This window comes from Vibrio sp. 661, from assembly GCF_033339315.1.
Classification (GTDB): domain Bacteria; phylum Pseudomonadota; class Gammaproteobacteria; order Enterobacterales; family Vibrionaceae; genus Vibrio; species Vibrio alginolyticus.
The window spans coordinates 230,686-278,325 of the sequence record NZ_JAWOUJ010000005.1 but is presented as its reverse complement, the minus strand read 5'-3'; the positions used below and the strand labels follow the sequence as shown (position 1 = coordinate 278,325).

The 47,640-nt window shown below is 44.9% G+C and carries 44 protein-coding genes (1 of these 44 only partly in view); 27 read left to right on the top strand and 17 right to left on the bottom strand.

Going from position 1 to position 47,640, the window contains the following annotated elements:
• Window positions 1–132: 132 nt before the first annotated feature.
• The 4 genes from R7P69_RS12910 to R7P69_RS12895 form a co-directional block, all read right to left on the bottom strand.
• Entirely contained in the window at window positions 133–1,449 is a 1,317-nt protein-coding gene (locus R7P69_RS12910; protein WP_053304158.1) for an outer membrane protein transport protein, read from the bottom strand.
• Between the two features lie 309 nt (window positions 1,450–1,758).
• Window positions 1,759–3,018: an outer membrane protein transport protein gene (locus R7P69_RS12905; protein ID WP_186584741.1), complete on the bottom strand. Its 1,260-nt coding sequence runs from the start codon at window positions 3,016–3,018 to the stop codon at window positions 1,759–1,761.
• Window positions 3,019–3,315: 297 nt separating this feature from the next.
• The gene (locus R7P69_RS12900; RefSeq protein ID WP_033907380.1) at window positions 3,316–4,047 is read right to left on the bottom strand and encodes a DUF3379 domain-containing protein; all 732 of its coding nucleotides are present in this window, start codon (window positions 4,045–4,047) and stop codon (window positions 3,316–3,318) included.
• Window positions 4,040–4,615 (bottom strand): sigma-70 family RNA polymerase sigma factor, encoded by a 576-nt coding sequence (locus R7P69_RS12895; protein ID WP_033907378.1) that lies wholly within the window; start codon window positions 4,613–4,615, stop codon window positions 4,040–4,042. Before R7P69_RS12895 ends, R7P69_RS12900 begins: the two co-directional genes overlap by 8 nt.
• Before the next feature lie 720 nt (window positions 4,616–5,335).
• Here R7P69_RS12895 and fadI point away from each other — a divergent pair.
• Together fadI and fadJ are read left to right on the top strand one after the other, a co-directional pair.
• A complete protein-coding gene (gene fadI / locus R7P69_RS12890) occupies window positions 5,336–6,643 on the top strand; it encodes an acetyl-CoA C-acyltransferase FadI (protein WP_005384447.1) in 1,308 nt (435 codons plus the stop codon).
• Window positions 6,643–8,754, top strand: coding sequence for a fatty acid oxidation complex subunit alpha FadJ (gene fadJ / locus R7P69_RS12885; RefSeq protein ID WP_005384446.1), 2,112 nt, complete (start codon window positions 6,643–6,645; stop codon window positions 8,752–8,754). The genes fadI and fadJ overlap by 1 nt, the downstream gene beginning before the upstream one ends.
• Window positions 8,755–8,816: 62 nt before the next feature.
• Here the strand turns inward: fadJ and R7P69_RS12880 are convergent, their stop codons facing one another.
• The gene (locus tag R7P69_RS12880) at window positions 8,817–9,071 is read right to left on the bottom strand and encodes a hypothetical protein (RefSeq protein ID WP_005384444.1); all 255 of its coding nucleotides are present in this window, start codon (window positions 9,069–9,071) and stop codon (window positions 8,817–8,819) included.
• Window positions 9,072–9,238: 167 nt separating this feature from the next.
• Complete coding sequence (locus tag R7P69_RS12875) at window positions 9,239–12,016, bottom strand: insulinase family protein (protein WP_238952072.1); 2,778 nt, start codon at window positions 12,014–12,016, stop codon at window positions 9,239–9,241.
• 374 nt (window positions 12,017–12,390) lie between these two features.
• On the opposite strand from R7P69_RS12875, the gene sixA reads away from it, so the two are divergent.
• Window positions 12,391–12,855, top strand: coding sequence for a phosphohistidine phosphatase SixA (gene sixA, locus R7P69_RS12870; RefSeq protein ID WP_005380537.1), 465 nt, complete (start codon window positions 12,391–12,393; stop codon window positions 12,853–12,855).
• 96 nt (window positions 12,856–12,951) lie between these two features.
• On the opposite strand, the gene smrB is transcribed toward sixA, so the two are convergent.
• On the bottom strand, window positions 12,952–13,482 hold the full coding sequence (gene smrB, locus R7P69_RS12865) for an endonuclease SmrB (protein ID WP_005380539.1): 531 nt from the start codon (window positions 13,480–13,482) through the stop codon (window positions 12,952–12,954).
• Between the two features lie 62 nt (window positions 13,483–13,544).
• On the opposite strand from smrB, the gene prmB reads away from it, so the two are divergent.
• Both prmB and aroC read left to right on the top strand, forming a co-directional pair.
• Window positions 13,545–14,477: a 50S ribosomal protein L3 N(5)-glutamine methyltransferase gene (gene prmB, locus R7P69_RS12860; RefSeq protein WP_005380541.1), complete on the top strand. Its 933-nt coding sequence runs from the start codon at window positions 13,545–13,547 to the stop codon at window positions 14,475–14,477.
• 179 nt (window positions 14,478–14,656) lie between these two features.
• Complete coding sequence (gene aroC / locus R7P69_RS12855; RefSeq protein WP_017820803.1) at window positions 14,657–15,742, top strand: chorismate synthase; 1,086 nt, start codon at window positions 14,657–14,659, stop codon at window positions 15,740–15,742.
• Between the two features lie 223 nt (window positions 15,743–15,965).
• Here aroC and R7P69_RS12850 read toward each other — a convergent pair whose 3' ends face one another.
• Window positions 15,966–16,589 (bottom strand): trimeric intracellular cation channel family protein, encoded by a 624-nt coding sequence (locus tag R7P69_RS12850; RefSeq protein WP_005380544.1) that lies wholly within the window; start codon window positions 16,587–16,589, stop codon window positions 15,966–15,968.
• A gap of 332 nt (window positions 16,590–16,921) precedes the next feature.
• Here R7P69_RS12850 and R7P69_RS12845 point away from each other — a divergent pair, with 332 nt between their 5' ends.
• From R7P69_RS12845 to R7P69_RS12835, 3 genes are all read left to right on the top strand, one after another.
• Entirely contained in the window at window positions 16,922–17,452 is a 531-nt protein-coding gene (locus R7P69_RS12845) for an elongation factor P hydroxylase (RefSeq protein ID WP_005380546.1), read from the top strand.
• 25 nt (window positions 17,453–17,477) lie between these two features.
• Window positions 17,478–17,741: a YfcL family protein gene (locus tag R7P69_RS12840; protein ID WP_017635933.1), complete on the top strand. Its 264-nt coding sequence runs from the start codon at window positions 17,478–17,480 to the stop codon at window positions 17,739–17,741.
• Between the two features lie 146 nt (window positions 17,742–17,887).
• Window positions 17,888–18,412, top strand: a complete 525-nt coding sequence (locus R7P69_RS12835) for an NADPH-dependent FMN reductase (protein WP_005380552.1) — start codon at window positions 17,888–17,890, stop codon at window positions 18,410–18,412.
• 75 nt (window positions 18,413–18,487) lie between these two features.
• On the opposite strand, the gene mnmC is transcribed toward R7P69_RS12835, so the two are convergent.
• Window positions 18,488–20,506, bottom strand: a complete 2,019-nt coding sequence (gene mnmC / locus R7P69_RS12830) for a bifunctional tRNA (5-methylaminomethyl-2-thiouridine)(34)-methyltransferase MnmD/FAD-dependent 5-carboxymethylaminomethyl-2-thiouridine(34) oxidoreductase MnmC (protein WP_238952070.1) — start codon at window positions 20,504–20,506, stop codon at window positions 18,488–18,490.
• Window positions 20,507–20,634: 128 nt separating this feature from the next.
• Between mnmC and fabB the strand changes: the two genes are divergently transcribed.
• The 10 genes from fabB (at window position 20,635) to purF (ending at window position 34,905) form a co-directional block, all read left to right on the top strand.
• Window positions 20,635–21,846 (top strand): beta-ketoacyl-ACP synthase I, encoded by a 1,212-nt coding sequence (gene fabB / locus R7P69_RS12825; RefSeq protein WP_005380557.1) that lies wholly within the window; start codon window positions 20,635–20,637, stop codon window positions 21,844–21,846.
• A gap of 340 nt (window positions 21,847–22,186) precedes the next feature.
• Window positions 22,187–23,320: a 4-phosphoerythronate dehydrogenase gene (locus tag R7P69_RS12820; protein ID WP_005380560.1), complete on the top strand. Its 1,134-nt coding sequence runs from the start codon at window positions 22,187–22,189 to the stop codon at window positions 23,318–23,320.
• On the top strand, window positions 23,317–24,330 hold the full coding sequence (locus R7P69_RS12815) for an aspartate-semialdehyde dehydrogenase (protein ID WP_238952068.1): 1,014 nt from the start codon (window positions 23,317–23,319) through the stop codon (window positions 24,328–24,330). The genes R7P69_RS12820 and R7P69_RS12815 overlap by 4 nt, the downstream gene beginning before the upstream one ends.
• Before the next feature lie 197 nt (window positions 24,331–24,527).
• Window positions 24,528–28,823: a FimV/HubP family polar landmark protein gene (locus tag R7P69_RS12810; protein WP_238952067.1), complete on the top strand. Its 4,296-nt coding sequence runs from the start codon at window positions 24,528–24,530 to the stop codon at window positions 28,821–28,823.
• 142 nt (window positions 28,824–28,965) lie between these two features.
• Entirely contained in the window at window positions 28,966–29,760 is a 795-nt protein-coding gene (gene truA / locus R7P69_RS12805; protein WP_170897252.1) for a tRNA pseudouridine(38-40) synthase TruA, read from the top strand.
• 197 nt (window positions 29,761–29,957) lie between these two features.
• Window positions 29,958–30,884, top strand: coding sequence for an acetyl-CoA carboxylase, carboxyltransferase subunit beta (accD, locus tag R7P69_RS12800; RefSeq protein WP_005380583.1), 927 nt, complete (start codon window positions 29,958–29,960; stop codon window positions 30,882–30,884).
• 46 nt (window positions 30,885–30,930) lie between these two features.
• Entirely contained in the window at window positions 30,931–32,193 is a 1,263-nt protein-coding gene (folC, locus tag R7P69_RS12795) for a bifunctional tetrahydrofolate synthase/dihydrofolate synthase (RefSeq protein ID WP_005380586.1), read from the top strand.
• 14 nt (window positions 32,194–32,207) lie between these two features.
• Window positions 32,208–32,801 carry an SPOR domain-containing protein gene (locus R7P69_RS12790; protein ID WP_005380588.1) on the top strand — a complete coding sequence of 198 codons (594 nt, stop codon included), beginning with the start codon at window positions 32,208–32,210 and terminating at the stop codon, window positions 32,799–32,801.
• 61 nt (window positions 32,802–32,862) lie between these two features.
• Window positions 32,863–33,354 (top strand): CvpA family protein, encoded by a 492-nt coding sequence (locus R7P69_RS12785; protein WP_005380590.1) that lies wholly within the window; start codon window positions 32,863–32,865, stop codon window positions 33,352–33,354.
• Between the two features lie 36 nt (window positions 33,355–33,390).
• Window positions 33,391–34,905: an amidophosphoribosyltransferase gene (purF, locus tag R7P69_RS12780; RefSeq protein ID WP_005380592.1), complete on the top strand. Its 1,515-nt coding sequence runs from the start codon at window positions 33,391–33,393 to the stop codon at window positions 34,903–34,905.
• 65 nt (window positions 34,906–34,970) lie between these two features.
• Here purF and R7P69_RS12775 read toward each other — a convergent pair whose 3' ends face one another.
• Window positions 34,971–35,846 carry a LysR family transcriptional regulator gene (locus R7P69_RS12775; protein ID WP_005384959.1) on the bottom strand — a complete coding sequence of 292 codons (876 nt, stop codon included), beginning with the start codon at window positions 35,844–35,846 and terminating at the stop codon, window positions 34,971–34,973.
• A 289-nt stretch (window positions 35,847–36,135) separates the two neighbouring features.
• On the opposite strand from R7P69_RS12775, the gene R7P69_RS12770 reads away from it, so the two are divergent.
• The 7 genes from R7P69_RS12770 (at window position 36,136) to recR (ending at window position 41,881) form a co-directional block, all read left to right on the top strand.
• Window positions 36,136–37,242, top strand: a complete 1,107-nt coding sequence (locus R7P69_RS12770; RefSeq protein ID WP_005380606.1) for a response regulator — start codon at window positions 36,136–36,138, stop codon at window positions 37,240–37,242.
• A gap of 223 nt (window positions 37,243–37,465) precedes the next feature.
• On the top strand, window positions 37,466–37,597 hold the full coding sequence (locus tag R7P69_RS12765; protein WP_005380608.1) for a hypothetical protein: 132 nt from the start codon (window positions 37,466–37,468) through the stop codon (window positions 37,595–37,597).
• Window positions 37,598–37,630: 33 nt separating this feature from the next.
• Window positions 37,631–38,017 carry a YbaN family protein gene (locus R7P69_RS12760; protein ID WP_080276930.1) on the top strand — a complete coding sequence of 129 codons (387 nt, stop codon included), beginning with the start codon at window positions 37,631–37,633 and terminating at the stop codon, window positions 38,015–38,017.
• A 162-nt stretch (window positions 38,018–38,179) separates the two neighbouring features.
• Window positions 38,180–38,725 carry an adenine phosphoribosyltransferase gene (gene apt / locus R7P69_RS12755; RefSeq protein ID WP_005380615.1) on the top strand — a complete coding sequence of 182 codons (546 nt, stop codon included), beginning with the start codon at window positions 38,180–38,182 and terminating at the stop codon, window positions 38,723–38,725.
• An 8-nt stretch (window positions 38,726–38,733) separates the two neighbouring features.
• On the top strand, window positions 38,734–40,839 hold the full coding sequence (gene dnaX, locus R7P69_RS12750; protein ID WP_182016276.1) for a DNA polymerase III subunit gamma/tau: 2,106 nt from the start codon (window positions 38,734–38,736) through the stop codon (window positions 40,837–40,839).
• Between the two features lie 82 nt (window positions 40,840–40,921).
• Complete coding sequence (locus R7P69_RS12745) at window positions 40,922–41,251, top strand: YbaB/EbfC family nucleoid-associated protein (RefSeq protein WP_005380618.1); 330 nt, start codon at window positions 40,922–40,924, stop codon at window positions 41,249–41,251.
• Between the two features lie 30 nt (window positions 41,252–41,281).
• Window positions 41,282–41,881: a recombination mediator RecR gene (recR, locus tag R7P69_RS12740; RefSeq protein ID WP_005380619.1), complete on the top strand. Its 600-nt coding sequence runs from the start codon at window positions 41,282–41,284 to the stop codon at window positions 41,879–41,881.
• Between the two features lie 51 nt (window positions 41,882–41,932).
• Here the strand turns inward: recR and aqpZ are convergent, their stop codons facing one another.
• From aqpZ to R7P69_RS12725, 3 genes are all read right to left on the bottom strand, one after another.
• Complete coding sequence (gene aqpZ / locus R7P69_RS12735) at window positions 41,933–42,631, bottom strand: aquaporin Z (RefSeq protein WP_005384951.1); 699 nt, start codon at window positions 42,629–42,631, stop codon at window positions 41,933–41,935.
• Window positions 42,632–42,860: 229 nt separating this feature from the next.
• Window positions 42,861–43,109 carry a YkgJ family cysteine cluster protein gene (locus R7P69_RS12730; protein WP_065767476.1) on the bottom strand — a complete coding sequence of 83 codons (249 nt, stop codon included), beginning with the start codon at window positions 43,107–43,109 and terminating at the stop codon, window positions 42,861–42,863.
• A 137-nt stretch (window positions 43,110–43,246) separates the two neighbouring features.
• On the bottom strand, window positions 43,247–43,495 hold the full coding sequence (locus R7P69_RS12725) for a GlsB/YeaQ/YmgE family stress response membrane protein (protein WP_005380625.1): 249 nt from the start codon (window positions 43,493–43,495) through the stop codon (window positions 43,247–43,249).
• Between the two features lie 188 nt (window positions 43,496–43,683).
• Here R7P69_RS12725 and R7P69_RS12720 point away from each other — a divergent pair, with 188 nt between their 5' ends.
• Both R7P69_RS12720 and R7P69_RS12715 read left to right on the top strand, forming a co-directional pair.
• On the top strand, window positions 43,684–44,124 hold the full coding sequence (locus R7P69_RS12720; RefSeq protein WP_005384948.1) for a YcgN family cysteine cluster protein: 441 nt from the start codon (window positions 43,684–43,686) through the stop codon (window positions 44,122–44,124).
• 191 nt (window positions 44,125–44,315) lie between these two features.
• A complete protein-coding gene (locus R7P69_RS12715) occupies window positions 44,316–45,995 on the top strand; it encodes a mechanosensitive ion channel family protein (RefSeq protein WP_005380681.1) in 1,680 nt (559 codons plus the stop codon).
• 69 nt (window positions 45,996–46,064) lie between these two features.
• On the opposite strand, the gene R7P69_RS12710 is transcribed toward R7P69_RS12715, so the two are convergent.
• From R7P69_RS12710 to R7P69_RS12695, 4 genes are all read right to left on the bottom strand, one after another.
• Complete coding sequence (locus R7P69_RS12710; RefSeq protein WP_005384942.1) at window positions 46,065–46,349, bottom strand: putative quinol monooxygenase; 285 nt, start codon at window positions 46,347–46,349, stop codon at window positions 46,065–46,067.
• Between the two features lie 17 nt (window positions 46,350–46,366).
• A complete protein-coding gene (locus R7P69_RS12705) occupies window positions 46,367–46,762 on the bottom strand; it encodes a VOC family protein (protein WP_005380685.1) in 396 nt (131 codons plus the stop codon).
• 140 nt (window positions 46,763–46,902) lie between these two features.
• Complete coding sequence (locus tag R7P69_RS12700; protein ID WP_005384938.1) at window positions 46,903–47,202, bottom strand: ribbon-helix-helix domain-containing protein; 300 nt, start codon at window positions 47,200–47,202, stop codon at window positions 46,903–46,905.
• 136 nt (window positions 47,203–47,338) lie between these two features.
• A protein-coding gene (locus R7P69_RS12695; protein ID WP_005380687.1) for an alkaline phosphatase crosses the window boundary here: on the bottom strand, window positions 47,339–47,640 show its 3' portion. 1,276 nt of this gene lie beyond the right edge of the window; only the last 302 of its 1,578 coding nucleotides appear in the window; its start codon lies beyond the right edge, outside the window — the gene reads right to left on this strand; it ends in the stop codon at window positions 47,339–47,341.

The following is a 47,640-nucleotide window of genomic DNA, read 5'->3' as shown; positions in this document are numbered from 1 at the left end:
GTTCTTTTAGTTGTTGATTTCATAACACTCTCCAATTTTGGGGGTGGAAAGTGTCAACCTTATTTAGGACGGCACAGAGAAATGAAAAAAGGCTTAGCTGATGCTAAGCCTTTTTTGTATTTTGCAGCTTGGTTAGAAACGGTAGTTTGCTTGAACACCGATTAGCCAAACATTACCCGTAGTTTCGCCTACAAATTGGCCGCCGACTTGTTCTGCAGTGTCGTCTGACTTGTAACCACGAGACTCAACGATTGGTGCGTCTTTCGCAAAAATATAGGTGAAGCCAGCGTCTAGGCTGAAGTCTTTCGTCCAATCGTACGTTGCGCCAATACTTAGCCAAGTGCGGTCAGTTTCTGGAATAGTAATCGTGCGGTTTTTGTCGCTTACCGCTGAAGTATCGTATGCAATACCAGTGCGTAGCGCTAGCTTAGGATTAAGCTGGTAAGTAGCACCAACAGCAAAGCGATAGTTGTCTTCCCAGTTTTCTACTTTAACCATATGCGTGCCAGCAGTATTTAGACGTGCTTCCAATTTCTCGAAAGAGCTCCAATCCGTCCAGTTAACGCTTGCGTGTAACGCAAGTTGGTCTGTTACTTGGTGGAAGCTTGCCAACTCAGCCGTTGCAGGCAGGTTTAGATACATGTAGCCGTTGTCGCGTTCAGAAGTACCGAAGCCAAAACCAAGACCTTCAGCATGGCCTTCAAGCTTCAGTTCAACTTCAGATTTGTACGCGAAGCCGATACGGTTATTTTCATTGATCTGCCATGCTGTACCAACTTGCCAGCCCCAAGCGGTATCGTCACCTTCCATGTATTTTAGAGCGGTACCTTGAGGAACACTGATTGGTTGATTAGTTTCAGGATTTAACCCTACAACGTTATTCTTAGGAGCTGCTGCGCCAAAGCTGCCTTCGCCGATGATGTAACGGATACCACCACCAACGCTGATTGATTCATTGACTTTGTAAGCTGCGTTTAAGTTCGCTTCCATTGTCGTTACGCTTGCTTCGTTACCAAAGTGCGATGCACCAAAGCCTTTACCTAAATCGGTTTCCATGCCGTAGTTGGTGCCAAATGCCAAACCAATCGCGAATTTCTCATTATATTGGTGTGATAGGTAGAAGTTTGGAATGATTGCATCATGTGCGAAGTCATCTGAAGATGCAGAAGAAGTGCTACCGTGGAAGTTTACATCACCTTCAATATCAATATTTGGGTTCACATAGATTGCACCAACGGACACTTGAGTGCCTTCCAAATAAGTTAGCATTGCTGGGTTACGCCATTGTGCACTTGCGTTGTCAGCCATTGCTGCTTCACCAGCATATGCTCGACCTAGGCCTGTTGCAGAATATTCAGCAAGTTGGAAACCTGCTGCGTTAGCCATGCCCGTTGTGCCAAGTAGGCTTAATGCCACTGCTGTTGATAGAAGAGTCTTGTTGGTTTTCATTCGAATGTTCGCTGATTTGTTTATAACGTGGGACAAAAGTTTAAAGGTAGAGTTTTTACTTTAGAAATGAAAATCCAGCGTAAGTGGTCATTTGAAATATTATCCTTTCAAATGTTATTTTTGCGGTTTAATAATCTAACTGTGAAAGGCTTGTAAACGGAATTCAGCGAACAGCTGTGCGTCCTAATTGTGAGATTTAGATACACGTGTTCACTCAAATTGAGTGGGCAATAAATCGCAGATATGAAAAAAGGCTGGAGATCCAGCCTTTTATATAAAGTATTTTTCTACTAACTAACAGCGAAGCGTTTAGAAGCTACGGCTGTATTGTAAGCCGAATAGAATTGCATCAGCATGAGTTGTTGCTGTTACACCGGTAGAAAGAACAGGAGATAATTGAGTATTCTCATTAACTTTTACATCTTCACCTAACAAGTACGTGAAGCCAAAATCGATGTTTGAGCTATTATCAATATGGTAAGAGAAACCTGTGGAGAACCACTGGCGATCAGAGTCTGGTACCGAGATAGACGTTACTTTATCTTGAGCGCTTGTGTCGTACATGTAACCAGCACGAAGTGTCCAGTTGTTGTTTAGGTAGTAAGTACCACCAATTGCGTAGTGCCAGCCATCTTGCCATTGATAGTCTTTCGAGTAACCACCTTTAAGTAAACCCTGATTTAGGTTCTCAAAATCAATTTGGTCGAAATCTTTCCAACCGATGTATTGGATGCTGTAGTGTACAGCAAACTTAGTGTCTTGGATTTTGTGGAAACCAGAAAACTCGGCCATATCTGGTAGAGGTAGCGTGATTTCCTGACCTTTGTCGTCTTTCGCCGTAAATTCAGGGCTGTAACGATACGCTAGACCAAAACGGTTGTTTTCATCTAGTTCGTACACAGTACCAACGTTAAAACCAACAGCCCAACCATCAGCTTTATCTACGTCCAGAATTTTTTGACCGCCAACCCTTGGGACTGAAGAGCTAGTTGTACGCTTCATTGTGCCTTGGCCGTAGATTAAATCTAAACCAGCACCAAAGCTCCATTGTTCGTTTAAACGGTAAGAACCCGCCAATCCAAAGTTGAAGCTTTTTACATCCGTAAGACCACCGTACTCTGTTGCGGTGTAGTTATCTGAAAATTCAGTTTTAGTGCCGAAATTAGAGTATGCGTTTACGCCCCATGCAAACTTGTCATTTACTGGAACGATTAGGTGAATGTTTGGAGCTATTGACGTATCACCCACATCATCAGTATCAGCAACACTTACAGTATTGGAGCCCAAAGGAGTATTAACGTTATATTTCGCATCTTTCACTTCAATCATTGAAGTAATGCTTTCGAAACCTAGCGACAGTTCCATTTTATCAAACAGAGCCATTGCTGCTGGGTTACGAGCCATTACTGCTGCATTATCTGCGATTACCGCATCACCAGCAAATGCACGGCCGATGCCAGTTGCTGATTGAGCGTTGATTTGGAAACCCGCTGCCATCGATTGACCTGAGGCAAAAGCTACCGTTACTGCTAGGAGAGTCTTTTTAAACAGACGCGTGTTCTGAGTCATTTGTTTTTCCTTATTAGATTCGTCTCTTTGGACGATAAATTGAGCTTTTGCTCAGTGGCGCAGATAGTAGTATCAATAGTTGCTTGGACAAATCCGACCATTGGATAAAATTGAATAAAAATTGCAGAAATGATGTCTAAAAGACGGGAAATTGCATTTAAAATGCATAATTTAGAGTTTAAGCTCTAAATGCGATAGGGGTGGTGAATGTTTTGTGTTCTATTTATACAAGAATGCCGCTAAATAAGATCATTTAGCGGCATTTAACCTTTTGAAGGCTGGAAATCGTCGAAGTTGTTACATCGGCTTAATCATTGATGCAAGAGTCGTAGCGAGCGCATCAATATTTTCACCTTCTTCCCCGACTAAAATCAGGCTTGAACTCCCGACGGGCTGAACGATTCCGGTCATGCCATCCTTACTAAAGTCGGTACTTTGTTCGCTTGGAATACCAGTAATAAATAACGTTACTTTACCTTTTGGACCTTGGAACACCATATGCACCGCATTGGATTCGCCAAAACCGCAGTGGTTTAGGTAGTAAACGTGATATGGAAAGTTTTCACTAAACTGGTAATGAAATGGCGACATTTTCGCATTAATTTGCGAGCTCGGTACATCCTCATCAAGATGACGAACAAACGGTTCTTCATGAATAACGTGTTTCATCGCGGTATCCGCTAAACTGGCTTGTGCTGGAGACACCAAAACATTTCCCCAGTTTACTTGGCCAACTAATAACCCTGCGGTGAACGCAATAGAAGCGGCAAGTGCCATTGCTTTGCGGACAAAGTTTGGTCTTACGACCTTCTCTTCATCAAGTGCACTCGACGTCTGGCTAAATAAAATCTTATCTGCGAGATCTTCGGGTACATCCACATTCATGGCTTGTTTAATTTTTACATCGAGATCCAAAACGTCATCAACAAACTTATTGTTGGCGTCGCTACCAGCTAAAGCTTGCAGAATCTCTTCATCCTTTTGTTTTGGATCCGACAAAATACGACGACGAAATTCTAAATCATCCATTCTTTTGTCCTCTCTTGGTATCTTGAGAATCCAACATCTCTTTAAGTTGATTACGAGCGCGAAATAGTCGAGTCATCACTGTGTTTTTATTTAAATCAAGAATGTCGCCAATTTCTTCTCCACTGAAACCACCAACAACTTGGAGAAATAAAGGCTCACGGTATTCAACATCGAGCTTCATGATCTGTGCCTGCAGCCATTCTTGCTGATGATGTGGTTCATCGCTGACTTTAGCATCATTGCCGTAATCATCGATATCAACTAAATCAAATTGTTTACGTTCGAAGCGGCGCGCATTTTCTCGTCTCAATATTGTGATGAGCCAAGACTTGGCAGCTTTTTCGTCCTGGAGGCTATCGAGTGACTTCCAAGCTCTAAGACAGGTTTCCTGAACTAGATCTTCCGCGACCGCTTTATCTTTGCACAACCAATATGCGTAGCGGTACAAGTCACGATGATACCCTCGGACGAGCGCTTCGTATTTTCTTTGCTTGTCCATATCAGAGTTGACCGGACTGTTGGAATTTTTCTTTCCAAACATTTTTAATATGGCCACAGGAGCCTCCATCCTCGCTCTGTGAGTTTCTTATTTGTTCTGAGCATGACTTTACTTGCTTCATCGCTTAGCGGTTTTGGTTGCAGGACTTGTCATGCAACCCCTTTGACACAATAAGCCATGTGGTTACCTAAAAGTGTATACGCAAATGTCAGATATCATCGAACACGAATTGATATATATTGTTAACAATATCATCATTAGTAATCAATGGCTTGGATAAGTTCACTCGATGGAGCATTAAAAGGGACTTCTGATGGTGGATTCTTGAATTGTTTTGAATCAATAATCGCTTTAGGTGAGCTTAAAACTCGTAAAATCACTATAAAATTGATCTATTTCAAAATATCAAGCAGTGAAGGGGTTATAGTACACCTTGTCATCTCGTTAGTCATTGCGACTAACATGTTGAGCAAGATGACACTTCCTTTTGAAGGCTGACTTTACTTTCTCCTAATCAGGAAACTGATTACTTTTCAATTGGCGTAAGTTAATTGTTTTATAGATATTCCGACCACACAGTTATGTGTGGTTTTTTTTTGCTTCGATTTTACTTTCCGTATACCTCTTACCGTTTTAACTCTCTATAGTTAACCATTAGTAATCGCATAAGAATCAAAGAAGTAGAGTAATTGAACTACTTGCTTCACGTTTATTTAAACGCACGTTTGATAAATTTAACAAATTCATTACAATGCATCAGGTCAGACCTCTTGTATTTAAGGAGAAACAATGGGCAAGCAGGAAGTAAAAACACGCAATGGTGAGCGTGTCGCTATTGTCGCGGGGCTTCGAACTCCCTTTGCTCGTCAAAGCACGGAATTTAGCCAAGTGCCAGCGGTCGATTTAGGGAAAATGGTAGTAAGCGAAATGCTTGCTCGAACAGATATTGATCCGAAGCTAATCGAACAAGTGGTATTTGGACAAGTAGTACAAATGCCTGAAGCGCCAAACATCGCACGAGAAATCGTATTAGGCACTGGTATGAACATCCATACTGATGCATACAGTGTGACTCGAGCGTGTGCGACGAGTTTTCAAGCGGCGGTTAATGTCGCAGAAAGCATCATGGCGGGAACCATCGATATTGGTATTGCTGGCGGTGCAGACTCTTCTTCCGTCCTGCCTATTGGCGTATCAAAGAAACTGGCCGCTAATCTGCTTGCTCTTAGTAAGACAAAAACAATGGGTCAGAAGCTTAGTATCCTCAAAAACTTGAGCTTTAAAGACCTGATGCCAGTGCCACCAGCAGTAGCAGAGTACTCTACGGGTTTATCCATGGGACAAACTGCAGAGCAAATGGCTAAAACACATGGTATTTCTCGCGCAGAACAGGATGCGCTTGCACATCGTTCTCATACGCTGGCTTCTCAAGCTTGGAAAGAAGGAAAAATCCAAGATGAAGTGATGACGGCTTTCCCTGAACCATACAAAAAGTGGATTTCGGAAGATAACAATATTCGTCATGACTCAACGGTTGAGGGATACGCGAAATTGCGACCTGCGTTTGATCGTCAGTATGGCAGTGTTACGGCTGCGAACAGTACGCCATTGACTGATGGTGGTGCGGCAGTGATGTTGATGCGAGAAGGTAAAGCGAAAGAGCTCGGAATGGAGATTCTTGGTTACATCCGAGGTTATGCATTCTCTGCTATCGGCGTGGAAAAGGACATGCTGATGGGGCCGACTTATGCTACAGCGAAAGTGCTTGAAAATACAGGCTTGGAACTGTCAGACCTGACGTTGATCGACATGCACGAGGCCTTTGCTGCTCAAGCATTGGCGAATGTGAAGATGTTTGCTTCCGATAAGTTTGCTCAAGAAAACCTTGGTCGCTCAAAAGCGATTGGTGAAATTGACATGGATAAGTTCAACGTGCTTGGCGGATCAATTGCTTATGGTCACCCATTTGCTGCGACTGGTGCGCGTATGATGACGCAAACCCTACGAGAGCTAAAACGCCGTGGCGGTGGTATTGCATTGAATACCGCATGTGCTGCTGGTGGTCTTGGTGCGGCAATGATTCTGGAGGTTGAGTAATGAGCGAGCAAAAAGCATTTAGTCTAAAGGTTGATGAGCAAAATATTGCTTGGTTAGCCATCGATGTTCCTAATGAAAAAATGAATACGCTGCAGGCGGCTTTTGCTGACGAAATGAAAGAAATTTTTGCTCAGCTAAAAGACTCCAGTGGTATTAAAGGGATGATCATCCACTCCCTCAAACCGGACAATTTTGTTGCGGGTGCTGATGTTCGAATGCTAGAAGCATGCACCACAGCAAGTGAAGCGGAAGCCTTAGCAAGGCAAGGTCAGGAGTTGTTCCAGCAGCTATCGGACTTACCTTATCCTGTCGTTGCGGCTATTCATGGCCCATGTTTGGGCGGTGGTTTAGAACTGGCTCTTGCATGTGATTATCGTGTTTGTACGGATTCTGACAAAACGCGTTTAGGTCTGCCAGAAGTACAACTTGGTTTATTGCCAGGTTCTGGTGGTACTCAGCGTCTGCCACGTTTGATTGGCCTGTTACCGTCGTTGGACTTGATCCTGACGGGTAAACAACTTCGTGCGAAGAAAGCTAAAAAATTGGGCGTTGTGGACGCCTGTGTGCCTGACACCATTTTGCTCGACGTAGCAAAACAGTTTATCGACAAAGGTAAAAACAAGGGCACGAAAAAGCTATCGACGAAAGAAAAGGTGATGTCTGGTAGCGGGCTAGGGCGCAAGTTTGTATTTGAGCAAGCTGCGAAGAAAACGAATCAAAAAACTCGCGGTAACTATCCAGCAACGGTTGCAATTCTAGAAGTTATTCAACATGGCTTAGAGAAAGGCTTCGCTAAAGGTCAAGAACTTGAAGCGAAGCGCTTCGGTGAGCTTGTGATGAGCTCAGAGTCAAAAGCGCTCCGTTCGATCTTCTTTGCCACAACAGAAATGAAGAAAGAAAATGGCACGGATGCGAAACCAGCACCAGTTCATAAAGTTGGTGTGCTTGGTGGTGGTCTGATGGGCGCCGGAATCAGCCATGTGTCTGTTGCAAAAGCAAAAGTACCTGTTCGCATCAAAGACGTTAGCAACGATGGCGTTTTAAACGCGCTCAACTACAACTACAAGTTATTTGAGAAACAGCGCAAACGTCGCATTCTATCCAAGGCCGATCTGCAAGCGAAAATGCTGCAACTGTCTGGTGGTGTCGATTTTACCAGTTTTAATCATATTGATGTCGTAATTGAAGCCGTTTTTGAAGACTTAGATCTTAAGCAAAAAATGGTGGCGGACATTGAAGCGAACGCTAAGACAGAAACTATCTTTGCGACCAATACTTCTTCGTTGCCTATCCACAAAATTGCAGAAAAAGCAGAGCGTCCAGAAAACGTAGTGGGTTTGCATTACTTCAGCCCAGTAGAAAAAATGCCGTTGGTGGAAGTGATTCCGCATGAAACGACGTCAGATGAAACCGTTTCAACAGTTGTTGCACTTGCTAAGAAGCAAGGTAAAACCCCGATCGTAGTGAAAGACAAAGCGGGCTTTTACGTGAACCGCATTCTTGCTCCATACATGAACGAAGCGGCGCATATTTTGTTGGCTAACGAACCGATCGAAAAGATTGATACGGCGTTGCTTGATTTTGGTTTCCCTGTTGGCCCGATTACCTTGTTGGATGAAGTTGGTGTCGACATTGGCGCGAAAATTATGCCGATCCTGGTTAATGAGTTAGGTGACCGATTCAAAGGGCCGGATGTGTTTGATATCTTGTTAAATGATGGACGTAAAGGACGCAAGAGTGGTAAGGGGTTTTACACTTACAAGGGCAAGAAGAAAGATGTCGACAAATCGGTTTACAAACTGCTTAAGCTCGACCCTGAATCTAAGCTAAGCGATAACGATATTGCGTTGCGCTGTGTGCTGCCAATGCTGAATGAAGCGGTACGTTGTTTGGATGATGGTATCATTCGCTCGCCACGTGACGGCGATATTGGCGCGATATTTGGTATTGGTTTCCCACCGTTCTTGGGTGGTCCGTTCCGTTACATGGACCAATTTGGCATTAAAGAGCTCGTAGAGAAAATGAATGAGTTTGCATCGAAGTATGGCGATCGTTACGCGCCATGTGATGGCTTGCTTACTCGAGCTGGTGAAGGGACAACGTTCTATTAAACGTTGCTTCTGTAGAGAAAAAGGCTTGCCAGTGGCAAGCCTTTTTCATAAAGAAGAAATGGTTACTTCTTCTTGTCTTTCTTATCTTTATTGTGGCCTTTACCAGGGTTGTCGTCCCCATGAACGCTGCTATTACCTTTTTTGTCTTTATCATTCCACTGTTTTGAAGAGCAATCATCTGATTTGATGGATACATTGTCTCCGCTAAGGCGCACACAGTCGTCACTTAGTTCGAAACCATCGCCTTTGACTGAGATTTCAGCGTGAGCAGATGCCAATGGCAGTATAAGAGCCACAAGTAAAAGTGCTTTTTTCATGGTTACCTCATTAAGTTATTTTTAGTGCGGTAATTAGAGCATAAGCCGCAATGGCGCAATTTCAATTTTCTGCCAATTATGGTGCCGATTCAATCTATGAGACCGACAACCTCATGGGTTTGTAGGTTCATTCTAGTAATCGACAATTTTATTTCTGCGCAACTAGATCACCCCAAGCCGCAATCTTTTGGCCGAAGTTGGAACTCTTCAATCGATCCTATTTCTTGTCCTAGATGGATGCGCGGAGCCTCCGAATGCGCTTGACCTTGAGAGTGCATGATCAAACGATTTGCAGTACGAGGTTTCAATTCGTTCACAACGAAGCGAATCATGTCTGCGCGCGTCAGCTTCTTCAACTCCGCAAGTACCTTGTCACGTTGGTTAAACTCAGTGTCTTTGTTTCCTATCGCAACCCAAAGACGTTGAGCCCGACCTCGAAGTGTGGTGTCCGGCGTTGCTATTTGGTTCCACAAGCCGCGCTTACTGCTGTGCCATTGGTAATCGTTTAACTCTAACAACACCATATAAAAGGCATTTAAAAACTCATCGATTGAGGTAACCAGCTCGGCAGGTGCTGCATTAGGTGACTGCACATATAGTACAATACCAGGGTGACGATTTAGCGGCATATTGCCAGTGCCTACCATGTAACCTAATTGCTGCTTGGTACGGATTTCGTGGAAAAACGTTGCCGACATAAGGTGATTGGCCAATGAGTATAGCGCGATACTACGAGGCTCAATATCCTCGCACTGGTGGTAAATAACGACCGCGGAATCTTGCTGGTTACAATGCACCTCACGTTGAAAACTGCCATTTTTACCTAGCATAATGAGCGGGCGAAGTGCCTCTTCATAACGTTGCTCGTTAACTCTTAGAGCATCCTTCAAGGTCGTAGCCATGTCATGGGCTTGCTGGCGTTGCCAGTCTCCGTAAACAAACATTTCAACGTGCAGTTCTGCAAGAATGGATTCTACGAATACCGAGAGTTCATCGACTTCGATTTCTTCTAGCGCTTCGACTAAGGTTGCGAAAGGCGGGTTATTGGGTTGAAGTAACCCAGTAAGTGCGTTAAACAGCTGCGAAATAGGGCGATCTTGTGAAGCATTTCTCCAGTTTCGTAACAATTGTTGTTTGATGGTTTCAAAGCGAGCAGGGCTGAAATCTCGAGAAGCAAAACGGTGCAGAATCACTTCTAGCAACTGAGGCAGCTTTTGACTAAACCCTGAGAGGGTTAAGGTCACGCCACCTTGGTGAGCATACATGTTGTAACCCATCCCTGCGATTTCTGCTTGATAGGTTTCTTTTGCTAGCGAATCGAGGAACATCTCTACACATAAGCGCGTTTTGACGATGTTCTTTGGTGATGCAACGGCATGAGAGCTGTCGATAGCGACATAAACGACACCTTTGGGCACGCGAAATTCGTCATCTTGCAAATGCCACAGCCGAAACCCTTCGAGATCCTCAATCAACTCTGGCAGTGAATCACCATTTTCGAGTGGCATGGGGTCGAGATCGTAGCAAATATAAGGGTTCTTTTCCGGTAAGACGAATTGCCAGCTTGGATCGATTTGTTGATAGAAACGACGTTGGCTTTCACTAAAAGGCGTGACGGAGTACGGGGTAAAGTACCATTCGGCAGTACGATTGTATTCCAGGCCTTTAGCAATCAAAGTGACGCGCACATTATCGATGGTTAAGTATCGCAGCAATGAACGCTGTAACTCTTCATCGTAGCCCGCCATTTTGTAGTCACCATAAACCGTGTCTTCCGGTTGATAGTGCTGCATGTTGATCACCAGATGGCTGACGAGATCCATTGGGCGCGATGGCTCTTGGAAGCGGAAAGCCGATTCTAATACCGCTTGTTTTTCGAGATAGCGCCATTCATCTAACCCGTCTTGTTTGATCATCGAGAGGTATTGAAAAACCGCTTGAACGATATCATCAACATGATCTAAGCCGTTTGGCGTCAGGGTGCAGCTTACGGTAAAGTCTCGGTAGTTACTGCCACTCGCGCCGCCGCCCGCTGAGAGAGAGGTAATCCAGCCTTTTTCTTTGAGTTGAAGCATCAAACTGCCTTCTCCTTCATAACCCAACAGGTGAGCAAAGTAGGAGAGTGGCTTCACGCTATAATGCGCATCCATTCCCGGCATGGGGAATGTGAGAATCAGTTTACGGAACTCTTTGAGCGGCTCGACTTGAACCAAAATGCCCGTGCTTTCCTCAGTGCCTATCGGTACATCAATCGATTTTCCACGAAGGCGGTGATTTGGGATGTCGGCAAACATGGTTTCTACCCAAGCTTGCTGTTCATCGAGCGACTGTGGCCCAAATAGAGTCAGTGTCATCAAATCGGCGGAATACTGAGAGTGGTGAAACTCTACAATTTCGTCGCGGATGGATTTACCATCTCGGTCGCCAAGAGTATCTAAGTTTCCGACAGAGAATTTTGAAAACGGGTGCTCTGGATTGATGACTTCTTTGTTAACTTGATACAGGCGACGAGAATCATCATTGAGTTTGAGCTTGTATTCGGAGTCGACAGCCTGTCGCTCTTTGTCTAATGCTTCTTCGTTAAACAAAGGTGCGGTAAAGAATTGGCTAAATCGATCTAAGGCACTTTCAAAGGCATTTGGAGCAATATTGAAAAAGAAACAAGTGTGCTCTGTACTAGTCCAAGCGTTGTTTGTTCCACCGTGTTGGCTAATATAGCTTTGAAACTCGCCCACTTTAGGGTATTTTTCCGTACCCAAAAAAAGCATGTGTTCTAAATAGTGTGCCAGACCTTGGCGATCGTTTGGGTCGTCGAAGTGTCCAACGTTCACTGCCAGAGCAGCTGCCGACTGTTGAGCTGTATCGGAATGAATCAGCAGTACACGCAGTTCATTGCTCAAGGTAATGTAGCGGTATTGATTTGAATCGTTAGGACTTAGATGCACGATGCGTCTCCAGATTTCGCATTACAGTAATTTAGGCTCCCCTCGCGGGGGGCGCAAAGTTTGCGTTTCGACAAATACTGCTTGCCGTATTTTTGTTATTCGTAGACTTCTGCACAGGCCCATCGCGTTTGCGTATGGGGAAGAACTGTTTGAGTGAATGCTCTGAACTCATTGCACAGTTAAATAGTGTGATGAACTGAGTACATTCTTTTAATAGATTGTTAAGAAAGTCGCTATCTTTAACAAGCGAATTGGTATAATGAACAGATAATTATATCAGTATTTTTGTTTCGTCATTGTTAAAGTTAGCCCCGTCTATCTAATAAAGATAGCAGTCAACCTTTTGGTAGCGTTAGCTATCCCTAGGAAATAACATGAAAATATTCATCATGCGTCACGGTGAAGCCGAGCATTTTGCAGATTCAGACGCAGCACGACAATTGACCCCAAGAGGCAGAGTCGAATCAGAAGCGGTTGCGAGAGCCTGTAAAGAACAGGGTTTTGCGCAATTCGATAAAGTGTTGGTGAGTCCGTACATTAGAGCTCAACAAACTTGGCAAGAGATCAGTGCGTATTTCTCTGCAAAAAGCATTGAAACTTGTGAAGATATTACACCTTATGGCCAGTCCGAGCATGTCTTCGATTTCGCAAGTGCGTTAATAGAAGTCGAACAATTGGACTCGCTTTTGTTCGTATCGCATTTGCCTTTGGTCGGTTATCTGACTTCAGAGTTTGTAAAAGACATGACACCACCGATGTTTCCTACATCAGGGCTAGTGTGCATTGAATATGATTTACAAACACAAAATGGTGAAGTGCTATGGCATATTACGCCATAAGTGTCTAAACCAAAATAAGCGTTTGCAAATTAGAGACAGAATAAGAAAGGCAGGAGATCCCTGCCTTTTCGTTTCGTCGTGTCTACAGCAAGCTTGTTACTTTTCAGGAATTGAAAGCAACACTAACAACGCACCATCACCACCAAATTCTAGTGGCGCTTGGTGAAAAGCCATAACGTCAGGATGCTGTGCTAACCAAAGTGGGGCTTTCTGTTTCAGGATGTGTTTCCCAATACCATGTTGCACACACGCACAATGAATCTCGTTTTTGATGCAATAGGCTATCATCGCACCAAGCTCGCGTTTTGCTTCTTGCTGTGTCATGCCGTGCATATCGAGGAACACGTCCGGTACATACACGCCACGACGTAGACGTTTGACTTCATAAGTGGAGACGTCGTCACGTGCATAACGAGTTGGACCTTCATCGTTTAATAGAGGGACAAACTCGTCTGAAAAGTAAAATTCAGAGTCACTCGCTTCACGGTTGGAGCGCTTGATTTCTTTTTGCTTAGTATTTTTTTTTGGTTGCTGGATTATGGTATCCTGTCGCAACTTTTTTACGCCCTGTACTGCTTCCTGAAACAAGGCGAAATCGTCATCGTTCTCGGTGTCTTTTTTGCTCATTAGGTAAACAATTTCATTAATAAACTTTATTGGCAGTATTGTAGCGCTTTTCGGAGGCAATTTTGGATAAGATTTTTGTAGAAGAAGCGGTATCGGAACTGCATACCCTTCAAGATATGATTCGTTGGACGGTAAGCCGCTTTAATGCAGCGAACCTGTTTTACGGTCATGGTACTGATAATGCGTGGGATGAAGCAGTTCAGCTTATCCTGCCAACCTTATACTTGCCGATTGATGTGCCTCCGCACGTATTGAACTCTCGCCTAACGACAAGCGAGCGTCTGCGTATTGTTGAGCGCGTAGTAAAACGCATCAACGAGCGTACGCCAACAGCATACCTAACAAACAAAGCATGGTTCTGCGGTCTTGAGTTCTTCGTTGATGAGCGTGTACTTGTGCCACGTTCTCCTATCGGCGAATTGATTCAAGCGGAATTCCAACCTTGGTTGGTGGAAGAGCCTACGCGCATCATGGACCTATGTACGGGTTCTGGTTGTATCGCGATTGCTTGTGCGCACGCTTTCCCTGAAGCAGAAGTGGATGCTATCGACATCTCTACAGATGCTCTACAAGTGGCTGAGCAAAACGTACAAGATCACGGCATGGAGCAGCAAGTGTTCCCAATTCGCTCTGATTTGTTCCGTGATCTTCCAAAAGAGAAATACAATCTAATCGTGTCCAACCCACCATATGTGGATGAAGAAGACATGAACAGCCTGCCAGATGAGTTCACGCATGAGCCTGAGCTTGGGCTAGCTGCGGGTACGGATGGTCTAAAACTAGTGCGTCGTATTCTTGCTAACGCGCCAGATTATCTAACAGATAACGGCATTCTTATTTGTGAAGTCGGAAACTCAATGATTCATATGATGGAACAGTACCCAGAGATTCCATTTACTTGGATTGAGTTCGAGAACGGCGGTCATGGCGTGTTTATGCTAACGCGTGACCAGCTGGTTGAGTGTGCAGAAGAGTTTAAACTGTACAAAGACTAATAGAGTCTTGCACTAAACATCAAAACACCGAGCTTTATGCTCGGTGTTTTTTTATGCATACCTCGCCGATATTAACTCTTTACATCAAAACGTAATAAAGCCACTATGAATCCACGAAGAATTGGAAAGCAGCTATGCTCTGTTTTGAGAGAGCGTGGCGATAAAAACTTGAGGAAGTAATGGCAGGAAACAGTATCGGACAACATTTCCGAGTGACGACATTCGGGGAAAGTCACGGTATCGCACTGGGATGTATCGTAGACGGATGTCCTCCGGGGTTGGAAATTACAGAAGCAGATCTACAAATTGATCTCGACCGCCGTCGTCCAGGCACATCACGTTACACCACACAACGTCGTGAACCGGATGAAGTTAAAATTCTTTCTGGCGTTTTTGAAGGCAAAACCACGGGCACATCGATCGGTTTGCTAATTGAAAACACCGATCAGCGCTCAAAAGACTACTCTGACATCAAAGATAAGTTCAGACCGGGTCATGCTGATTACACTTACCACCAAAAATATGGCATCCGCGACTATCGCGGTGGCGGCCGTTCTTCAGCTCGTGAAACCGCAATGCGTGTGGCTGCTGGTGCAATCGCGAAGAAATACTTAAAAGATGAGTTTGGTGTTGAGATTCGTGCTTACTTGTCACAAATGGGTGATGTATCTATCGACAAGGTAGATTGGAACGAAATCGAGAACAATGCATTCTTCTGCCCTGATGCTGACAAAGTAGAAGCATTTGACCAACTTATCCGTGACCTGAAAAAAGAAGGCGACTCTATTGGCGCAAAAATCCAGGTTGTGGCAACTAACGTGCCTGTTGGTCTTGGGGAACCCGTATTTGACCGTTTGGATGCAGACATCGCGCACGCACTAATGAGCATAAACGCGGTGAAAGGCGTGGAAATCGGAGACGGTTTCGACGTGGTAAACCAAAAAGGCAGTCAGCACCGTGATACGCTTGCTCCTGAAGGTTTTGGTAGTAATCATGCGGGTGGCATTCTTGGCGGTATCTCGACTGGTCAAGACATTGTCGCTAACATTGCGCTTAAGCCAACATCAAGTATCACTGTGCCGGGTGAGACCATCACAAAAGAAGGTGAACCAACTCAGTTGATCACCAAAGGTCGTCATGACCCATGTGTGGGTATTCGTGCTGTGCCTATCGCAGAAGCGATGCTGGCAATTGTGGTGATGGATCATTTACTACGCCACCGTGGTCAAAACCATGGCGTAACAACTGAAACACCGAAGATTTAAGAGCTTTGTGTCATTCCAGCGAGCTATAGCGAGACTAGGAATCTAATTTCAGCACGATGAAAAGAGAAAGAAACATCTCTGACAACAGAGTGCTCGGATAATAGATCCTGAATCATGCTCCTTCGTCGCTGTTCAGGATGACTGAATATAAAATTATGCCACTCACTGAATCGCGGGTGGCACAATTTTATCAGGCAACCTTTTTTGTTTAAGTAGTTTTTGCTTAATGAATCGAGCCTTCGGTTTCCAAATGGAAAGAAGGCAGACGCCACTTAAAGCGCACTGCAGCCATACGCAGCATGTAACCAGTAACCAGTGTAATGATCGTGGCAGTGACATCGGGAACATTAAATTCTAATAGCGCTAAGTACATTCCTGATGCGATAAGAGCGACAGAAGCGTAAAGCTCTTCATGCAGTACCAATGGTGTTTGGCGACAGATTAAGTCACGAAGTAGCCCACCGAATACACCAGTTACTAACGCTGAAACCATACAAATACCAGGGTGCAAGCCCATGCCCATCGCAATTTTTGTTCCGATGATACTAAACACGATTAAACCTAGTGCATCGAGGCGAATGAACAGACCTTTCAGCTTAATCACCCATTTCGCTAAACCTGTTGTTAGCACACCTGCAACACACGTAATTGCAAGGAACTCTGGGTTTTTTACCCAACCAAGAGGGTAGTGGCCTAATAGAATGTCACGTACGGTGCCACCACCAATGGCCGTTGCGCTGGCCACCAACATAACACCAAACCAGTCCATCTTTCTTCTACCAGCACTTAACGCACCTGTCATGGCTTCAGCCGTGATACCAATGATATACAACACACTTAGCAACATAGGGAAACACTCAACGTAAAAAGTCACTACGTTCTACGAGAATCAGCGTAGGCGAAGTAACAACACTTACAAACGGTTCTATCTCTCTTAAAAAGTGATTAAAACCAGCAACATGCTTGTAATCAAACGGCTTAAAAATAGCGGTTTGAACGGCATCAAAATAAGGCGAGAGTGTAGTGGTAAATAAGTACGCTGACGAATGAGAAATTGTATGGAGAAAGCGATGTTCAGATAAATTCAACTAATAACCAAAAATGTGGGGTTGCCTTTACCTCATAGCTAAAAACAGCGACAATATGCAGCGCATGTCAAACTGAAGTACAAACTCGACGATGACCCACGAATACCAAGACTTAATCACCATTTTTAATGACACCTTTTTAGAACAATTTAATACGAAATTAGAGTTAGGTGGTGATGAGCCTATTTATCTTCCTGCTGATGATGAACACCCTCATCATCGGATTATTTTTGCTCGGGGTTTTTACGCCTCTGCTTTACACGAGATCTCGCATTGGTGTGTGGCTGGTCCAGAGCGTCGTTTGCTGGAAGATTTTGGTTATTGGTATGAACCTGATGGGCGAACAGCAGAAGTTCAAGCGGAGTTTGAGAAAGTTGAAGTGCGACCTCAAGCTTATGAATGGATTCTGGCACAAAGCGCTGGCTTCCCTTTTACGGTGAGTTGTGACAATCTACACGGCGATTTTGAACCAGATAGGCTCGGCTTTATGAAAAAAGTGCATAAAGAAGTGCTAGGTATTTTGGACGTTGGCTTGCCTTTGCGAGTGAAAATGCTTTCTGATGCCCTGCGCGCATTTTATCAAACTAAGCCACTGGAAGCGTCGGACTTTTGCGTTAAATAACCACTAATAACCTCAGAGATACACCATGATTATTGAATTTGAAGAAAAACTACTGGAACTGATTGATGCTCGAATTGAAACAGCATCTGACGATGAATTGTTTGCTGGTGGTTATTTACGTGGTCACATCTCTTTATCCGCGGCGTCTTGTGAAGAAGAAGGGATTAGCGATATTACTGAGCTGAAGTCACGCATTGAGAGCAGCTTAGAAAATGCGCGTACCGAGTTAAGCCCGGCCGATCGCGTGATTGTCAGTGATTTGTGGCAGGAGCTCCAGGCTCAGGCTTAGTCCCTAAGCAGCGTTCTCCCTTTATTTAATCCTAGTCATTTACTACTTCGAAAAATTCGAACCTCTCCATAAAATTTTTGTGGTTGTAGCGAAACTGTTCAACTTTTATTCTGATCAGCATAAAACGTGAACAAAGGATTACAACCATGAAAATTGTCGCATTTGGTGCATCTACCAGCTCTACCTCAATCAACAAACTACTTGCTACATACGCAGCAAATCAAGTCGAAGGCGCTCAAGTGAATGTTCTAGACTTAAACGATTATCAAGCGCCAATGTTTAGCGAGGACAAAGAGAAAGAAATAGGTCAAGCTGAAGGGGCTGTCGCGTTTTTACGTGACTTGGCGGAGGCTGACGCTCTCGTTGTTTCCTTCGCAGAGCACAACGGTTCGTACCCAGCGGCCTATAAAAACTTGTTCGATTGGGCGACGCGCATTGAGCGTAATGTATTTCAAAACAAACCTGTCGTTTATTTAGCAACTTCCCCAGGTCCCGGTGGTGCGCAAAGTGTTCTTGCGGCGGCGACAGGTTCTGCACAATTTTTTGGCGCGGATGTAAAGGCATCGTTATCTGTGCCGAGCTTCTACGAAAATTTTGACGTGGAATCGGGTAAGGTTGTAAACCCAGAAGTGGCAGAGCAAGTGAAACAGGCAGTTGCACTGCTGAAGTAATCTCAGTACGAGCGACTTAATGAGTTAGCGATTCCCGACACGTGTCTGTGTCGGGAATCAAAACAGAGAATACTCTTACAGCTCGGTAATGGCTTTGCCTTTTCTTAGTTTACGAACCCACATTCGACTTGGGTGAAGTTCGGTCAATACATCAACCGGTAATGGCAGCGGGTCCCCACAGATCTGGGAGGCCAACACTTCAGCTAATAATGGTGCAGAGCTCAGTCCACGAGATCCTAAACCTAAGAAGCAGAATAGGTTAGGGTACTGATGAATGGTTTCTACCTCTTCTTCTTTTTGATTTTGTAAGTTGGTGTATTGCGTTTTGATCGTCTCAAAGTCACCCACATTTCCGACAAATGGTAAGTGATCTCGGCTAACACAACGAATACCTTGGCGAGATTGATTACCAGTGATATCTACCTCTTTTGCCCATGTTTGATTCGGTACACATTTCACTAGCTTTTCTGCATTATCTTTTTGGGCGTTTTCATCAAATTCGTAGTCAAGGTGACTGCGGTCGTAGCTTGCACCGATACACAAGTGTTGATTACTTGGGTTAACAGGTGTCATGTAACCGTCGTAACACAACACCGTTTTCAGCTGACTCAGCGTTTCGGTTGCTGGCGCATGACTGACTTGTCCTTTCACTTGTCCCATTGGTAGGGAAGCGGTTTGACTCAATGTCTGGAACTCATGGCCGTTCGCAATCACAACCGTTGAGTGCTCAAATGTTTGACCACTCGCTGTTAGTAGCCAGAGCTGACGCTTTTCATCCCAATCTAATGCCTCAACATGGTGTTCAAACTTCGTTGAGAGTAACGACGTCTTCTCCAATTGTTTTATTAACCCACGAGTTAACTCGGCAGGGCACAGCCACCCTCCCATTGGGTAGTGCACAGATGCCATATCAATAGGTAACCCGATAGTGTTCGCAGTCTCCTCGGCGGACAGCTTGTGAATGAGCTCTGGTGTGAAGTTACCCGCAAGTATTTTCTCCAGTTTGTCTGTGGATTTGTCATCCCACATCAACTGAGTTACGCCACACCAGTCATGATCAAAATCGATCTCTTGTGCTGCTTGTTCAACAAACTGACGTGCGAACAAAAATGCAGGAGCAAACACACGCGAAACGCCAGTATGGGGACCGTTCAACAATGGATACACGGCCCCTTGACGATTACCCGACGCTCCTTTGGCTGGTTGTTTGTCTTTACAGTAAAGGGTGACGTTTTGGCCACGACGAACTAACGTTTTCGCTAACGCCGCGCTGGCTATACCACCACCAATGATGGCAATCGAATCAAGATTGCTAGATGCTGTGCGATTGAACCAAGGGAGATGGTTCGACTGCTTTTCACCTTGCTCCATAGAGCCGGCGATCATTTCTCGCTTAGTGCCGAAACCTTTCACCTTTTTCATTGTAAAGCCAGCTTCGTTCAAACCACGACGTACAAAGCCTGCTGCGGTAAACGTGGCAACTGTACAATCTTGCTTGGCTAGCTTTGCCATGTTGTTGAACAGGCCTTGGTTCCACATCTCTGGGTTTTTGCTTGGCGCGAATCCATCTAAGAACCAAGCATTAATCAAACCTTGTTCGTTGTATGGGACTTGCGGCATGCAGTCTTTAATGTCACCAAACCAAAGGTCGAGTGTGATTGCGCCGTCTTCTAAAACAATGCGATGACACTCCGGCACAGCGGCAGGGTAGTGCTTTTGTAACTTTTCCGCGTACTCAGCTAGCTCAGGCCAAGCTTCATGCGCCTTCTTTAAATCGGCTTTGCTTAATGGGTATTTTTCAAAGCTAATAAAATGCAGCTCTTTCAATGTTGCGTCCGGATGCTGACGACGAAACTCACTAAACCACTGGCATACTGCTAAGAAGTTTAATCCCGTGCCAAATCCTGTTTCACCAATGACAAAACGTCTTTGGTCAAATTCCTGCCATCTTTCTGGGAGATGATTTTGTTTTAAGAAAACGTAGCGTGTCTCTTCAAGACCGTTTACGTTAGAGAAGTAAACATCATCAAATTGGTCTGAAACCGGAGTACCAGCTTCGTTCCAACCAAGTTCTGCGTTTTTTATTGAAGTCATAATGGTGCAAATTTGTGATTTGGCGCGGTAAGAATGGGGCGATTGTACGAATTTATGGGAAAGCTGACCACTTTTGTTGACTATCTTAGTTATCATCTAGCGGATTTTTGAATTATAGGAATGTCATAATGAAACGAGTCGTAATCACCGGTATGGGTATTGTTTCAAGTATCGGTAACAACGTCGAAGAAGTTCTAGCGTCTCTTAAAGCGGGCAAATCTGGCATCACTGCATCTGAGCAGTTCAAAGAACACGGTCTTCGTTCGCAAGTATGGGGTGACCTAAAAATCAACCCGGCGGAACACATCGACCGTAAGCAGATGCGCTTTATGGGTGATGCGGCTGCTTATGCATACCTATCAATGGAGCAGGCAATCGCAGACGCTGGTCTTACAGAAGAGCAGGTTTCAAACGATCGTACCGGTATCGTTGCAGGTTCTGGCGGTGCTTCTGCATACAATCAAACGGTAGCGACAGACACGATGCGCGCCAAAGGCGTAAAGCGAGTTGGTCCTTACATGGTTCCTCGTACTATGTCTTCTACTGTTTCTGCTTGTCTTGCTACGCCATTTAAGATTCGTGGCGTGAACTACTCAATGAGCTCTGCATGTGCAACATCTGCACACTGTATCGGCCATGCTATGGAGCTTATTCAACTAGGCAAACAAGATATTGTTTTTGCTGGTGGCGGCGAAGAGCTAGATTGGTCTCAAACTATGATGTTTGATGCGATGGGCGCACTGTCAACCAAATACAATGACACGCCAGACAAAGCATCTCGTACATACGATGCAGACCGTGACGGTTTTGTTATCTCGGGCGGCGGCGGCATGCTGGTTATTGAAGAACTAGAGCACGCACTGGCACGTGGTGCGAAAATCTACGGTGAAATCGTAGGTTACGGTGCGACATCAGATGGCTACGACATGGTAGCGCCATCAGGTGAAGGCGCAATTCGTTGTATGAAGATGGCGATGCAAGACGTTGATGGTGTGGATTACATCAACACGCACGGCACATCGACACCAGTTGGTGACGTGAAAGAGCTTGGTGCTATCCAACAATTGTTTGGTGAGAACAGCCCTGCAATCTCTGCAACAAAAGCAATGACTGGCCACGCACTCGGCGCAGCGGGCGTGCACGAAGCAATTTACTCAACACTTATGCTAGACAAAAACTTCATTGCTCCAAGCATCAATATTTCAAACTTGGACGAAGCAGCACAAGGTCTGGACATCGTGACAGAAGCACGTGATGCAGAGCTAACGACCGTAATGTCAAACAGCTTTGGCTTTGGCGGCACAAACGCAACTTTGGTTATTAAAAAGTACCAAGGTTAACTGAATTTGTTGGCGCCTTGCGAGAGTACTGTAAACGCCAACAATCCAGTTTCCAGAGCTTGATCAGTCACACTGATCGAACAGACGCAGACTCTATCCCATGGAGAGCGGGATAGGATCCTTTTGTTCTGGAACTTTGCCCGGCTATTTAGCCGGGCTTTTTCTTTTCTCTGTTTCTGCTTTTCTCTAGGCTTCCCGTCAATTGATTCTATAGAAGTTACCTCCTTGAGGTTTATTGGTGTTATATCTTGAGATTTTTCGGGAAAAGGGCACAATCGCTTTAGTTTCGCATCTTGCGAATAAACGAACTCTTACAAATGGATGTTAGAACGCTGGCGCTATGAAAATTATTGTTGATGAAAATATGCCGTATGCTGAAGAACTATTCAGCCAACTCGGTAACGTAATTCTAAAACCAGGTCGTACACTGACCGCCGATGATTTAGTGGATGTTGATGCCCTAATGATTCGCTCAGTCACCAAAGTGAATGCTGACCTGATCAGCAAAGCAAACAAGCTGAAGTTTGTTGGTACGGCCACGGCAGGCATGGATCATGTTGACCAAGCACTCTTAAAAGAGAAAGGCATTTTCTTCACTGCTGCGCCAGGGTGTAACAAAGTGGGTGTAGCGGAATACGCGTTCAGCGTGATGATGGTGCTCGCTCAGCAACAAGGTTTCTCGGTATTTGACAAGACGGTAGGTATTATTGGTGCAGGCCAAGTAGGTAGCTACCTAGAGAAATGTTTGAAAGGCATGGGTATTAAAGTTCTCATCAATGACCCATTCAAACAAGAGGCTGGTGATCCTCGTAGCTTTACTCCGTTGACAGAACTGATTGAAAGCTCAGACATCATTACACTACATACGCCAATCACCAAAGATGGCCCATACCCAACGCATCATTTGATTGATGAGAAGGTATTAAATGGTCTCCGCAGCGATCAAATTTTGATTAACGCGGCTCGAGGTCCCATCGTTGACAACGCTGCTTTGAAGCAACGTCTTTTGAAAAATGATGGCTTTACAGCGGCACTCGACGTATTTGAATTTGAACCAGAGGTTGATATGGAGCTTCTGCCTCTGCTAGCATTCGCAACCCCTCACGTTGCAGGCTACGGCTTGGAAGGGAAAGCTCGCGGTACAACGATGATTTTCAACAGCTACTGTGAGTTCTTAAATAACGAATTACGTGCGCATGCCAGCGATTTACTGCCAACCGCGCCTGTTCCTACTATGGTATTGGACAGAGCTTGGGACGAAGCAACACTGCATAACATCACGCAGTTAATCTATGATGTGCGTAGAGATGACGCTCTTTTCCGCCGTGAAATCAGTAAGCCAGGCGCTTTTGACCTGATGCGTAAAAACTACTGGGATCGCCGTGAATACAGCGCTGTCACGCTAGTGGGTAACAAAACATGTAACCTTGCTCCATTAGCAGAACTAGGTTTTCAGATTGAGGTAAGTCAATGAGCCAGCAATATAATGTTGCCATTTTAGGTGCGACCGGTGCGGTCGGTGAAACAATTTTGGATGTGCTTCAAGAGCGCAAATTCCCAGTAGGCGAAATCTTCCTACTCGCGAGTGAGCGCAGCGAAGGCAAGACTTACCGCTTCAATGGTAAAACGGTACGCGTTCAAAACGTAGAAGAGTTCGATTGGTCTCAAGCGCATATCGCACTGTTTTCTGCTGGTGGTGAGCTATCAGCCAAGTGGGCTCCAATTGCCGCTGATGAAGGCGTGATTGTTATCGACAATACATCACACTTCCGTTACGAGTACGACATTCCTCTTGTTGTGCCAGAAGTAAACCCAGAAGCGATTGCAGAGTTTCGTAACCGTAACATCATCGCGAACCCGAACTGTTCAACCATCCAAATGCTGGTGGCACTAAAACCAATTCACGATGCGGTGGGCATTGAGCGTATTAACGTATCAACTTACCAATCGGTATCTGGTGCAGGCAAAGCGGGTATTGATGAGCTAGCAGGTCAAACGGCGAAGCTGCTAAACGGTCTGCCCGCAGACAAGAAGCAATTCTCTCAACAGATCGCGTTTAACTGCATTCCACAAATCGATCAGATGATGGAAAACGGCTACACCAAAGAAGAAATGAAAATGGTGTGGGAAACACAGAAGATCTTTAACGATCCATCAATCACAGTCAATCCAACGTGTGTACGTGTTCCTGTATTTTACGGTCACGCAGAAGCACTTCACATTGAGACTCGTTCACCTATCGATGCACAAGAAGTCGTTAACTTGCTTGAGCAAACTGACGGTATCGAAGTGTTCCTCGGTGAAGACTTCCCTACACAAGTTCGCGATGCGGGCGGTAAGGACCATGTAATGGTTGGTCGTATCCGTAACGATATCAGCCATCATAGCGGAGTAAACCTGTGGGTTGTTGCTGATAACGTGCGTAAAGGCGCGGCAACTAACGCGGTGCAAATCGCAGAAGTTCTGATCCGCGATTACTACTAAGTCGCTTACAGTTCATTTCAAAGCCTCGCACAGTGCGAGGCTTTTTTGTACGAACGAAACAAAATAGTGTGAGATTAGTACGAATATGGCGAGAGCCACACATTTTTTATTCTCAACGCTATAGTTTTGCATGCGATATCCGATATATTTAACCGATCACCATTTCAAATTGTATCTAGCACAAAACTGAGCCTTCTATGCGTCAAAATTATAAGCGTTTGTTAGCAGCCCTTGTGTTGATGAGCGCGACTCAGACATCATCAGTGGTTCAAGCCGAAGGAATTCGTCTTGTTGGACCGTCTGGTGAAGTGCAATCATCTCCGAGCTATGCTGAAGATATTGAGCGAGCATTACCTGCTCCTCCTGCGAATACTCAACCGTCACGTTTCTTTGGTCCGACTGGTGAAAATCAAACACTATGGTCGATCGCTTCAGAATTACGACCTTCACGCGGTGTTACCGTTCAACAAACGCTTCTTGCCATTTACCGAATTAACCCTCAAGCGTTTGAGAACCAAAACATTCATGAATTGATCCCAGGTAGTCGGCTACGAGTACCTTCTCTAGAGCAAGTGCAAAGCGCGACCACAGCGCAAGCTGTTGCGATTATGAAGGCGCATGAAGCTAAGTTAAAACAGCCGAAGCCGACAAATAGAGCGACGCCAGCACAACGAGTCACCGAGCAACCAAAGCCACAAATTAAAGTAGAACCCAAGCCTGCGGCTAAGCCAGAGACAGTGGCAGCAACGGAGCCAAAACCAACTCCGAAAACAATACCCGTCATCCCTGCGCCACCAGTAACCACCTCTCCGCAGGGTGAAAAGCAGGTCAGTGCGCTAAAGGACAAACTTCAAGGCTCACAAAGTGAATTAGAGTCATTAGAAGAGAAGAATCATCGTCTTCGATTGATGCTGTCAGAAGTGCAAAGCGAAGTCGAAACTTTGAAAAGCGAGCTGAATGACGAAGAACGCATTCGCTCGGAAGTCGAGAAGCTGCTTGCTGAAGAACGCCAGCGCCTTGCTGAACAACAACGCATGCAACCAAGCACCATGGACAAAATTTTGTCGAATGGTTGGCTTGTTGGTCTTGCGGCATTAATTCCTGGTGCTTTGATTGCGTTGCTAGTTGTTATGCTTCTTGGTCGACGCTCTAAAGCGAAAGAGGAAGATGCGGCTGCACAGGAACAGCAAAACGTTGATCCTCTTGCGGCGCCAATCGGTTTAGCGGCGGCGGATGAGCTTGATGAAGAGCTCACGCTTGATGATGAATTGTTTGCAGATGAAGATATCAACACACAGTCTTTACAAGAAGAGAAGTCAGATTTAGAAGAAGACGTCTTTGCTAACCTCGACGATGAAGAACTTGATTTCAATCTGGAAGGGGACGATGACCCATTTGCAGATATTGGCGATGACGGTGACCTAGATGTTGGTCTGGATGAGTTTGAGTCATCGAACAATGGTATCCAAGTCAACGGCGAAGAAAAAGCGCTTGGCTTAGAAGAAATGGAGCGAGCCTTAGATGAGGTTGCTCCAGAACTAGAAGTGCTCGATGACGATGAGTCTGGCTTCGATCTTTCGGATGATGTGAATGAGAAATCAGACTCGCTTTCAGACGACGCATTTGCCGAGTTACTTGCAGCCGATGAGCCGTCAGAAGAGTTACCAAGTGACACTGTCGACCAGGATATGCTTGATGACTTGTTTGCTGAACTTGGCAACGATGACTTCGATTTAGATACTGATGAGCCTGAGTTAAAACAGCCCGTTTCGGATGATGACTTTAGTGTTGGAGAGGCATCTGACGACGATATCGATAAGCTATTGGCCCAGTATGAACAACCGGCTAGTGAATCGGAAGTTCGAGAAGCTGACGCCAATGAAGGTCCTGTTCTAGATGAAAACAGTACAGAGCTACTCGATGAACTCATTGATTTTGATGAAGATGACACAGACGAGTTTGATCCACTAAACGAGCTAGAAGCAATCTCTGGTTTTGAAGGTGATGACTCGATCGAAGAGTTAGACGCAGATAGCACAGACTTACTGGATGAACTCATTGATGATGTTACCTCTGAACTTGATGAAGAGACTGAAGCTGATTTAGATCCGTTTGATGATCTGATTCGAGAGGACGAGAGCCCAGAGCAGAATAAGTCGGAAGAGGAAGAGTTACTGAAATCACTTGGTTTTGGTGAGCCAGACGCCGACGAAAAGCCATCTCCCGTAGTTGAGTCAGAACAAACTCATGAAGGTCAGGACATTGAGTCTGGGTTGGACATCGACGCTTTATTAAGTGAAAGCCAGCCAGACACGCAACAAGCTGTAGAAGATCAACCATTAACCGAGCCAGAGGCTGCCTCAGAGCCATTTAGCAGCGATGAATTTCTTGGTGATTTAGAGGACCTCTCACCAGAGAATGATCCTTTAATGAGCGAGCTAGACGACCTATTTGAGTCAGACAGTGAAGAACTTCTGCCAACAGAACAAGAAAAAGCGGATTTTTCTGCTGAACTTGACGCTCTATTTGATAGTGAAGACGATTTACCGCAGCAAGTTGAAAAAACACAAACGGAGATAGAGGAAGCTTCATCACTACAACAAGAGGCTACCGATACTGATTCAACACAAGAACCATCCGTGGAGTCCGATGCTGAGGTACAGCCTCACGTTGAGCAAGAGGAAGACATTCCAGCCTTCACGCCGACACCAAATACAATAGAAAATGAATTCGGTGTTCCACAAGAAGAAGATTGGCTACTGGATGAACCTGAATTGGAGCCGGAAACTGAGTCGACCAACGATTCAGAAGATGAATTCAATTTTGACGAGCTAGATCTTCCAGAATTCAGCGAAGAAGATGCTCTAGCATCTATGGCTGGCGAACCTGCGTTAGAAACGTCCGAGTCCGTTGAGTCAGAACAAGTTGAAGCAGGCTTACCAACTGAATCAGAAGAAGAATTCAATTTTGACGAGCTGGATCTTCCTGAGTTTAGTGAAGAAGACGCATTGGCGTCTATGGCGGATGAGCCGGAGTTAGAAACGTCCGAGTCCGTTAAACCAGAGCAAGTCGAAGCTGACTTACCAACCGAGTCCGAAGAAGAGTTCAATTTTGATGAGCTGGATCTTCCTGAGTTTAGTGAAGAAGACGCATTGGCGTCTATGACGGATGAGCCGGAGTTAGAAACGTCCGAGTCCGTTGAACCAGAACAAGTTGAAGCCGACTTGCCAACTGAATCAGAAGATGAATTCAATTTTGATGAGCTAGATCTTCCTGAGTTTAGTGAAGAAGACGCATTGGCGTCTATGGCTGGCGAACCTGCGTTAGAAACGTCCGAGTCCGTTGAGCCAGAACAGGTTGAAGCAGGCTTACCAACTGAATCAGAAGAAGAATTCAATTTTGACGAGCTGGATCTTCCTGAGTTTAGTGAAGAAGACGCATTGGCGTCTATGGTGGATGAGCCGGAGTTAGAAACGTCCGAGTCCATTGAACTAGAACAAGTTGAAGCCGACTTGCCAACTGAGTCCGAAGAAGAGTTCAATTTTGATGAGCTCGATTTGCCAGAGTTCAGCGAAGAAGATGCCTTGGCGTCGATGGAAGAAGAGCCAGAATTACCGAGCTCTGAGACTGCAGATATAGAACCAATCTCCGGTGAGGATGAAGAGTTAAGTTTTGACGACCAAGATCTTCCAGAGTTCAATGAGGAAGATGTTCTCGCGTCAATGAACGAGGGTGCGTCAGAGAGCCCTAAGGTTGAAGCAGAGACATCGAGACCGGCTATTCAAGCCGATAACGATCATGATGCTTTGTTTGAAGTATTTGCGCAGCAAAACGGCTTTGATACTGACCCAGAAGTGCAGCCAACAGCGACAGAGGGTGAGCCGCTCAGTAATTTGGATGATGAATCATCAATGGCTAACCTTCTTGCGGAAGACGCAAACTCAGAAGTATTTGAAGGTAAACTAGACAGTGACACCATCGCAAGTGCAGGTATGGATTTTGAAACCATGCTTGATGTTGGAGATGATTGGGATGGCTTTAAACCCGCTGCTGATAACGTAAGTTCTACTGAAGAAGTGCCTGAGGACCAGCGTGATGTTTGGAATTCGAGTGATGCACTAAGTCAGCCAGAGATCGCGCAAGAGAACTGGGCAGAGCAAAGCGACTTGGATGACTTCGACCCGAAGAAAAATCAATTTATGACGATTGATGAATTGATGGCTCAGGTCGACAGAGAAGGTGGTGAGTTCGAAGAAGAAGACCTTAAGCTCGATGTCGGATTGAACGAGTTTCCAGATGTTATCGGCGAGATCGGCGATATTGACGTAGATAACAATGCTGAAGCGGCTGGGAAACTGGATTTGGCTAAAATCTATCTCGAGATGAACGATTCTCAAGGGGCGATTAAACTACTAGAAGAGGCGATTGTTTACGGTGAGGATGATATTCGCCGCGAAGCAAAAAGCCTGATTGACGCCATTAATGGCCGATAAACCGAAACAAAAGGGTAGCGTTTGCTACCCTTTTTGTGTCCCGTTAGTAGGATGCTACCTTTATGTCACCCTTGGTGAAACTGGCAACTTGAGGTGACTTGAGTATATACTTCCCGCCCCATTTTAGAGTTCGAAGGTTAAGATGAGAATCGCATTAGGTATCGAGTACAACGGTACAAACTACTTTGGTTGGCAGCGCCAAAGAGAAGTGAAAAGTGTCCAAGAAGAGCTAGAGAAAGCATTGTCCGTCGTCGCTAATCACCCAGTTGAAGTTCAGTGTGCTGGTCGGACAGACGCAGGCGTGCATGGCACGGGACAAGTTGTGCACTTTGATACCAACGTTACTCGAAAAATGGTAGCTTGGACCATGGGCGCAAACGCGAACATGCCAAGTGATATCGCTGTCCGCTGGGCAGTGGAAGTGAACGATGATTTCCATGCTCGATTCTCAGCAACCGCACGTCGTTACCGCTACATCATCTTCAACCACGCATTGCGTCCTGGTATTTTAAATTCTGGCGTTAGCCACTATCACGGTGAGCTAGATGAGAAGAAAATGCATGAAGCAGGTCAGTACCTGTTAGGTGAGAACGACTTTAGTTCATTCCGCGCTGCGCATTGCCAGTCGTTGAGCCCATTCCGCAACTTGATGCACCTTAATGTGACCCGCCATGGTGATTACATCGTGATTGACATTAAAGCGAATGCTTTTGTCCACCATATGGTGCGTAACATTACTGGCAGCCTGATCAAGGTAGGTCGTGGCGAAGAAAAACCAGAATGGATCAAGTGGTTATTAGAAGCCAAAGATCGCAAACTAGCGGGTGCGACAGCGAAAGCGGAAGGTCTGTACCTGGTAGATGTAGACTACCCAGAAGAGTTTGGGTTACCTGAAGTGCCGATCGGTCCACTGTTTTTACCAGATAATTTGAACTAATTTTACAAACTTATTTCAAAATATCGGTAGTGTTTACATTGAATGTGAACGGAAAACATACGCTATTTACGATATCAAAAATAGGTACAACCAGTTTTTTATCTACAGTAGCTGCAAGATATGGTTTAATCCGTCGGTATTATGTCGAATTTATATCTTTCGCAATGAAGCGGAAGAGTTGAGAGAAAAGGTCTTCCATGAGTTGGCTTGAAAAGATTTTAGAGAAAAGCAATCTAGTAAGTTCACGCAAAGCTTCTATCCCAGAAGGTGTGTGGACTAAATGTACCTCTTGTGAACAGGTTTTATACCATGCTGAACTAGAGCGTAACTTAGAAGTTTGTCCAAAGTGTAACCATCACATGCGTATGAAAGCGCGTCGTCGTTTGGAAACATTTTTAGATGAAGGTAATCGAGTTGAATTAGGTTCTGAACTTGAGCCACAGGATAAACTGAAATTTAAAGATTCTAAGCGATACAAAGAGCGTATCTCTGCTGCACAAAAAAATAGCGGTGAGAAAGATGCGCTAGTTGTGATGCAGGGTGAATTGCTTGGTCTGCCGCTTGTGGCGTGTGCGTTTGAATTCTCCTTTATGGGTGGTTCAATGGGTTCAGTCGTTGGTGCTCGCTTTGTGAAAGCAGTGGATGCAGCCATTGAAAATAACTGTGCGCTTGTTTGTTTCTCAGCAAGTGGTGGTGCTCGTATGCAAGAGGCTTTAATGTCTCTTATGCAAATGGCAAAAACCAGTGCTGCGCTTGAGCGTTTATCAGAAAAAGGTCTGCCGTTTATTTCTGTTCTAACTGACCCTACAATGGGTGGTGTATCAGCAAGTTTGGCTATGTTGGGTGATATCAACATCGGTGAACCTAAGGCCCTCATTGGCTTTGCTGGTCGTCGTGTAATCGAGCAAACTGTACGTGAAGATCTTCCTGAAGGTTTCCAGCGTAGTGAGTTCCTACTTGATCACGGTGCTATTGATATGATCGTTGACCGTCGTGAAATGCGTCAGCGTGTGGGTGGTCTTATCGCTAAGATGACTAACCACAAGTCTCCTTTGGTGGTTTCGGTTAACGAATCTCCAAATGAAGAGCCATATTCTGTACCAGAAGCGGACGAAAAAGGGTAAAGTATCAACTAACATAAAAACCAAAGAATTTAATGGTTAAAGTTAGATGACCCAAAACCCAATTCCTCAAGCCACATCTTCATTAGAGATGTGGCTTGATTATTTAGCAAATATTCATTCCTCAGCAATTGATCTAGGCTTAGACCGTGTCCAAGCGGTAGCAAACAAAGCCAATCTTACCAAACCAGCTCCAACCGTAATCACCGTTGCCGGAACCAATGGCAAAGGCTCAACGTGTGCGTTAATGGAAGCCATTTTACTTGATGCTGGCTATTCAGTCGGTGTTTATAGTTCTCCGCACCTGATTCGTTACAACGAGCGTGTACGCATTAATGGCGTTGACGTTGTAGATGCCAAGCACTGTGAAGCATTCGATTATGTAGAAAAGCAGCGTGGTGATGTTAGCCTTAGCCTCTTTGAATTCGGTACGCTTGCTGCGCTACGTATTTTCCAAGTAGAGAAAGTTGATGTTGTCTTACTTGAAGTAGGACTTGGCGGCCGTCTAGACGCCACTAACGTTGTTGACCATGATGTTTCTGTTATTACGAGCTTAGCGATCGATCATGTGGATTGGCTTGGTGATGACATCAATGTTATTGGTTTTGAAAAAGCGGGCATTTACCGTTCAGGGAAGCCAGCAATTTGTGGTCAACCGACGCCACCAGCGACCGTGGCGGCTCATGCTGACGATATTGGTTCTGAGTTCTTCCAAGTAGGTATTCAGTACGATTACCAACTAACTGATAATGGTTGGAAATGGAGCAGTGGGGCATTTGAGTTAGAGGATTTACCAATCCCATCGCTACCATTACAAAATGCAGCCACTGCACTGATGGCACTAGGGGCTTCGGAATTGCAAATCACTGACATAAATATTGTCAATGGCTTGAATAATGCTCGTTTGGCGGGGCGTATGCAAGTACTGCATCACGAACCTGAAATAGTCCTTGATGTCGCTCATAACCCGCACTCTGCTGAGTATTTGGTAGAAAGAGTGAAGCAACAATATCTGGGTAAGAATATCCATATTGTGGTTGCAATGCTGCATGACAAGGACATTAAAGCAACCATTGAAGCGCTAACTCCAGTTGCAACACAATGGTATCCAGCGTCGCTTACTGGACCGAGAGCGGCGACCGCTGATGAATTGTGCCAATACTTACCTGATGGGCAAGTTCATTTTGAAAACCCTGTTGACGCCTTCGAGAGTGCGAGAAGCCACGCAAAGGCAGGAGACGTTATTCTGGTGGTTGGCTCATTCCATACCGTCGGAGAGGTATTGGAACATTGGCAATCAAATAATAAATAAGCAAAGGTATTTTGATGGCAAGTAAATTCCAAAGTCGTTTAGTCGGCACCATCATTCTAGTCGCAGTCGGAGTCATTGTTCTTCCCGATGTGCTAGATGGTAAGAAACTGCACTACAAAGAAGAATTTGCCAGTATTCCTATCAAACCAGAACTTGATAGTGATGTGGAAAACTTCGAAATATTAGAGCCGGTGGAAGACGACATTACGTTACCGGATTCTCCGGTTGAAGCTGTAGTGCAAGAACGTGAGGATGCTCAAGTAGCCGTTTCTGAGCCCGAGCCAGTGCCAACATCTAAACCTGAGGTCATCAAACAACCAGAGCAAGTTGAGGTCGTCACTCGTCCTGTTCAAGAGAAAAATCAATATGAAGATTCAGCTTGGATCATTCAGTTGATGGCACTTAAGAATCACGAAAATGCTGTCGCGCTTGTCGCGGATTTGCAAAAGCGTGGTTATCAAGCTCACACAAAGAAAGAAAACGAGTTTACGAGAGTGATTGTTGGCCCTGATGTGTCAAAAAGTAAACTTGAACGACAAGTTCAAGAATTACAAAAAATTACAGGTTCAAAAGGTCAATTGCTTAAATTTAAGCCATTAAATCCATAAGAAAACGTTTGCGTCAGCATTTTTTCTGTTAAAATGCGCGCCAACTTAAGATGAAGAAAAGATGAATTGGATAGATTTTATCATTTTAGGTGTGATCGGATTTTCAGCTCTGATCAGTTTAGTTCGCGGTTTTGCTAAAGAAGCTTTGTCTTTGGTGATTTGGTTCGGAGCGTTTTTTATCTCCAGTAATTACTATGCCAAATTGGCGGTGTACTTCACCAACATCGAAGATGATATGTTTCGTAACGGAGCGGCGATTGCGGCGTTATTTGTCGCAACCTTGGTAGTTGGTGCAGTGGTGAATTACGTCATTGGTCAACTGGTACAAAAAACAGGGCTATCAGGTACGGACCGAATTCTCGGGATTGTATTTGGTGGTCTACGCGGAGTCTTAATTGTTTCTGCGGTGCTGTTTTTTATGGATGCGTTTACTGCATTCCCAAGCTCGGATTGGTGGAAAGATTCACAGTTGATCCCTGAGTTCAGCCGTATCATCGCCCCATTCTTCGAGCATTTACAAGCAACATCAAGTTTTCTGTCTGGCACTATCTAGTAGTGCCAGCTACTGTCGCAAATCGAGGATTAGGACATGTGTGGTATTGTTGGAATCGTGGGCACAACGCCTGTAAACCAGTCTATTTATGACGCGTTAACGGTGTTACAGCATCGTGGCCAAGATGCCGCTGGTATTTGTACCATAGAAAGCAATCGTTTTCGTCTACGTAAGGCGAACGGTTTAGTCAAGGATGTATTTGAAGCAAGACACATGCAACGCCTGCAAGGCGAGGTCGGAATTGGTCATGTTCGTTACCCTACAGCAGGCAGTTCAAGCGCTTCAGAAGCTCAACCTTTCTACGTAAACTCTCCTTTCGGTATTACACTTGCCCACAACGGTAACTTGACTAACGCTAACGAAGTTCGTCAGAAGCTGTTTGAAAAAGATCGCCGTCATATCAATACCACTTCAGACTCTGAAGTATTACTAAATGTACTGGCGCACGAAATTGACTCAGTAAAAGGAAATGTCACGACCGAAGACGTATTCCGCGCAGTCACCAATGTTCATCGCACAATTCGCGGTGCTTATGCTGTGACAGCTATGATCATTGGTCATGGTATGATTGCATTTCGTGACCCACACGGTATTCGCCCGCTGTGTTTAGGTAAGCGTGAAGTTAACGGCAGAGCAGAGTACATGGTTGCGTCTGAATCGGTGGCATTGGATGCGGTCGGTTTTGATTTCGTCCGTGATGTTGCACCTGGGGAAGCGATTTACGCAACGTTTGACGGTGAGCTTTACACGAAGCAGTGTGCAGATAATCCTAAGCTTAACCCTTGTATTTTCGAGTTCGTGTACTTTGCTCGTCCGGATTCGTTCATCGATAAAATTTCGGTATACAGCGCTCGCGTTGAAATGGGTAAAAAGCTGGGCGAACGTATTCGTGAAGATTATGCAAACCTTGATATCGATGTTGTCATTCCTATCCCTGAAACGTCTTGCGACATTGCACTGCAAATCGCTCAAGCGATCGATATCCCTTATCGCCAGGGTTTCGTGAAAAACCGTTATGTTGGACGTACGTTTATCATGCCTGGCCAGCAACAACGTAAGAAATCAGTACGTCGCAAGTTGAATGCTATTCGTTCGGAATTCAAAGGTAAGAACGTGTTGCTGGTGGATGACTCTATTGTTCGTGGTACAACGTCAGAGCAGATTATTGAGATGGCTCGTGATTCTGGTGCCAAGAAAGTGTACATGGTCTCAGCGGCCCCTGAAGTTCGTTTCCCGAACGTATATGGCATTGATATGCCAAGTGCTACAGAGCTTATTGCCCACGGCCGTGACAACGATACAATTTGTAAGCAGATTGGTGCCGATGCGCTTATTTATCAACGTCTAGAAGATTTGGTAGAAGCTGTAGGTCTTGGAAATCAAGACATTACTCAGTTCGATACTTCCGTGTTTAACGGTGAATACGTAACGGGTGATATCGACCAACAATACCTAGATTTTTTAGATGGTCTTCGTAACGATGATGCGAAAACACAACTTGAAATCCAACAGGACTTAGCAAACCTAGAGCTTCATAACGAAGGCGCATAGGGTGCGTTTTCTTAAGTCGTAAAAAAACCAGAGCTTCGGCTCTGGTTTTTGTTTTCGCTATCTAATTAGTGAATGTTATAAGCGATCACAAAGTCAATAAAGAGGCGAACTTTCTCTGGCAGGTGGTCTTTGTGGTTGTAAAGCATATAAATGTCGCGCGGGTTTGCACTCCAATCTGGCAGTACGCGTACCAAATCGCCGCTCTCGATGTACTCTTTGATCATGACATCTGGCATTAGTGTGATGCCTAAACCTTCGGAACAAGCGCTGCGCACCACATTGAGAGCGTTTGCTTGAAAACGACCACGATCAACATTCACCACAGACTCGCCTTTGCTATTAATCAAGGTCCACTTAATAAGCGGGTACCCTTTTAGCAATGAATGGTTAGAGAGCTCTTCTGCATGATGTGGCGCAGGATTCGAGGTTAGATAGTCAGGGCTTGCAACGAGAATATCCTTCACTTCGCCAATCTTACGCGCGATGAGGCTAGAGTCGCGTTGAGGTCCCACTCGAAAAATTACATCCCATTCAGTAGGGTCAAGCTTGTCCGCATTATTCTCTGTCGTTAGCTCAATGTTGATGTCCGGGTACTGCTTCATAAAGCTGTTGAACATCGGCATCATCATTCGTTTAGTTAAGTTGTAAGGCGCGGATATCTTAATCTTGCCGGATGCTCCTCGGCAGTCGTCAGTGATTTCCTCTGCTGCGGTTGTTAGCCTTTGTAGTAAAGGAGAGCACTCATGGTAAAAACGTTCCCCTGCTTCAGTGAGCGAAAGTTTGCGAGCATGACGGTTCAATAGTCGAAGATTGACAGAGTCTTCTAGCGCTTGAATGCGTCGGGTGATGGTCGCAACCGGGATCATGGTTTTTCGCGAAGTTGCGGTGTAGCTCCCATTTTCGACAACCAGTCGAAACAGGTTTAAGTCATCTAATTTCATATTTCCAGACACATTAAATTACCGATTACGGTTAATTTATAATTAACTTTGTGATCAAAGCTTGCTTTAAGTCAACATGTTGCATCATTTGAACACAGCAACCCTGTTTGAGTAAATACTGTTATACGCCGTAATATTTGTATTAATGCAGTTTCCGAGCTAAGTTTTATAACAAGGCGAAGCGGCCTCAGGTCTTGCTGTGACACGTTTTGCTGGAAGTAAACACAACAAAAATAATGACTTAATAATAAATCTGTTTTTTTGACTGAGCTTTGTGAGGGATAAAGGTATGTTTAAGACTCACAGTCAAACGGCAATGGTCTCGGCACAGGAAGTGATTAATCAAAAACTAATAATGTTGGTGGACGATGATCCAATATTTCGTAAAGTAACCAATGCCTATTTAGAAAGTCAGGGTTTTAAAGTAGTAGAAGCAGAAAACGGCCTAGAAGCGCTTCAACAACTCAGGGAATGCCAACCCGATCTTATCTTATGTGATTTATCGATGCCGGTCTTAGATGGTATCGAGTTCGTCGAAGAAGTTAGTCTCGAATACCCATATATGCCGCTTATCGTGGTATCAGGCACGGATGAAATGTCCGATGTCGCGAAAGCGTTGCGATTTGGTATTAAAGATTTTCTTCCTAAACCGATAGGTAATTATGAGCACCTATCTCAGGCGATAGAGAATACGCTAGAAGATACCGATAGCCACTTCTCAGAACAACGTGACTTTTCAAGTCAGTGGTTCAGGGTTGATGATGGTGGTGAAATCCCAGATGAACAAGAGCTATATTGGCATCTGGAATATTTACAACAGAATCCGAGTGCGGCAAGAGATTTACTGCAAGCGCTATTGCCAGAGAAGGATGCTGCTCAGGGAGATTGGCGCTGCTCGTACCGTTTATTGCAATCGACGGATGTGATGCCCTTGGTTTTCGATTATCGTTGGTTAATGAATGGTCAATTTGCGTTTTATCTCGTTGATTCTGCTTCCCAAGCTAATGATGGAGTTGCGACGACATTGCTCGTTAGGGCATTGTTTGACGACTATCTCCGTAACTTGAAAAGTTTCAGTGCTGATCTTAAGGACATGGTAGGGATCATTGAAAAAGGAATTGAGTGTTCGGAGTGTGCGGGTGCAGTCAATGCTGTGTTTGGTGTCGCCGACCTCGCTTCATCCTCGGTCTCTATATTGCCTGCGGGTTTAGATAGCCATTGGTCTGACGGAAATACGAATCAACACATCGCAGCAGGTAACCGTTTAGGGGGAGGAAGTATGAAAAACTTCATCACCCGCGATTTACCGCTTAGTGTTGCAGGACAGTTGTCTATCGGGTGTTTAGGTTCTTCAAGTTTTAGTTTAAGTATTACCCGGAAATCCCGACTAGTATAATTATGACTTGCAAACCAATAAGCAGCGTCCTTACGCTGCTTATTATCTTTTTAGGACCACCAAAACAACATACGTTTAGTTTAATAACCTTACTTTTTACTGGTGTTTAGATTTGGCTGTTTAATGTATAGTCAGCGCTTAAAACAATAATGACCCATTTGTGCAACGATAATTTAACGCTGTGCCTTGGGAGAAGCAAAGTCAACTAGTGAGAAGACACATCATGGCAGACAAAGATTTTAAAGAGCCTTATAATATTTTTTACTTTTTAGGTTTTATTGCAGTTCTTTTGATCCCAACACTTCCTGCAACGCTAACCTGGCTTCGTGTAATGAATGGTTACGCAGGCTTTTAATCTAGCTATTTTGTACCGGAGTTCACCATTCGTATTAAGCGTTACTTTTTCAATACTGTTGGTGGACTCTGTATTGTGCTCGGCATAGCCGGCATAGCCCTTCCACTTTTACCCACCACACCTTTTATTTTGCTTGCTAGCGCATGTTTTATGCGTGGTAGCCCCGCATTTCATCAATGGTTACATAACCACAAAACGTTTGGACCCATTCTCGACAATTGGCATAAGCATCGGGCTGTTACTTCAAAAGTAAAAAAGCGTGGTGCGATTTTTATTGCGCTTAGTTTCATGGTTTCAATCGTTGTTGTCCCCCTCGTTTGGGTAAAAATTGGTCTTTTAGTGATGCTAATCGTTTTACTCAGCTGGTTTATGCGTCTGCCTGTGATTGAGTTGGTTGCTGACCGAGAAGAAAATCACTAAGATTGTAGAGAATAGTGTGCCCGCTCTTCGAGTGGGCGTTTGTATTTTCAGCGCCTGTGACTTTTACGAAAATAAGCACATAGTGGTGAAAACCTATTGTTCGTTGCCCTCGTGATACTGCGATTAGAGAGGGCGATGAGCCAATCTAAGTAAATCGGTATTATGACTACAGAAACAATTTCACTGATCAAATCTAGCATCAAAAGCATCCAAGACTACCCAAAGCCAGGCATTCTATTTCGTGATGTGACGAGCCTTCTTGAAGACGCGAAAGCATACCAAGCGACGATCAACTTACTTGTTGAACGTTACAAAGATATGGGCTTTACCAAGGTTGTGGGTACGGAAGCTCGTGGCTTTCTATTTGGCGCGCCTTTAGCGCTTGAGCTAGGTGTTGGTTTTGTACCAGTGCGTAAACCAGGCAAGCTACCACGCCCTACTGTTGCTCAATCTTATGAGCTTGAATACGGCGTTGATACACTAGAAATCCATACAGATGCCATCGTTGAAGGCGACAAAGTACTGGTTGTCGACGATTTATTGGCAACGGGCGGTACTATTGAAGCGACGACTAAGCTGATTCGCCAACTGGGTGGTGAAGTTGAGCACGCTGCGTTCGTTATCAACCTACCAGAAATCGGTGGCGATAAACGTTTAGAAGCACTAGGTCTAAACGTGTACAGCATCTGCGATTTTGAAGGACATTAATACATTCAATGAGTTATTTAGCTTTAGCGCGAAAATGGCGTCCTAATCAGTTTGACCAAGTTGTCGGACAAAAACATGTCCTGACGGCGTTGGAAAACGCACTGGCGCAAAACCGTTTACACCATGCTTATCTGTTCAGCGGGACTCGTGGTGTGGGTAAAACGAGTATCGGTAGGCTGTTTGCCAAAGGCTTGAACTGCGAAACCGGCATTACCGCGACACCTTGTGGTAAGTGCGATACTTGTCGTGAAATTGATGAAGGTCGCTTTGTCGATCTTCTTGAAATCGACGCGGCATCACGTACTAAAGTTGAAGACACTCGCGAACTGTTAGACAACGTTCAATACAAACCTGCTCGTGGACGTTTTAAAGTGTACCTCATCGATGAGGTGCACATGCTATCGCGTCACTCTTTCAATGCGTTGTTGAAAACCCTGGAAGAGCCGCCAGAGTATGTGAAGTTCTTACTCGCAACAACTGATCCACAAAAGCTGCCTGTCACTATATTGTCGCGTTGTCTTCAGTTTCATCTGAAACCAATCAGCGTTGATGATATTCACCAGCAACTTGATTACATCCTAGGTCAAGAGCAAGTTTCAGCAGAGCCAAAAGCGTTGGGTATGATCTCACATGCTGCAGATGGCAGTATGCGTGATGCTCTCAGCTTGACTGATCAAGCAATTGCATTAGGTAACGGTGCGGTGCAAGCCGATATTGTCAGCCACATGTTGGGGACGATTGATACCGACCAAGCGATTCACTTACTAGAGTCAATCAGCAGCAAGAAACCTCAACAAGCTATGGATAAAATCCAACAATTAGCGGCAAATGGTGTTGAGTGGGATGGTTTGTTGCAGCAAGTCGCAACACAGTTACACCGAATTGCGATGTATCAAGCGTTGCCCGCGTCGTTAGACCGAGCACAACCAGATGCAGAGAAAATTGAGCTGTTGAGTAAAGCTCTAAGCCCGCAAGACGTTCAGCTTTACTATCAAATTGCATTGAAAGGTCGTGAAGATTTGACCCTCTCGCCAAATGGGCGAGTCGGTTTGGAAATGATTGTGCTGCGTATGATGGCGTTCCGCCCATCAAATAACAGTGGGGCAAATGTTGTTTCTAGTAACTGCGAGCCAGCGTCATCTCCGGCTCAAAGTACCAGTCAACCAAAGGCTGCGCCAGCTCAGACAGCCGCTGCTCCTCGAGCTCAGCAGCCGAGTCCAGCACAAAGCACACCACAAGTGGCGCCTCAACCTTCATCCAGTTCGCAACCTGAGTATCAAGCGAGTGGATATGAGACGGTTCCACCACAGTATGATATGGCGCCGCCGATGAGTGAAAACCCAGCGCCGCAGCATGAAACGCCACCTCAACAAATGCAAGAGAGCGTTTCAACACCAGCGCGCGGTGGTCTAAGCGGTTTACGTCACCAATTACGTTCTCAGCGTCAAGGCCTACAACAGAACACTCCTCAAAATGGTGGCTCAAAAAAGCCTAAAGCGGCATCTGCACAACCAGAATCGGTTATCGACCGAGTAGCGCAATTGCATGGCAATTCCGCGCAGGTGTCGCCAAACTCAGCTCCGAAGTCGACGGAGCCACAAGTTGAGGAAGCGTATCGCTGGCGTCCAAGCAAGCCTGTTGAGACAAAAGTAAATACAAAACTGACACCTACGCAGCTCAAGCAGGCACTTGAGCATGAGAAAACGCCTGAAATGGCACAAAAGCTCATCGATGAGTCATTAGAACATAATGAATGGGCGAAGTTAATCAGCTTAATGGAGATCCCTAAGCTGGTAGAGCAACTTGCGCTAAACTCTCATTATAGTAAGGAAGGAACAACCGTTTCGTTACTATTGAGAAGCAGCCAAGCTCATTTGAATACTGATAGAGCTCAAGCCGAATTGCTTAAAGCACTTAATACCGTGTTGGGTGAAGAGTGCCACATGAGCATCGAAATAGGGGAGAGTGGAGAAACACCACTTGAACTGAGAGATAGGCTCTACCAAGAGAAATTACAGCAAGCGCTGAACAGTTTAGAAAACGATCCAAATGTTCAATTTATTGAACGTCGTTTTGCTGCAGAGCTTGATAAAGATAGTGTGCGCCCTATCTAATAATCGAATGGAATGGGGTTGAAAACCCAAAGGTATAACCCCATTAATTGATGCAACACCTCATTAAACCAGAGAGATAAACATGTTTGGTAAAGGCGGTATGGGCAACCTAATGAAGCAAGCCCAGCAAATGCAAGATCGCATGCAAAAGCTTCAAGAAGAAATCGCGAATATGGAAGTAACTGGCGAGTCTGGTGCTGGCCTAGTTAAAGTTACTATCACTGGTAGTCACAGCGTACGTCGTGTTGACATCGATGAAAGTTTGATGGAAGACGACAAAGAAATGCTTGAAGATCTGATCGCTGCGGCGTTCAACGATGCAGCCCGTCGTGTTGAAGAAACTCAAAAAGAGAAAATGGCTTCTGTAACTGGCGGTATGCAACTACCACCAGGCATGAAAATGCCATTCTAATCTGCTGATATTTAATTAAGCGGACTTTTAATGCGTACCAGTCATATGCTGGAGCAATTGATGGAGGCCTTACGTTGTCTACCTGGGGTTGGCCCCAAGTCAGCGCAGCGTATGGCCTTTCATTTGTTACAGCGCGATAGAAAAGGCGGTTTGCAGCTTGCAGATGCGCTGAGTCAGGCAATGACAGAAATAGGTCATTGTACTGAGTGTCGAACCTTCACCGAAGAAGAAGTCTGTCACATTTGTACCAACCCAAAACGCCAAGAAAATGGTCAAATTTGTGTGGTAGAAAGCCCAGCAGACATCGCAGCCGTTGAAGCAACAGGCCAATATTCTGGTCGGTATTTTGTTCTTATGGGGCATTTGTCGCCATTAGATGGTATTGGTCCAAGTGATATTGGATTAGATGTCCTTGATTACCGCTTACGTCGCGGTGATATTACCGAAGTGATTTTGGCGACAAACCCAACAGTTGAAGGTGAAGCCACTGCCCATTACATCGCAGAGCTATGTAAAGAGCACCAAGTTGATGCCAGCCGCATCGCGCATGGTGTGCCTGTCGGTGGGGAGCTAGAGCTTGTTGATGGCACGACGTTGTCACATTCGCTATTAGGTCGACACAGAATTTAATAAAAAGCCGCTGAATTCAGCGGCTTTTTTGATCTTGGGAGTTGGGAACGATTAATCGTTCGATTCTTTACCAAGAAGATTTTTGTAGATAACCGCACCAAGCACGCCACCCACAATAGGAGCAATCCAGAACAGCCATAGCTGAGAAACCGCCCAGTCACCCACATATACTGCGACTGCCGTGCTACGAGCAGGGTTTACTGACGTATTGGTGACAGGAATGCTGATCAGGTGAATGAGAGTCAAACACAGGCCAATTGCGATAGGTGCAAAGCCTTGTGGCGCACGTTTGTCTGTTGCACCCATAATGACAATCAGGAACATCATCGTCATGACAACTTCAGTCACAAGTGCAGCGATCATCGAGTATTGGCCTGGAGAGTGTTCACCATAACCATTGGCGGCAAAGCCAGAACCCACAACATCGAATCCTGCTTGTCCAGATGCAATAACGTAAAGCACGCCACCTGCGATAAGCCCGCCGATAACCTGTGAGATGATGTAGGGAGCAACGTCTTTTGTTTCAAAACGACCGCCTGCCCAAAGGCCAACTGTCACTGCAGGGTTCAAGTGACAACCTGAAATATGACCGATAGCAAATGCCATCGTCAGAACGGTTAAACCGAATGCCAAAGAAACGCCCAACAGACCAATACCCACTTCAGGGAAACCCGCAGCCAACACCGCGCTACCACAGCCGCCTAACACTAGCCAGAACGTGCCAAAAGCCTCAGCCAAATACTTATTCATGTTCTTTCCTGATCTTTAATTAAATGACCCGCTGAACATAGTCGAGAATTGTCAATAAATTGTGAGGGAGATCGCGCGAAAACCGCAAATGGAACGCTATGTGGCAAGAGTTCTCAAGGGTGAGATAAAAAGCAGAGGGGGAAAGTGCTAAATCTTGAGTTTGCTTTGATTACTGCCTCGGAGAGAAACAACCGAGGTACTAACTTTAAACGTGTGGTCTAGAGTCGCATTACGTCAATTGTTCTAATTCAGTGATGTTGTCGAGTGCTTCTTGATTGGTCTTGCCGCATACAATCGGACACGGTTTAAAATCGTGACAGACTTTAGGGCGTTCAGGCTTACCAAATAGCTTGCACAAATTGTCGTCGTTGAGTTGCACACAACGAACACCTGCAGGTTTGCCCTTGGGCATTCCAGGTATTGGTGAAGAGATACTTGGCGCAATACAGCACGCTCCACATCCTAATCGACAATCCATAATGTAAACCTCTTAAAAATTAAGGGGGCAATTATGGTCATTTTGACGTGGATTGGAAGAGTGAAGAAAGAAAAAAATAAAAGGGCGCGCTTAACATTACGCTCCCTTTTTGGTTTTTTGCTTTTAAATCATCGTGATTATTTTAAGAAACGGTTATAAACAAACAACAGAATAAATGCGCCTAGTGTTGCGGTAATGATACTACCAATGTTGACGCCAGTTGCTCCGCCGAAACCGAGAATGCCGCCAAGGAAGCCACCTACAAATGCCCCTGCAATACCAAGTAACATTGTTGCAATCCAACCGCCCCCATCTTTTCCTGGCATGAGCCATTTAGCAAGTGCGCCGGCGATTAAGCCCAAAATAATCCAAGAAATAATACCCATGAAAACTCCTTAATGCCTTCTTGATCAATTGAGTAATGGAAACTTGTTTAAGGATAGAACAGTAAAACGAAAGTAGTTGAATATCTCCACCGTTATGTGGGAAGGATGCAAGATCTTCTCAAAACTTGAACTTTTGCGTTGAGAAGAGTATAAATCGCCCCCTAAATTCCCTTGGTGAGACCTGAAGTATGAGCACTCCATTTTGGCAAAGTAAATCGTTAGAGCAGATGACAGAAGAGGAATGGGAATCTCTCTGTGATGGTTGTGGCAAATGTTGTTTGCATAAGCTGATGGATGAAGATACCGATGAAATCTACTATACCAATGTGGCTTGTAGCTGGCTGAACAGTAAAACGTGTTCATGTAAGGATTACCCAAACCGTTTCACTTCGGGTGAAGAGTGCACCAAGCTGACCCGAGAAGACATCGACGATTTTACTTGGCTGCCACACACGTGCGCTTACCGTCTGTTGGCTGAAAAGCAGCCTTTACCAGAATGGCATCCGTTGATTACAGGCTCTAAGTCCGCAATGCATGCGGCAGGGGAAAGTGTCCGTAACAAAGTTGTTTACGAGATTGATGTGGTGGATTGGGAAGACCATATTTTAAATCATCCCAACCGTCCTTAGTCGAATACAAACAAGCCTTTCATTGATTAAATGAAAGGCTTGTTTGCTATTGGGGCTCCCAACTTTGACGTCTCGCTAACGAAATGCTGCTCAGTTTATTATTTAGTGTTGTAAACTTAGGAGTATGATTTCAACGCTTTACACTTCTATTCCTGATTGTTTTGATCAGGATTGTTCCCTATGAGGTAAACATGACGTTTCATTTCCCCCAGAAACTGCGCCTGACATCTTGGGTGACATTATTCGCACTTGCCGTCATTATGTTCTCCCCAATGGCTGTTCATGCGACTGCTACTGACGATATCCAAGAGCCTTCTGCTGCCGAAATCTCGATTGACAACTTGAACCGAGAGATTGTGGATTTATCCCAAAGCCTCTCGCAAGCGAGTGGCGACGAGCGTGATGCCCTTCAACTGCAACTATTCCAAAAGAATGAAGAATTAAGAAGCCAGTTAGCGTCAGCGATTGAACGTGAAACTATCTCTCGCGACAAGCTGATCTTGCTAGTTAAAAAACAAGAACAATACTCTGAGGATGCGACGAACTATCTATCGGAAAAAATAAAGAAAGTCGTCGAGGATTTAAATAAGGCTAAGGATGAAGAGAAGCTTGCTCTTGTTAATGATTATCGAGAGCTACAGCGTTATCTTGATGTTAGCTTCGATTCGAGCTGGCAAAATCTCGCTTGGTTGAAGGAGCTAGGGGCCCAAAACGAGCGCGCAGAAGCGGAACTAAAAGATAAAATTGATAAACGTATGCGCTTACTGTCTGCTTCAATTGAGTACTTGAGTCAGCAAAGTGAGATCATTGGCTCCCAACTTTCGTCTAGCCCAGAGTCGGAAAAAGCGTCGTTGCAACTTAGTCAGCTCATTACTAAACAAAGGCTAAATATTGCGACAGAAAGCTTACGCAACCTGATTTCAATTGGTGATAAAGTCGGTTTAGAAACGTCTGAATACAAACGCCAAATTTTTGAAGTGACGGGTAATATCACACATGACTTACTGAATACCAAAGTTGTGTGGTCAATACTGAGTCACTGGTCCAACTCGGCACTGGATTGGTTTGCCGAGAATGCACCGCAGCATATCTTCCAGTTGTTTGTTTTTGCGCTGATTTTATTGATCGCTCGTGGACTGGCTAAGTTAACGCGCAAAGTGGTCCGTAAGGCAGTTGCATCGAAAAACTTAAAACTTTCCCACTTGATGCAGGACTTCTTTATCTCGATGTCCGGCAAATTCGTGTGGGTGATCGGTATCATGGTAGGCTTATCTCAGCTTGGCTTGAACCTAGCGCCAATCCTAACCGGTTTCGGTATTGCTGGTGTGATTATTGGTTTCGCGTTGCAAGACACGTTATCCAACTTCGCGGCGGGTATGATGCTGCTTATTTATCGCCCATTTGATGTTGGTGATTTTGTGTATGCTGGCGGTGTAGATGGCAAGGTAAGCCATATGAGTTTGGTGAACACCACAATCCGTACGTTTGATAACCAAATTATTATTGTGCCTAACAGCAAAATCTGGGGAGATGTTATTAAGAACGTCACGCATGAACGCATTCGCCGCGTGGATATGGTGTTTGGCATTGGCTATGCGGATGACCTCTTAAAAGCGGAGTCAGTATTGTCTGATATCATTACCTCTCACCCTTCGGTACTTCGCACTCCAGAGCCAATGATCAAAGTTCATACATTAAATACGTCTTCTGTAGATTTTATTGTGCGTCCTTGGGTAAAAACGGATGATTACTGGGATGTATACTGGGATGTGACAAAAGAGGTGAAACTACGCTTCGACCGAGAAGGTATTTCGATTCCTTTCCCACAACAAGATGTGCATTTGCATATGGTGGAGAAGCAAGACGCTTAATCACAGGTCCCAACTAGTGAAAGGCACTCTAGATAGAGTGCCTTTTTTGATCTTCGGTTAGCGCTATAGTTACAGTTCGTTAAAGAACACCAGTTTAGGCTCGCATTCTAACAAGTTGTCGATCTGGCTAATCAAAAGAGCAAAGTGTTCTGTTTTACCATGAAGCTCAAATGCTTGTTGGTTTTTAAATTGCTCCTGAAAAACGAAGTGGCATGTATTGTCTTTATCTTGGAACAATTGATAACGAACGCAACCTTCTTCATTGCGAGTAGGTTCAAGCGCTCGGGTAAGTACCTCTTTCAACTCTTGTTCTTTTCCCGGTTGTGCATGAAAGGTAGCCGTCAAGTGAATCATAATGTTTACTCTTTTTGTTATAGGTAACGCCCTTGGCGTTGCAGGAACTCAATTTTGTAACCATCAGGGTCGGTTACAAAAAAGAACGTTGCTAAATGCTTTTGTTGATGGTCAAAGGCTTTGATGTCACCAGTTTCAATGCCGAGAGATTTAATGCGTTTGTGGGCTTGTTCAATGTCCTCCACGCTGACGGCAAGGTGGCCGTAACCTGAGCCGTGAGTGTAGGGCTCACTTTGGTCGTGATTGTGCGTCAGTTCCAATTCAAAGCCAGTTTCTTGGTTGGCTAGATAGGTTAGAGAAAAGCCATCAAAGATGTATTGATCAGCGACTTCTAGTTCAAGTACGTCACAGTAAAATTGTAGAGAGCGGTCCAGATCACTTACTCGGATCATGGTGTGAATCATTTTTGTCATAGGTACTCCTTGATAGTCCGCACAGGTTAGCGATTTCAAAAGGAGTCTGGGTAGTACTCTAGTACGACAAATTAGAAGATGCTCAAGGGTTTATAATACGGATGCATAGCCTAGGATGGTTATTGCTCGGTTGGTTGCTATTAACTGTTAAGTTGCGCAAGTGCTTGACGAGTGGTCTCTTGAGGTTGGCGGGCGTAAGTGAGGCAAGCGCATCGAAGTAAGGAGGCAAAGTTGTTCACTTCACCATTGTATTCGAGTGCTTCTTGATAAACAGTGCTTATGAATTTAGGAACCGTCATGTTTTGAGCACTAGCGATTTCCTCAAGAATTGTCCAAAAGCTCGCTTCAAGTTTTACACTGGTCGCGTGACCATCAATACGGATAGAGCGGGTGATGAACTGATAGTTGTCTTGGGGTTGCTTAGCAAAGATTTCGCACATTTTCTTTATTCATATAATTAAAGACCCATAATTATTGTGGTGTACGATTTAAAACGTCAACTGTTTTCATGCATAAAAAAACGCTCCCTTGCGAGAGCGTTGAAACATCACGAGTTGTGAAGTAAGTGCAAGTTGATTATTTAATTTGTTGCTTCAAGTACTCGCCTAGTTGCGAGTGGTGCATGATTTTTGATACCGGAAGGATAGTTTCTGCAGGTCCCCAAGCAAATACGTTGACAGGAGTATGCGTATGAGTACCCGTCCCCCATACTGTGTTTTGCTTTGTTGCATGCTCACGCGCTAGCAAGTTGCCACGGTCGTTGTAAGGAAAGAAAGCATCAAAGTCATTGATTGTCGGTACGTTCTCTTCGCTTAAGTATTTGTGTCCAGCGAGTCGGTATGGATTTGGTTTACTTGCTAATACGCGTTCTGCTTGCT

What these genes read in the sequence shown, in the direction of transcription:
- R7P69_RS12910 (WP_053304158.1), bottom strand. Translation starts at nt 1,449, where the DNA reads ATGAAAACCAACAAGACTCTTCTATCAACAGCAGTGGCATTAAGCCTA.
- R7P69_RS12790 (WP_005380588.1), top strand. Translation starts at nt 32,208, where the DNA reads ATGGCAAGTAAATTCCAAAGTCGTTTAGTCGGCACCATCATTCTAGTC.
- R7P69_RS12720 (WP_005384948.1), top strand. Translation starts at nt 43,684, where the DNA reads ATGAGCACTCCATTTTGGCAAAGTAAATCGTTAGAGCAGATGACAGAA.
- R7P69_RS12785 (WP_005380590.1), top strand. Translation starts at nt 32,863, where the DNA reads ATGAATTGGATAGATTTTATCATTTTAGGTGTGATCGGATTTTCAGCT.
- R7P69_RS12810 (WP_238952067.1), top strand. Translation starts at nt 24,528, where the DNA reads ATGCGTCAAAATTATAAGCGTTTGTTAGCAGCCCTTGTGTTGATGAGC.
- R7P69_RS12895 (WP_033907378.1), bottom strand. Translation starts at nt 4,615, where the DNA reads ATGGAGGCTCCTGTGGCCATATTAAAAATGTTTGGAAAGAAAAATTCC.
- R7P69_RS12705 (WP_005380685.1), bottom strand. Translation starts at nt 46,762, where the DNA reads ATGACAAAAATGATTCACACCATGATCCGAGTAAGTGATCTGGACCGC.
- dnaX (WP_182016276.1), top strand. Translation starts at nt 38,734, where the DNA reads ATGAGTTATTTAGCTTTAGCGCGAAAATGGCGTCCTAATCAGTTTGAC.
- mnmC (WP_238952070.1), bottom strand. Translation starts at nt 20,506, where the DNA reads ATGACTTCAATAAAAAACGCAGAACTTGGTTGGAACGAAGCTGGTACT.
- R7P69_RS12820 (WP_005380560.1), top strand. Translation starts at nt 22,187, where the DNA reads ATGAAAATTATTGTTGATGAAAATATGCCGTATGCTGAAGAACTATTC.
- aqpZ (WP_005384951.1), bottom strand. Translation starts at nt 42,631, where the DNA reads ATGAATAAGTATTTGGCTGAGGCTTTTGGCACGTTCTGGCTAGTGTTA.
- R7P69_RS12850 (WP_005380544.1), bottom strand. Translation starts at nt 16,589, where the DNA reads ATGTTGCTAAGTGTGTTGTATATCATTGGTATCACGGCTGAAGCCATG.
- R7P69_RS12840 (WP_017635933.1), top strand. Translation starts at nt 17,478, where the DNA reads ATGATTATTGAATTTGAAGAAAAACTACTGGAACTGATTGATGCTCGA.
- R7P69_RS12745 (WP_005380618.1), top strand. Translation starts at nt 40,922, where the DNA reads ATGTTTGGTAAAGGCGGTATGGGCAACCTAATGAAGCAAGCCCAGCAA.
- fadI (WP_005384447.1), top strand. Translation starts at nt 5,336, where the DNA reads ATGGGCAAGCAGGAAGTAAAAACACGCAATGGTGAGCGTGTCGCTATT.
- R7P69_RS12775 (WP_005384959.1), bottom strand. Translation starts at nt 35,846, where the DNA reads ATGAAATTAGATGACTTAAACCTGTTTCGACTGGTTGTCGAAAATGGG.
- R7P69_RS12845 (WP_005380546.1), top strand. Translation starts at nt 16,922, where the DNA reads ATGACCCACGAATACCAAGACTTAATCACCATTTTTAATGACACCTTT.
- R7P69_RS12880 (WP_005384444.1), bottom strand. Translation starts at nt 9,071, where the DNA reads ATGAAAAAAGCACTTTTACTTGTGGCTCTTATACTGCCATTGGCATCT.
- R7P69_RS12835 (WP_005380552.1), top strand. Translation starts at nt 17,888, where the DNA reads ATGAAAATTGTCGCATTTGGTGCATCTACCAGCTCTACCTCAATCAAC.
- apt (WP_005380615.1), top strand. Translation starts at nt 38,180, where the DNA reads ATGACTACAGAAACAATTTCACTGATCAAATCTAGCATCAAAAGCATC.
- smrB (WP_005380539.1), bottom strand. Translation starts at nt 13,482, where the DNA reads ATGAGCAAAAAAGACACCGAGAACGATGACGATTTCGCCTTGTTTCAG.
- recR (WP_005380619.1), top strand. Translation starts at nt 41,282, where the DNA reads ATGCGTACCAGTCATATGCTGGAGCAATTGATGGAGGCCTTACGTTGT.
- R7P69_RS12710 (WP_005384942.1), bottom strand. Translation starts at nt 46,349, where the DNA reads ATGATTCACTTGACGGCTACCTTTCATGCACAACCGGGAAAAGAACAA.
- fabB (WP_005380557.1), top strand. Translation starts at nt 20,635, where the DNA reads ATGAAACGAGTCGTAATCACCGGTATGGGTATTGTTTCAAGTATCGGT.
- R7P69_RS12900 (WP_033907380.1), bottom strand. Translation starts at nt 4,047, where the DNA reads ATGGATGATTTAGAATTTCGTCGTCGTATTTTGTCGGATCCAAAACAA.
- sixA (WP_005380537.1), top strand. Translation starts at nt 12,391, where the DNA reads ATGAAAATATTCATCATGCGTCACGGTGAAGCCGAGCATTTTGCAGAT.
- R7P69_RS12725 (WP_005380625.1), bottom strand. Translation starts at nt 43,495, where the DNA reads ATGGGTATTATTTCTTGGATTATTTTGGGCTTAATCGCCGGCGCACTT.
- R7P69_RS12765 (WP_005380608.1), top strand. Translation starts at nt 37,466, where the DNA reads ATGGCAGACAAAGATTTTAAAGAGCCTTATAATATTTTTTACTTTTTA.
- purF (WP_005380592.1), top strand. Translation starts at nt 33,391, where the DNA reads ATGTGTGGTATTGTTGGAATCGTGGGCACAACGCCTGTAAACCAGTCT.
- R7P69_RS12905 (WP_186584741.1), bottom strand. Translation starts at nt 3,018, where the DNA reads ATGACTCAGAACACGCGTCTGTTTAAAAAGACTCTCCTAGCAGTAACG.
- R7P69_RS12815 (WP_238952068.1), top strand. Translation starts at nt 23,317, where the DNA reads ATGAGCCAGCAATATAATGTTGCCATTTTAGGTGCGACCGGTGCGGTC.
- R7P69_RS12770 (WP_005380606.1), top strand. Translation starts at nt 36,136, where the DNA reads ATGTTTAAGACTCACAGTCAAACGGCAATGGTCTCGGCACAGGAAGTG.
- aroC (WP_017820803.1), top strand. Translation starts at nt 14,657, where the DNA reads ATGGCAGGAAACAGTATCGGACAACATTTCCGAGTGACGACATTCGGG.
- folC (WP_005380586.1), top strand. Translation starts at nt 30,931, where the DNA reads ATGACCCAAAACCCAATTCCTCAAGCCACATCTTCATTAGAGATGTGG.
- R7P69_RS12730 (WP_065767476.1), bottom strand. Translation starts at nt 43,109, where the DNA reads ATGGATTGTCGATTAGGATGTGGAGCGTGCTGTATTGCGCCAAGTATC.
- truA (WP_170897252.1), top strand. Translation starts at nt 28,966, where the DNA reads ATGAGAATCGCATTAGGTATCGAGTACAACGGTACAAACTACTTTGGT.
- accD (WP_005380583.1), top strand. Translation starts at nt 29,958, where the DNA reads ATGAGTTGGCTTGAAAAGATTTTAGAGAAAAGCAATCTAGTAAGTTCA.
- R7P69_RS12700 (WP_005384938.1), bottom strand. Translation starts at nt 47,202, where the DNA reads ATGTGCGAAATCTTTGCTAAGCAACCCCAAGACAACTATCAGTTCATC.
- R7P69_RS12715 (WP_005380681.1), top strand. Translation starts at nt 44,316, where the DNA reads ATGACGTTTCATTTCCCCCAGAAACTGCGCCTGACATCTTGGGTGACA.
- fadJ (WP_005384446.1), top strand. Translation starts at nt 6,643, where the DNA reads ATGAGCGAGCAAAAAGCATTTAGTCTAAAGGTTGATGAGCAAAATATT.